The organism is Candidatus Accumulibacter sp. ACC012 (assembly GCF_907163155.1).
In the GTDB taxonomy this organism is placed as follows: Bacteria; Pseudomonadota; Gammaproteobacteria; order Burkholderiales; family Rhodocyclaceae; genus Accumulibacter; species Accumulibacter delftensis.
Genome location: NZ_CAJQUC010000015.1, coordinates 1 through 56,902, shown reverse-complemented (window position 1 = coordinate 56,902; position 56,902 = coordinate 1). Strand labels below are relative to the sequence as shown.

Sequence of the window (56,902 nt, the reverse complement as noted above, 5' to 3'; positions counted from 1 at the left end):
GTAGTGCGGCGGGATTTCCTGGTCCGCACCGCGCTTCTCGACAGCAGGCGGAGCCTCCTGTATTTGCCGGTAAAGGTGGCGCAACTGCTGCTGCAAGAGATCGATCTGCTGCTGCTGTCGATAGACAGTCAGGTTCAGCGCCTCGACCAGCTCTTCGGTAAGGTTTAGCCGTACTTCCAGCTCGGCAAGGCGATGTTCCAAGTTTGACTCCGCTGATTCTGTGGGCCCGGACGGGTAGTTGACAAACGATTAGGCGATTGCCGGAAAAGAACGTACCAGATTGCGCCGGATTTTCGGTCGACTTCAAGGCGCGACAACAGGCGCATAGTCGAACTATGTAACGCTTGTCGCAACACGGAAGACGGGCGAAAAGACAAGCAAGATGCCAGGCATTTGACAGAAATCGCCTTAGCCCTTCGCGGCACGCATGGCCAGCCAGAGAGGCGGCTCTACACCACTGACTAGCAGTGTAGTGTTGCACGCAGCCTGGAACCTATAAATTCTGGCTACCGCGTGGGCTTCTCGCCCCTGTCAGGCTTGCTGAAAGCCTCGTCGTGAATGGTGAATGGTGAATGGTGAATGCGGCGCTACCAGCAGCCCCAACGTCATTGCGAGGAGGCGCAGCCGACGTGGCAATCCAGTTCCAACCTCTCACTATTTTCCGTCGCATTGACATCGTGAGCACGCAAAAAGCAAAACCTCTGGATTGCCGCGTCGGCTTCGCCTCCTCGCAATGACGGAGGGTGGGAGATGCTTGCCGAAAGTCTCATCAAGAATGCAACGCTACACTAGGTACCGCGCCGCCATCGTTTGGCAACGGCTTGCGGCTTTACTGCTGCTTCCTGATCTGAGCCGTCAGGCGCGACCTTGGCATCGTTGGCATCGTTGGCCTCATTGGCCTCGGTCGTTTCGGCGGCCTTCCTGAATGCCATGGCGTTCAGGATCGGGGTCAATTCGTCCACCGGATAGGTCAATGGCACCATGACCTCCCCGACGAGGGTGAACACGCCGACCTGTTGGGGGTTGGCACTGAAGAGTACATGGTGATTGTCAATACCATCGACATTCAGCCACAGGGTGTCCTCACGGTCCATTGGCGTGTGGCCGACGATGAAGGGAGTCTCCCGGTCAAGGTTCAGGTTTTTTCTGAAGCGCTTGACATCGCGCCGGCTGTAGCCTTGCGGTCGACTGGCCTTTTGCAAACGGTTGTTGATCAGTTCGAGGATGAGTTCGGGTCGCTGGTAGAGCTGCACCAGGATTCTTTTGCTGACCTTGCTCTTTGGCGCAGCGGCATGGCAGGCGAAAAAATCCGGGGACATGACCACGTAGGGCAACAGGCGGTAAAAGTCGCCCATGGCCCTTTGATAGACCGCGCCGCGCAGTTCGCTCAGCTCCCTGGCCCACAGCAGGCCTTGCGGAACCCCATCCTTGGCCAGTTCCTCTGAAAACGAATCATGGTTGCCGCGGACGTAGAACACCTGCTCCGGAAAACGCAGCTTGAGGCGAAAGATGAGGTCCATCAGGATCATCGAGCTTTCCATCGCCCGCAGCTGACCGTCGACCTCGCAATGCACGGCATCGCCGAGAATCACCAGGGCGCCAGTTCCATCCTCCAGCGCTTCCAGGAACGCGTTCTGGGTCAAGACAGTGAGCAGGTTATCGATCTGCGCATGCATGTCGGCGATCACAATCGGAATCAAGCCGCGCGGCAGCACGAGCAATCCGCCAGGCAAGCCTCTATCGTCCCTGGCCCGATAGACCTCGTTGTGCATCAGCCGATTGACCTCATTGATGAGGTCCAGCGCCTCGTCCCGAGGCACCAGGGTGATCGGCCCGCCGAAGATCGTGCGCAAGCGCTGCAACCTGTTCATGCGCAGCGCCCTGGCTTTGTCGAGCATCGGCGCTATCGGGATACCCTGGTCCAGCAACCGGCTACGCTTGCGCAGCCGCCGCAAGCGCTTCAGGCGGACCACTTGCGGCTGCTCGACGATCGGCGCGATGGTCGTACCGGCGTCGCTGAGGTTGCGGAATACCAAACCGTCGCGGCCGTGGATCAAGGCCAGATGATGCCCATCAACAGGTTCCGGGTAGTCGAAGATTGCTTGCTGGATGCGGTCGTCGGAACCGAGGACCAGCCAGTTCTTGGGGCTCAAACGCAGAAACCCACCAATCTGGCGGAAGTGGGTGGCGGGGTCGACAAGGACGAAACTGCCGACCTTGATCGCCTCGCCCAAGTGGTTGATGCGCGTCTCGGGGTAGAGTCGAAGGCGTTTGTCATCCAGACCCAGGGTGATTTCGATGGGCAGACCGTCGAGCGTCACGCGGACTTTGCTGTCTCCCAGGCGATAGGCACCGCGCAAGCGGAGGTGACGGCCGACGCCGAAGCCCAATCGCGCCGAGGCTGCCTTCAGGCGGGCCAGCAGGTTCGCCAAGGTGAAGCGTCGACGCCTGGGACTTGCCGCGGCGGGAACTCCCGAGGGATCGACAAACCGTTGCGGCGCGCTTTCCAGCGCCTCGCGTACGTAGACGTTGAAGCCCTTGCGGTGCAGGTACTCGGCCACCTGGCGGAAGGCTTCGATCTGTGCCGTACAGATCTGCAGGCTGAGCCGAGCGTCTACCGGATGCGTACTGTGCCGTGCGCGTTCGCTGCGGCGCTGAAAAACCAGCTCTGCCGGAGGCAGCAGAAAATCAAAAATATAGCGTCGATACCAGTCGACGGAGAGGAAGAAGAGTTGCCGGGGCGGCAGTGCGATGCGCGCCAGGTCGACCGTCGGCAAGGGATCGCAGTCGAGAAACGCAGCATCGTAGACCGACACCGCGTCGGCCAGTCCGAGCATCGGCAGCCCCAGATGAATCTCGCGCGGCCGGATGGAAAGCAGTTCGGAGCGCCACCAGTACTTGCGGCTGATGTCGAGGTAGCCTTCCTCGGACCAACCGCCGAGACGGCGGATCATGGTGCTCTTGCCGGCGCCGGGAGGGCCGGTCACCAGGATCTGGCGAAAACGGACATCGCTGGGGAAAGCGACTCCCTTGAAGTGCTGCAAGGACTCTACGGGCTGTATAGGCAGATCCGGCATCAATCAGCGCTCGAAAGGCAAGGATCAGGAGTGGAAAGAGACAAGTATCCAGGACGAAAAACGAACAGGCGGCGCCCCAAAAGGAAGGGAGCGCCGCCGGGAGTGTTTCGTCGTTAGGCTAGACGAAAATGGCCCTCATGACGTAGAAAATGAGCGCCGCCAGGATCGCCCCGACGGGCACGGTGATGAACCACGAGAGAATGATGCCGCCGATGACGCGCAGGTCGAGGGCGCCAATTCCACGCGCCAGGCCCACTCCCATCACGGCACCCACCGCGATATGGGTGGTCGACACCGGCAAGCCAAGACCCGAAGCCAGCACGACCACGAACGAAGCGGCGATGGTCGCGCAGTAACCGCGAGTCGGCGTCAGTTCGGTAATCTTGTTGCCGATGGTGGCCATGACCTTGTAGCCGTAAGTCGCCAGACCGACGACGATGCCGATACCACCGATGAACAGCATGAAGGGCGTCACCGCTGACTTCGCCGATACCGCCTTGGTCTCGATCAGCTGAATCACGGCGGCCATCGGGCCGATGCCGTTGGCAACGTCATTAGACCCGTGCGCAAAGGCCATGGCCGCGCCGGTGAACACCATCAGCGGAATGAACAGTTTCTCGACGCTGGCGTAGTGGAAGTCCTTGTCCGCACGTTCGTCGGTCTTGATGCGGTTCATCATGTACCTGGCGACGCCGGCCAGGACAACCCCGATGATCACCGCGAGGATCTGCCCCTCGACGTCACTGAGATTGATCTTGATGTGCTTGAGGCCTTTGGTGATGGTCACCAGCGACACCAGCCAGCCAACCAGGAATGCATAGAACGGTCCCCACTTGCGCGCCTGGCCGATCGGGTCTTCGGTGTTGAGAATCAGCTTGCGGATGCTGAGCGTCAGCAGCAAGGCGAAAAAGCCGCCGAGCACCGGGGAAACGAACCAGCTGGCGACGATCTCGCCGAGTTTGCTCCATTGCACGGCGTCCGTGCCAATTGCCGCGACACCAACGCCGACGACGGCACCGATGATGGTATGCGTGGTGGACACCGGCCATCCACGCATGGTGGCCAACATCAACCAGATACCAGCGGCCAGCAGCGCGGACAACATGCCCATGACCAGCAATTCCGGCACCGGCTCGAAGGCCTTGCCATCGATGATCCCCTTCGAAATCGTCGACGCGACACCGCCCCCGGCCAGATAGGCGCCGGCGAACTCCATGATCGCGGCGATGATGATTGCCTGCTTGACGGTCAGGGCGCCGGAACCGACCGAGGTGCCCATGGCGTTGGCGACGTCGTTGGCGCCGATACCCCAGGTCATGTAGAGGCCGAAACCGAAGGCCATGATTAAGAAGATAGTCTGATGCTGCTCAATAATTTCCATTGAATAACCTTAACTGTAGAGTTTGCCAGTTGACCACGCGCCCTGAATCCCCGCATCGGGAAGGCTGGTCTGACTGAGTGGCTTGCGCACGCGCTCGACCTTCTATGGTCAGCGAGCGATCAGCAGACGGAGGCGGTCACCGACCTTCTCGGCGTTGTCAGCGAGATTGCCAACCCACTGGATCAGCTGGTACCAGAACATCACCGACACCGGTTTGATATTGTCTTCCTGAGCGAAAAGAACAGCGCTGAGCGCAATCCCCATCAGGTCGGTATCGCTTTCCATCTGGCCCAGTTCGAGGACCATCGCGTTGACCCGGTCGACGTCACGGCCGCGGAAACCCGTTTCCAGGAGTTCGTCCAGTTCCTCGATGACCTTGTGCGCCTGCTCGCAGGTCTCGACGCAACGGTTCACGAAGCGCATTAGCGGCTCGGCCATGTCCGGCGGAACTTCCATATTGCGTTCGACCAGCAGGCCAGCGATATCCTGAGCGGTATCGGCAATCGAATCCTGCATCGCCAGCAGTTCCAGCAGGTCGCGCCGGTCAACCGCCAACAGCATGCTCTTCGGCAAATGGTCGCGAAGGTCGTTCTTCAGCGCGTCTGCCTCACCCTCCTTGACGAAGATCTTGTCTTTCTGCGCTTCGACCTGCGCCGCGTCCTGCGCAATTACGGCTTTGAACAGGCCAGGCACTTCTGCCACGCACTCGCAGACGATGCGCATGTGTTGCTGCATTGGCTTGAACGGCGACTTACCGAACAAAGCTGCAATCGGGTTGGTGGATAACATTTGTCCTCCGGTGTGGTTGTGAAAATAAGACGAAAAAAACACTACACAGCTCGGTTTTCGGCGCACACGAAAACAGTTACCCCTCCCCCCGTGAAGCGCCTCTCCGCGCCTCTGAACTCTGAACTCTGAACTCTGAACTCTGAACTCTGAACTCTGAACTCTGAACTCTGGGCAAATTGTAGTCCTAAATACCTCAAAAAGGGCAGGTGTCAAGGGGCGTTTCGGACGCAAGTACCAGAAATTTCAACTTTTTTTGATCAAACGCAAGTCGGGCGATTTAGCGACAGACAAGCGCCGAGCGCACAGTACGGCGGCACGGATGACATGCAAGACGGCCATCAACGCAGCTGCGAAGTGAGCGGTGTGTCATACTCGGCGGGCGCCGCATGGCGACATGCACGAAACGTGCGAAAGAGCCGCCACTTGCCGGCGAGGCGGGGCGAAAAGAGGATTTTTGCGGACGAATCTCGCACCTTTCCGACAGCCCGTCGAATCGCCCACCAGAAGCGCCGAATGCGGAACAGATCATTGACAGGCCGTGGACGCGAGCTCGTCTGGCTCACCGGCCGCGCTGCAAGACGGCCACAGCCGCTCAGAGCCAGCGACCAGCGAACTGCCGGCCGACCTGCAGCGCTGCAACGACCGCGTTTTACCCGCCGACCGTTCAGGACATCAGCTTGCCCGGCAGCGCGTCCTGCAAACACTGGGCCAGACGGTCCAGATCCTGATACCCCTCGAGGCGGATGCCCCGACGATTCTTGAGCAGCAACTGGATGTGCCGCAGTTTCCCGCGGCTGCGGAACAAACGCAACGCAGAAACCTGCTCGAACTCCAGCTCCGACCAGTTCCCGGCACTCAGAAAGCGCAACTTGCCAGGTGCCAACTCAATACAGTGATCGTCGACAGTACGCAAATAACGCAACAAAAACAATAAATTGCCAAGATTTGCCGCACCGAAAATCCAGACCACCGACCACCACAGAAAGCTGCTATAGCGTTGTGGATCCTGTTCGTGCCCGACGGTGATGGCGATGACCATCGCCCCGCTGAACAGCAAGCCCCAGCCAACGTTGAGCCAACGCCGACGCTTTTCCTCTTTCCCGACTACGAAACGTTCCATCATCGTCCTGCCACTCATTCATGAAACCTACCCGCCTGGCCACCACGCAGCCACTCCGCCGCCCAGGCGCAGACAACAGCACGCACAAAAAAGGCGGTGAGCCTCACCGCCTTTTTCAAGACCCACGCCTGACTGTCAGCGCTTCTTTTTCTTCTTGTCTTTCTTCTTGGCTTTTTTCGCCGTCTTGGCATCCACAGCGATGGCCAGCGAGCCGAGCAAGGCCTGCATTTGCTCCAACTTCTGCTCCGCGAAGACCTGCACGCCAGCGCGCAGAATATCAGACTTGGTCGCCGCCCAACCGGCAACCCTGGACAGCTCATCGCGCAAGGCGTCGATCGCTGCTTCCTCACTCTTCAACAACTTCACCGAGTAGCTGACCAGCTTGTCGCCTTTCTGCTTGGCCACTTTTTCGAGCATCTCGACCGTTCCCACGGGCTTGGCAGCCCTTGCCTTTGGCTCAGCACCCGTCGCGGCGCCTTTCCTGCCGCCAGCTGGCTGCGCCTCTGGCGCCGCGGCAGGCTCGACCGCCGACGCCTGCACTGGCGTTTTTCTGGCGGTGACAGGGCGCTTCACAGCAGGCGGCCGCGCCGGAGCGCTGGGAGTGGCCGAAGCAGTGGCCGCGGCGCTGGTGGGCAGATCGAGATCGGTAGTGTCGGCCTGATTCGTGGCGCCGGTGGGAGCGTCGGTGCCCACCAGGCGATCGGCCAGCGAATCGTCTTCCTTCTTCAGGCTGGCCCGCAAAGCAGTCTTGTTGCTGCTCGGACGTGAGGATGTCGTCATTAGTTTTCTTCCAATTGTTTAAGAACGGCGGTGATTAGCTTGCGGACTTCGCCCTGGGCGGCGTCAGCACCCGATCCCAGCTGAAAAACAGAGGCACCGATCACCGCACTTTGCGCATAGGCGTTGCGCTGGCAAAGCATGGCATCGAGGATCGGCAAGGAAAATTCGTGCAACAATTCAAGCACATCGGTCGCCAGTGCGGTGTTCTGCACACGGTTCGGAACAATGCACCCGTGCAGGCGATGGCTGTGCTCCATGCGTGTCAGGATCAGTCGCTCGACGGCCAGCGTCGACCATAGATCAGTCGGGCTGGGCACGGCCGGAATGACGGCCAGATGAGCCACCGCCAATGCCGCCAGGGTCGAGGGATGGTAGATCGATGGCGGCGTATCGAGGACCACGTAATCGGCCTCCCGCTGCAACTCGCCGACGTGCTTGATCAACTCGAGCCCGGACATCTTGCGGACATCGAGTTGCAGATCCGAGTCCAGCAATGGCGCGGACTCCGCCCAGCGAAACGCGCTTTCCTGAGGGTCGAGGTCAACCAGCAAGACCGAAGCGCCAAGGGCATGAAAGCCGCCACCCATCTGCATGGCAACCGTCGTTTTCCCGGCACCGCCTTTCTGCGAAACAACGGCGATTACCCGGCCTAGTGACATGGACATAAAACCTGCCTTATGAACAGCATGCTGAGAGAAATGGGCATTGCCCGGTAATTATGCCATCAATGACTGCACAAACAAGGCCAAAAGCACCCGTAAGGAGCGACGCAACGCGTGATTTCCTGCCGGCATCGTCCATACCGGAGGCAGTCAGCCGCGGCGCGCTTTTCGGAGGGGAGACCAGCTCCCTGTGGCCGCCTGGCGGAATCGCCGTTCGCCAGATGCCGGGCCACCTGCAAGCCCGGCGCGTCGCCTTGTGGCCCCGAGCACGCCGTTCCGGTGCTTCTCGAGCGCTTCCTCGCTGTACCGGCGCATGAACGGAAACTCCAGTGCTCAGCACGCCGACCAAGCTAGTCGTCGGACTGCGTCTCCGGCACGCTTTCCTGGGGTTGCCATCCCGACTCATCCCCCGCCGCCTGCGGAGAAGCCTCCTGCGTCGCTGCGCCGGCCAGCATCAGTCGACGCGTTGCCGGCGTCTCCAGACTGATCCGTCCCAGCAGGCCGTCGCGATAGTCCTGCAGCAGCACTTTCGCTGCTTTATCGAGATCGGCGTCGCCGCCGCGCAGACGCAGGCCGCGCCGCATGGCAATCCGCTCGATGACGTCCACCGCATCGAGTTTCGCGAGCTCCGCGCCCGGCAAGCCGTAGCGGCTCGCCAGCAGGGCCGGATAGCGCGCCAGCAACAGGCCGGCAAGAAAGCCGGCCACTTCTTCATCAATCATCGCATTGCGGCCGATGGCATTGCTGGCGGCGAGCATCAGACCGTCGCTCGGATGGTCGATCCTGGCCCACATCAGCCCCGGCATATCGGTGATCGTGTGACGAACGTCGAGCTGTGAGGTCTGCTGCTGGCGGGTCACCGCCGGTTCGTCGCCGACCTTGGCAATTTTGCGCTTGAACAGGACATTCATCAGCGTCGACTTGCCAACATTGGGAACGCCCATGATCAGCATGCGTAGCGGCTTGACGTTGTCGTTGCGGTGCGGCGCCAGCGTCTGGCACAGCATCGGCAGGCGCGTCGCGTCGCCAGGCTTGCGGCAAGACAGCGCGACCGCGCGCACACCCTGCTGCCGATTGTAGTGATCGATCCACGCCCGCGTCGCGGCGGGGTCAGCCAGATCAGCCTTGTTGAGGACCTTCAGGCACGGGCGCTGACGCTGCAGGCGAAGTTCGCGGACCAGCGGATTGGTACTCGCCTCAGGCATGCGTGCGTCAAGCAACTCGATGACCACGTCGATCGACGCCATCGTCTCGGCCGCTTTTTTGCGTGCCGAGTTCATGTGTCCGGGAAACCACTGGATGGTCATGAAAATCCAAAGACTGAGTGAAGAAGCGGCCATTATCCCACCGCTTGGCCACTATTGCCGCGCTTCGAGTACCCTTCTACCCCCTTCTGGCACCCTGCTTGCTGCAGCTGTCGCCCGCCGCCACTTCCGCCACATCCACAGCCGTGTCGAAGGCGCTAGAATGCACGTCTCTCGTCAATCAAGCCTCAGGACAAACGTGCCGCCGATCCCCGAAATCAGGCCCGGGCAGTCGATCGAACTGCTCAAGGAACTGCACCTCCTGACCCGCGACGGCAAGCTCAACCAGGACAGCCGGCGCAAACTCAAGCAGGTCCACCACCTGTTCCACTTCATCGAGCCACTGCTTTCCGAACTCGTCGCCACCGACAGCCGCCTGACCCTGGCCGATCATGGCGCCGGCAAATCCTATCTCGGCTTCATCCTCTACGATCTATTTTTCAAGGCCAGGGACGACGGTCACATCTACGGCGTCGAAGCGCGTCCGGAACTGGTTGATCGCTCACGCCAGCTGGCTCGACGACTCGGCTTCACGCGCATGTCCTTCCTCAACCTGTGCGTCGAGAATGCTATCGACTCGCCGGCCTTGCCCGAACGAGTCGACATCGTCACCGCGCTGCACGCCTGCGACACCGCCACCGACGATGCCATTCGCTTCGCGTTCGAGAAGCAGGCGCAGTTCATCGTTCTCGTCCCCTGCTGTCAGGCGGAAATCGCCGCGCAGCTGCGCAGCAAGAAGAACGAGTCCTTCACCAAGACAGCGCTGTCGGAGATCTGGCGCCATCCGATCCACACCCGCGAATTCGGTAGCCAGCTGACCAACGCCCTGCGTTGCCTGCAACTCGAAGCGCGTGGCTATCAGCTAACGGTGACCGAACTCGTCGGCTGGGAACACTCACTGAAGAACGAGTTGATCATCGCCAGGCATACCGGCCAGGCGCGCGGCAACGCCGCCACGCGACTCGAACAGATCCTGCACGAACTGAACCTCGACGAGCTGCGCGAGCGCTTCATTTATTGACCACTAATTGGCCACTCGCGGGAATGTCAAGACCGCTGCCACCTCGACGAATCGTAAGAATATTCAGCATAGTCAGCAAGGAACTTGCATGGAAAAATGGATCACCCGCGCCGTCGCAGCCCTCGTCGCCTGCGGCAGCCTCGCCTTGTTCTGGACATTTGGCGTCTTTCTTGCCGTGCCCTGGCACGAGAGCCGCATGTGGTCGCTGAACAGCATCGAATGGCAGGTGCTCGGCATTCCCCTGCTCGTTGGGCTGGCCGTCACCTGGGGGGCGCTGCACATCCTGGCAATCGCCGACCACGAGGATCGTCCACGGCTCTACTTCGCGATCTGCGCGCTGCTGATGATCGTTTCGGCACTGGCCGTTCTCGGCGGCATGGCGTGGAGCACCGAGCGCATTGCCTGAACAGGCCGCCACCCATTCAAACTGGAAACCATGATGAATATCAAAAACCACGACTTACGTGTTCAAAAAGCAGTCTTCCCGGTCGCCGGCCTTGGCACACGCTTCCTGCCAGCCACCAAGGCCAGTCCCAAGGAAATGCTGGCCGTCGTTGACAAGCCGCTGATCCAGTACGCGGTGGAAGAGGCCTACGCGGCCGGAATTCGCGAGATGATCTTCGTCACCGGCCGCAACAAACGGGCCATCGAAGACCACTTCGACACCGCCTACGAGCTGGAAGCAGAACTTGCCAGCGGCGGCAAGGACGAGCTGATGGCGCTGGTGCACTCGATCAAGCCCGACGACATGGACTGCGTCTACGTGCGCCAACCACGCGCGCTGGGTCTCGGCCATGCAGTGCTCTGCGCCGAGCGTCTGGTGCGCGGCGAACCCTTTGCCGTCCTGCTCGCCGACGACCTGATGATTGGCGACCCACCGATCATGCAACAAATGATCGAACTGTTCGCCGAGCACCAGTGCAGCATCCTGGCCGTTCAGGAGGTGCCGAGAAACCAGACGCAGCGCTACGGAATCGTCAAGGGCCAGCCACAGGGGCCCGATCTGGTCGGAATCAGCGGCCTGGTAGAAAAGCCGCAACCGAACGTCGCCCCTTCCAATCTGGCGGTAGCCGGCCGCTACGTCCTGACCCCGGCGATTTTTGACCTGATTCGCCAACAGCCACGCGGCGCCGGTGGCGAAATCCAGCTCACCGATGGCATCGCCGCGCTGCTCAGCACCGAACAGGTACTCGCCTATCGCTACCACGGCACACGTTACGACTGCGGCAGCAAGTTGGGCCTGATGCAAGCCAGCGTCGTACTCGGCGAAACACACCCCGAACTCGGCGCCGACTTCTCGGCGTGGCTGCAGAGCCGACACGCGGCAGCAAAAGAGCGCTAGGCGCCAGCGGAAATCGGCTCGACGACGGGCTGCGGCGAGCCACTCCAGGTCAATCGGTAGGCGGCTCCACGGCGTAGATTACCGACCAGCGCTGGCCGGAAGCACGCCAGGTTGCTTCCCCCTGCGCGCCGGACGCTCGGATAGACGATGCCCAGCGAACCGGCGTCGAGCAGCTGCGCTGCCAATTGCTGAGAAACCAGGTAACTGCTCGGGTCGAGACAGGCGACAAATGTCCCGCCATGACCCGCATCGCGCAGTTCATGGAACTGGCCGCTGAAATCCGCCAGCAGCGCCTGATAGCAAACGCTATCGTAGAAACGGTCGATTTCCTGATACTCGACCGTCTTGTGGAAGATGATTTCGGCCATCGCCGTTGCCAACTCGAAAGCGCAATACCAGGCGCCGCGATCACCGTCATTGAAGCGGCTGCCTTCGGGACGCGGATAGGCGAACGCGGCGTTGATGATCCGGAAGTTCGGCACGCCGAAAACCAGCTCATCAACACCTATTCCCGGCATACCACCCTGCTCGGCGAGCAAGCGCTCATTGGTGGCGTTGTCCAGATCGAAGAGATCGCGCAGATGGTCGGTATTTTCTGCAAGGGTGCTCAGCACCGAGTCCTCCCGGTCGGCGAAGCGGGACGGAATCAGCCGCACGGTGTCGAGCTGGCGCACAAGGACGACTGCCGGCGTGGGCAGCATCAGACTCCACCACGACGCGCTTCGAGCAGTTTGCGGACGGTCTGCATGGCCAACAGGCCACCGCCAAGCATATAAGCCAGAGGCGTGCGGCCGGCAAAGATCCGGTTTCGGTTGGGCAGACTCAGCCATTCGTCGGCAAGCAGATCGCCGTAAAGAATGTGCAAGGCCTTGTAGATGCCGATCAGGTAGGAAATACGGGTGATGCGGTCGACTTCGAGCAAGCGCGCCGGGTTCTTTTTCCACTCGTAGAAAGCACTGCTCGATAGACCACCGAGCAACTCACGGGCATCGTCGTCACGCAGCTTCCAGGCTTCGGCCAACCTGAAGAAGCCCTGCAGAGCCGACTTCGACAAACGCTGCCGTTCCGAGCGGAGGTTCAGATCGACGAGAATCGCCGGCTCGAAGCGGCTGGCGGGATAAGCATAGGCAAGACTCATCGTAACTCTCCTTTTCAGGGAAGTTTACACTCCGGAAAAGGAATTACAAGCCGCTTGGACGATCACTTGTGCACTGCAGCTGCTCAGCCCCTGTCGATTGCCGCCGACTCGGGGCTGGCTCGCCATAGTCGATAGCGGACTTCGACGCCTTCGGGCGCGTAAACCACGATCGGCAAGCGACTGTTGTAACGGATGAGATAGGGTTCGCCACCGAGGCCGATAAAGCGCCGGACTTTCGGCGCGTCCGCATTGATCGCCATCAAAGTGCCTGCCAGCGGCCCAAGCTGGCTGACGATGTAGCGCGGGAATCCCCAGCCGCTGATCGTTTCCGTGGAAATCCGACCGCTGAAGAAATAGCGATTCCCCGCGTCGACCTCGGCCATTTTGCCGACGACCAGTTCGACCTTCAAGTCGGCTTCCTCTGCCTGTTCCTGCTGCGGGAGCTGCAGGACATGGCGAGCCATTCCCTGCTCAGCCGCGGGAAACGCTTTCAGGTTGTCCACAGCCTGAACATTGGGCACAACGAAAAACAGGCACAGCACGGCCAGTAAACGAAGCGTGTTCACATTCTCTCCTCGGAGTAAACCTTAGGTGACAGCCGGACGGCCACTGCTTCCCCGTCCGCGGGAATCCCGGCGCCGGGGCAAGCTTGTTGGCCGACTATAATTGCAGCAGCGACGAGCGCTGTGAAAGCCCCCCGTCCCGCAGCGCGCAAAAGGGTGATCAAGGACAAGGTGCACACTTCATACTACAGGACCCGGCTCCTGGCGACCCATGCCCTGGTCGTCGCACTGCTGCTGTCCCTGGCCGGATGTGCGGCTCCCGAACGTTCGCCTGAACGAGATTCTACCGTCCACGTATCTGCAACGACCTGGCAGCAGGTCGATCAGGACATTGCCAGCGCGTCGCTGGCCGCACAAGAAGCAGCTGAAAACTACGCGCACGGACTCATGGACGGATGGATGCGCCGAGTGCGCGAACTCGGCGAGGAAGATTTCATCCCCTGGTATACGGGCTATTGGACCCAGCAATGGCTGTCGATCAAAGTGGCCTGGTACAAGATGGGGGATGGGGAGGGGAACGAAGCGGGGGACGATCCGGCCGTACGACGCCTGGCCACCTATCTGCAGGAAGAGTACCAGGAGCGCGTCCTCGAACCAGCGGCGGAGGAAGTGGACCCCAACGCGGTCAGCGAACAAGCGACGAGCCTGTATGTCAAGCTGCTGGCCGAACAATTGCAGGGTATCCGGCGACGCCACGACGTACCGACGGCCCAATTCGAGCACCGGCTGCAGGCCATTCCGGCGATTGCTGCCGCGACACCTGGCGCGCAGAACGCTTCGCTCTATGGCCTGGTTTACAGCGACCCCATTGCCGCCCTGCCGGCCTATGCAAGCTTGCTGGAGCACCTGCGCGAGCGGCGTGCCGGCTTCGGTGCCGGGCCGTCGGACGCGCGGCTGTCGCCAATCGCCGAACGCACCGCAGAAAGTCTCATGGACCAGTTGGCGATCAAAAGCGGCGCCAGCGCTGCCGCGGCCGCCCTTGGTGGCGTCGCCGGAATCGTCGTCTCGCTGGGAGCAGCCGGTTTCGGTGCCATCGCGCACGCTCAGGAAAAGCCGGCGCTGGAAGCGCAGCTACGCGAGACCCTGGATGTGGCGCAGGAGGAAATGTGGCGGCAACTGGTGGAGGATCCGGCGAGCGGTGTGCTGGCCGGCATTTACCACATTGCTGAGCAGATCGAGCGCGGTCTCGCCAGCACGGGAGGCGAACTCAAGCCATTCGGAGCGGAGATGCTGGCGCCCGAAATTCCCGGCAACAAGCCTATCGACGACGATCACTACCCGGTGCAACCATTGCCCGCCGATTTCCCAGGCGGCGGCTAGTCCCGAAATCCAGGCACACCGATGCGCCGCGCGCATGGGAAGGACATCCTTTCGCGCCGGAGCTCACGTCCGCGGTGGCAAACGCCAGTCCGGAAAGAGCGCACTAAAGGTGCTGCCTGCGCCGACTTCCGACTCGATGCTCAAGCTCGCCTGATGACGCAAGAGAATGTGCTTGACGATCGCCAGGCCGAGACCGGTACCGCCGGTGTCACGCGAACGGCCGCGGTCGACGCGGTAAAAGCGCTCCGTCAGGCGTGGCAAATGTTCAGCGGCGACACCGACACCGGAATCGCGAACCGAAAAAACGCCTGCCCCGTCGCGCACCGCCCACTCGATGACAATCTCGCCGCCTGCTGGCGTGTAGCGGATGGCATTCGACACCAGATTGCCAAAGGCGCTGTGTAGCTCCTTGCGATTACCACGCAAGGCCGGCCCCTGGCAAATCACCTCGAGGCGATGCCGGCCGTCGCTGAGACTTTCCCCTTCGGCGCGCAGTTGCAGTAGCAGCTCAGCCATATCGACCGCCTCTTCACTCGCTGGCGCGTCCTCTGCTTCCAGCCGCGACAGCGTCAGCAGGTCATCGACGAGAGTCAACATACGCGCCGTCTGCTCACTCATCCGCCGCGCGAATTGCCTGCGCTGCTCGGCGTCCAGCGCCCCATCGTCGGTAAAATACTCCAGAAAGCCACTGACCACGGTCAGGGGCGTGCGCAGTTCGTGAGAGACATTGGCAACAAAGGTGCTGCGCATCGATTCGACGCGCCGGGCATCGGTCACGTCCAGGCTGACCAGCAGCTTGTTGGCGTCACCGAGTGGAACAACCCGGATGGTGTAGATGCGCGTTCGCACCGCCGGCGTCTGCAGAGCGAAGGGGCTATGCACATCGGGACTGGCCAGGTACTCGGCGAAACCTGGCGTGCGGACCAGATGCTCGATGATCACGCCGCTGTCGCGCGGCAGGCGGATTCCCAGATGCGCGCCCGCGGCGCGATTACTCCACTGGATACGATGGTCGGCGTCGAGAATCACCAACCCATCGGGGACGGCGTCCATTGCTCCCCTGAACGATAGCAATCTCGCCTCGACTTCCTCGCGGCCGCGCGTTTCCTCAGCCAGTTTGTCCGCAAGCTGGCGCAGGATTTCTCCCCAGGCACCGCCGGCCTTGGGGATTCGACGGCTCTCCGGAGCGTCGAGCCATGCGGCCAGCGCCGCCAACTGCCGGGCGTGCACGAAAACGAGCAGCGTACAAGCGAGTGCAGCCACGGCCCAGACCCAGGCCGGCCCATCACTCAACCAGGCCAGCAGAGCGAAGCAGCCAACCGGCAGGAGGCCGCGCAGCAGAAGCTTCGCAGACCACACAGCAGAGCGGCTCACGCGGCCAGAAGCTTAATGTGAAAGTCGCGCAAGCGACTCACGAATCTCGCTTCTCGCGACGGAGGAAGAAAGACCGGGTAGAGGGGAGACGATCATCGCTTTCATCACCGGGGGGGACTCGGATGGTCATGATCCTTGGCTCCGGGCCGGGCACCCAGCTTGTAGCCGGCGCCACGCACGGTTTCGACCATATGTTCGGCGGCTACGCCTAGAGCGACGCGCAGGCGCCGGATGTGAATATCGACCGTGCGGTCTTCGATGTAGACATGATCCCCCCAGACGTTGTCGAGCAGTTGCTGACGCGAATAGACACGCCCGGGGCTGGCCATCAGAAAGCGCAGCAAGCGGAACTCCGTCGGCGTCAGGGTAATCCGCTGTCCCTCGACGCTGGCTTCGTGACTGACCGTATCGAGCGTGATCGGTCCAGCGCTGAGTGTACCCTTGCCATGCTCTGGCGAGCAACGCCGCAGCACTGCCTGTATCCGCGCCAGGAGTTCTTTCGGGCTGAAGGGTTTGACGACATAGTCGTCAGCGCCGCCTTCGAGCCCGGCAATGCGGTCCCCCTCTTCGCCGCGAGCGGTCAGCAGGATGATGGGCAGGCTGCGTGTGCGTGGCTCCTTGCGCAGCTTACTGGTCAGCGCCAGACCGGACTGGCCGGGCAGCATCCAGTCGATCAGGGCAATATCCGGCAGCGTCTCGCGCAGGAGGGTTTCGGCGTGCTCGGCGCTGTCGGCGCAAATCGGCTGGTAAGCGCCGCGCAGCAGTGCGAAGCGCAGCAGTTCCTGAATACCCTTGTCGTCCTCGACGACGAGAACGCGCGCCAGGGTGCTGGTCTCCAAGGTCGTCACGCCTCGTCCGTTTTCATGCGCGCAGCGCCGGTGTGCCGAACATCCTCGCCGCTGACGATGTAGATGACATTCTCGGCGATGTTCGACGCATGATCACCGACACGTTCGATGGCCTTCACGACCCAGATGATGTCCAGCGCTTCGCTGATCGTTCGCGGATCTTCCATCATGAAGGTAATCAATTGCCGCAGGATGGCGTCGAAGGCGGCGTCGATCGCCTTGTCAGCGCCGATGGCCTGGCGGGCCGTATCGATATCCATGCGCGCCAGCGAGTCGAGCGCACTCTGCAACATCTCGATGGCCAGCCGTGCGCAATGCTGGATTTCGGACAAGCGTGGGATGCGCTGGATAGCAACCGCGTGCAGCTTGCGCGACTTGTTGGCAATCTTCGCCGCCTTGTCGCCGATGCGCTCAAGGTCGGTGACGATACGCGAAACGGCCATCACCAGGCGAAGATCGCGCGCGGTCGGCTGCCGTCGGGCAATCAGCAGAGTGCAGTCCTCGTCAATGCCGACCTCGTAGGCGTCCACTTCGCGGTCACGTTCGACGACCTGCTGCATGGCCTCGAGATCACCACTGCTGAAGGCGTCGATCGCCGTCTGCAGCTGACTTTCGACCAGCCCCCCCATCTTCAGGATGCGAGTCCGAATATGTTCCAGTTCAAGATCGAATTGCTTGCTGAGATGATCGCTCATTGGTTTGCACTCTTGTTTACGTTGACAAGGAGAGCTGGCAGGCTACGCGGCCAATGTTTCGGCGCGATGACGCCGCCCGCCCAGACCCGCTTTGCCTTCCTGCCTTCCTGGTTTGGCAAAGTCGGCCGCCAACTTTGCGGACGGTTATAATCCGGGAAAAGGATCTTCGCAATGCCGGACCTCCGCAGTATCGGTCGCTGTCTGGCGAAACGGCGGAGAGCTGAGCCCCGCCGCAAGCTGCGACGCTGGCGGACGACAAAGCCCCAAGATGAAACAAGCGCACGACTGCCGTTTCTGTAATAGTCGCACCTTCGGCACCTCTTAGTCACCCCCGGACAATTGACTCCTGGATCGACCTTTGTGAATTCGAACCTGCTGCTCCTGGCAATTCCCGGTACGGCCTTCGCCGCGTTCCTGCTGCCGCTGCTGCTGCAGCGCTTCGGGCGCGTTGCCGCAACCCTGGCCGCAGCGGCGGTGATCGGCAGCTGTCTGGCGCTGGTGCTGCAGTTGGCGCCCGCCGTTTTCGCCGGCGAAACGCAACTCGCGCGCTTGTCCTGGCTACCGGCCTACGGCCTGAACATCAGCCTGCGCATGGATGGTCTCGGGCTGCTGTTCAGCGTGCTGATCTGCGGCATCGGCTTGCTGGTCGTGCTCTACGCCTTCTACTATCTGCCGGGAAGCGACCGCATGGGCCGCTTCTATTCGATTCTGCTGCTGTTCATGGCGGCGATGCTCGGCGTCGTGCTATCCGAAAACCTGCTCCTGCTGCTGGTTTTCTGGGAAATCACCAGCCTCTCGTCGTTCCTGCTGGTCGCCTATAACCACGACAAGTATGAATCGCGAATCGGTGCCCGCATGGCCCTGGCAGTCACTGGCGGCGGCGGACTGGCATTGCTCGCCGGCATCCTCCTGCTCGGTCATATCGCCGGCAGCTACGAGCTTTCGGTGATTCTGGCAGCCGGCGACCAGATTCGAGCGCACACCCTTTACGCACCGACGCTGATCCTGGTCCTGCTCGGCGCGTTTACCAAATCGGCACAATTCCCCTTCCACTTCTGGCTACCGAACGCGATGTCGGCGCCGACGCCGGTATCGGCCTACCTGCATTCGGCGACCATGGTCAAGGCCGGCGTCTTCCTGCTCGCCCGCCTGCACCCGGCGCTCGGCGGCACCGACGCCTGGTTCTGGCTGGTCAGCGGCACCGGCGCGGTGACCCTGGTTTACTCCGCGGCAACGGCTCTTTTTCGACACGACATCAAAGGCCTGCTCGCCTACTCGACGATCAGCCATCTGGGCCTGATCACCCTGCTCTTCGGCCTTGATACGCCGCTGTCGATCGTCGCCGGCGTCTTTCACATCATCAACCACGCCATCTTCAAGGCCTCGCTGTTCATGGCCGCCGGGGTCATCGACCACGAATGCGGCACGCGCGACATGCGCCGGGTCAATGGCATGTTCAAACGCATGCCGATCACGGCCAGCCTGGCGATCATCGCCGCCAGTTCGATGGCCGGCGTACCGCTGCTGAACGGCTTCCTGAGCAAGGAGATGTTCTTTGCCGAAACCGTCGCGCACCCGCAATTCGAAGCCATCGACTGGCTCCTGCCGCTGGTCGCCACGATCGCCGGCATGCTCGCCGTCGCCTACTCCCTGCGCTTTGTTCACGACGTGTTCTTCAACGGCGAGCCGATCGACCTGCCGCGCCAGCCGCACGAGCCGCCGCGCTGGATGCGCGCGCCGATAGAGCTACTGGTCCTGCTTTGTCTGCTGGTCGGCATCTTCCCGGCATGGACCGTTGCGCCGCTGCTCGAAGTCGCCGCGGCAGCCGCGCTGCAAACCCCCCTCCCGGCATTCAAACTGGCGCTGTGGCACGGATTCAATCGACCCTTGATGATGAGCCTGCTGGCCCTGGCGGGTGGCATTTTCATCTACGCCCTGCGCGGTCCGCTCTTCGCCTGGCAGGCACAACTGCCCCCCCTGCGACCGCGCACGGCCTTCGAGCGCGCCTACCGATTGCTCGCTGCCGCTGCCCGACGTGTCGTGGCGGTGCTCGACAATGCCTCGCTGCAGCGCTATAACGCGCTGCTGTTCAGCTTTATCCTGGTGCTCGGCGGCTGGGCCTTCTTCTCGGGTCCAGCGGCGACGGTCCGGCTAGCCGTTCAGCCGGCCGGCGAAGCCGCCTACATTGCCCTGTTCACGCTCGTGCTGGGCAGCGTAGGCGGCACGCTCCTGTATCGGAAACGCTTGCTGGCGGTAATTCTGGTCGGCGTCGTCGGTCTGATCGTGGCGCTGATCTTCGTGCGCCTGTCGGCACCCGACCTGGCGCTAACCCAACTGGCCGTGGAAACCGGGACCATCATCCTGATGCTGCTGGTGCTCTATTATCTTCCCGCACGCGAAGCGCCGCGAAGCAGCGCCAGTCGCCTGGGACGCGACCTGCTCCTGGCCATCTTCGCCGGCGGCGGCATGATGCTGATCACCCTGAAGATGCTCGCCGCGCCCTTCGCAACGATCTCCGGTTTCTATCTTCGCGAAGCGGTTCCCGGCGGCGGCGGCAGCAACGTCGTCAATGTCATCCTGGTAGATTTCCGCGGTTTCGACACCCTTGGCGAAATCACCGTCCTGGCCATGGTCGCCCTGGCTTCGCACGCATTGCTCGACCGACTGATCCTGACCGCGCCTGGCCATGATAGCGATGGTCGCCCGTGGTCGAGCGAGGCCCACCCGCTATTCCTCTCGATGCTCATGCGCCCCTTGCTGCCCTTGACGCTGACCGTTTCCGTGTACATCTTTCTGCGCGGTCACAATCTGCCCGGAGGGGGCTTCGTCGCCGGCCTGATCACCAGCGTCGCGCTGGTCATGCAATACCTGGCCAATGGCAACCTCTTCGCGCAGCAGCGCCTGCCACGAAATTCGGCCGGCTTGCTGTCGCTAGGACTGCTGCTGGCGGTCGGCGTAGGGATGGCGAGCTGGCTCTTCGGTCGACCTTTCCTGACCACCGCGCACGGCCATGTCTCGCTGCCGCTGATCGGCGAGTTCGAACTGGCTTCGGCAATGATCTTCGATCTCGGGGTATTCGTGGTGGTGGTCACCGTCGTGGTGACCGTTCTCTCCGGACTTGGCCGGCTTTCCAAACGCGCGCACAATCAGGGAGTGGTCAGCTGATGGAAGTCCTGCTGTCGATTGCCATCGGGGTGCTGACGGCCTGTGGCGTTTTCCTGATCCTGCGCTCGCGCACTTTCCCGGTCCTGCTCGGCCTGACTCTCCTCTCCTACGCCGTGAACCTCTTTCTCTTCGCCAGCGGCCGCCTGCGCATTGATGCACCGCCGCTGATTCGTGCCGGTGCCAGCTATGCCGATCCCCTGCCGCAGGCACTGGTGCTGACGGCCATCGTCATCGGTTTCGGGATGACCGCTTATCTGGCGATCCTTGCCTTGCGCGCCTTGTCCGAATCGGGCACCGACCACGTCGACGCCCATAGGGAACCATGAACGCCAACGCGCCGATCCTGCCGCTTCTGATTCCCCTGGCTGCCGCCCTGCTGCAGATGGCTTCCGGTCGCGCCTCGTTCCAGCGCGCCGTTGGCTTGCTGGCCACCGCTCTGCTGGTCCTGGTTACCGGCTGGCTGACACTGCTCGCCGACGATGGCCTGCTGCGAGTCTACGCGCTGGGAGACTGGCCGGCGCCTTTCGGCATCGTGCTGGTCGTCGATCGGCTGGCTGCGGCAATGACCCTGCTTACCGCCGTCCTCGGCTTCCTGGTGCTGCTTTATGCCAGCGCCGGCTTTGACGAGGAGGGGATTCATTTCCACCCCCTGTTCCAGTTTCAACTGCTCGGCCTGCTCGGCGCCTTCCTTACCGGCGACCTGTTCAATCTCTTCGTCTTCTTCGAAATCATGCTGCTCGCCTCCTACGTACTGCTGGCGCACGGCGGCGGGCTGACGCGAACGCGCGCCGGCATCAGCTACGTGGTGCTCAACCTGGTCGGCTCGGCGCTTTTCCTGATCGCGTTGGGATTGATCTACGGTACCCTGGGCACTCTCAACCTGGCCGATGTGGCACGCGTTCTGACGCTGCCCGGCTACGATCGCGCACTCGCCAGGCTGGCGTTCGCCCTGCTGATTACGGTCTTCGCGCTGAAAGCCGGGCTGTTGCCGCTATCGTTTTGGCTACCACATACCTACAGCGCCGCCGGCGCACCAGTGGCCGCGCTCTTTGCGATCATGACCAAGGTCGGCATCGTCGCCATCCTGCGCGTACAGGTGATCGCCCTGGAACCGGCGATGCCCGACCTGCTCGACAACTGGCTGACCATCCTGGCCCTGGCCACCGTCGCCTTCGCCGCCCTCGGTGCGCTGGCGGCAAGCCGCCTGCACGCACTCGTCGCCTGGCTGGTCCTGCTGTCGGCCGGCACCCTGCTGGTGACTCCCGCGCAGGCCAACAGCGAAGTCACCGCCGCAGCGCTCTACTACCTGCTGCAATCGACCCTTGCCGGCGCTGCTTTCTTCCTGCTTGCCGGCCTGATCGCCGAGCAGCGCGGCAAGGCCGCCGACCAGTTCATGGCCGGCCCGCCACTGCCTGCCACCTGGCTGAAAATTGCCTTCCTGCTCGCCGCGACCACGGCCGCTTCCCTGCCACCGTTCTCGGGCTTCGTCGGCAAGCTGATGCTGTTGACGAGCACCCGGGAAGTCGCAGCCGGACCGGCGATCTGGGTGGTAGTGCTGATCTCGGGTTTCATCGTCATGGCCGCACTGGCACGTGACGGCTGCGCTTTGATCTGGAAGCACAAGGCGGCGGGAACACCCATGCCAGGCCAGCCCGTCGGCTGGCAACGGGCGACGGCGACGGTGTTGCTGATCGCCGCCGGCCCGCTGCTGGCGATCGGCGCACGCCCCCTGTCCGACTACGCCACGCGCACGGCCGCACAATTGCATGCACCAGGCGCCTATGTGACGGGCGTTCTCGGAGCAGGCGCGATGAGCACCGGCGACGAGGCACGACCATGATGCGCGCCGTCCTGCCACTGCCGCGCGTGTCGCTAATGGTCTTTGTGCTGTGGGCGGTGATCACCAACGCCGCTTCGCTCGGTCAGCTCGTCCTCGGCGCCGTGCTGGCGATCGCCATCCCCTTGCTGAGCCGCGATTTCTGGCCAGCCCCCCCGCCCCTCGTCCGTCCCTGGCGAGCACTGCGTTTCATGGGCGTCTTCGCACTCGACATCGTCACTGCCAACTGGCGCGTTGCACGCCAGATCATCGGCCCCTTGCACCGTTTGTCACCGGCGTTCGTCGAAATTCCACTCGATCTGCGCGACCCGTTCATCGCCACCCTGCTTGGCAGCGTCGTATCCCTGACCCCGGGAACGGTGTCCATCCACGTCGACCAGCAGCGCTGGGTGCTTCTCGTGCACGCCCTCGATGCGCCCGATCCGCAGGCCCTGATAGACGAGATCAAGGAGCGCTACGAACAGGCATTGAAGGAGATTTTTGCATGCTGAATGCCGCCATCGAAATCGCTTTCGTCCTGATTGCCGTGGCCCTGGCGCTGAACATTTATCGCCTGCTCGTCGGACCCGATACGACTGATCGCATCCTGGCTCTCGACACCCTCGGCATCAACACCATAGCGCTCCTCGTGCTCTACGGCATCAGCAAAAACAGTACCGCCTACTTCGAGGTGGCACTGCTGCTCGCGCTGCTTGGCTTTGTTGGCACCGTCGCGCTGTGCAAATATCTCTTGCGCGGAGACATCAGCGAATGAGCACCGCCACCGAATTCATCATCTCGGCACTGATCGTTCTCGGCGCGCTCTTCGTCCTCCTCGGCTCCGTAGGTCTCGCCCGACTGCCCGATTTTTTCATGCGTCTGCACGGCCCGACCAAGGCCACGACCATGGGCGTCGGCGCAACCCTACTCGCATCGGCGATATTCTTTTCGGTACAGGACAGCGAAGGCATCAGCCTGCACGAATTGGCGCCCCTGTTCTTTCTGTTCATCACCGCGCCGGTTACGGCCTACCTGCTGGCCAAAGCGGCGCTGCACCGCAGATCGAGCGGACGCAATTCCGAGCAGCCAGCACCGACAAGCGAGCAGCGGCCGGGACAGCACTGAAAGAAATCCCCGCCCGCGTAGCGAGCGATCACGGATCCTGCGCCACCCTGTTCACCGGGCAGGGAGCGGCGAAGTAAACACTCCGCTGTGCGCATTCTCGCTGACCGCCTGCGCAGCGGGATGAGTCAGCCGCCGCTCGGCTGAAATGAGGAAGAATTGCTCACGAACCTCCTCCGTTTCGCCTAGTTTGACGAGCTTGTAGTGCGCCATCACGTCGGGCACGCTGGCGGTCGGTGTGACAAACATCCCGGCACCGGCTTCGCCGAAAACCTTCATCAAGGCGCTGTCGTCGAATTCGCCGACGATGCGCACGCGCTTCCCCTGCCGTTCCAGCCAGCGCGGCAGGGTACGGTGCAGTGCGCTATCGCGCCCGGGCAACAGCAGGGGCGCGCCATCCAGGCAATTCGGGAAGCCGCCCGTCAGTCGCGCCGCCAACGCCGGCGCGGCCATGAAAGCGACCCCCGATTCACCGAGCGGATGGCTGTAGCCCTTGATCACCGTGCCCGCTGGCATGGGGCGGTCGGCCAGCACCATGTCGAGACGGTGGATCGCCAGATCCGCCAGCAGGCGCTCTAGCCGGTCCTCCTGACAGACCAGACGCACCGCCGTGGGAAGTCCCAGCACCGGCGCCAACAGGCGATAGGCGATGAATTTCGGCACCACGTCGGCGATGCCGACGCGGAAGGTGATGAAACGCTCCTCGGCGCCATTCTTCAGCAAGTCTTCCAGTTCGGCCCCGGTCTGGAAGATTTCCTCGGCATAGGAGAACGCCAACCTTCCCGCCTTGGTCAGTTCCAATCGGCGCCCAACGCGTCGGAACAGCGCCACGCCGAGCCGTTCCTCGAACTGCGCGACCTGCCCGGAGAGCGTCTGCGGCGTCAGATGCAGGCGCTCCGCGGCGCGGGTGACGCCGCCCGAGCTGGCGATACTGGCGAAGTAATGCAAGTGCTTGTAGTTCAGCATAGCGCCCTCCAATCGTTCGATTTATTCGATCATATCGCATATTTATGCCTGTTTGTATCGAACAATCAACGCGCGAATAATACGCCTGTTGTCGTCCAATCGCGCCCGAGGAATGCCATGAACCTGAAGATCCAAGCTCCGGACTTCCCGCTGACCGACGGGCTGCGCCAGCACATCAGCTCGCGCCTCGCACACGCTCTCAATAATGGCCGGGACGTCGTCACGCACATCGTGGTGCGCCTTTCCGATGTCAATGGCCTGCGCGGGGACGAAGACAAGTGTTGCCGCATCGAAGTACGCCTCAAGGGCGCTCCGACCCTGACCGTCGAGGATATCCAGGGCGACCTCGACGTTGCCATCGACCGCGCCGCCGAACGCATCGGCCGGGCGCTTGATCGCCACCTGGCGCGGCAACGCGATTTCCCCATGATGGCATGTGCGCGACAACAAGCGCCCCCCGAAGAATCGCCATGAGTTGTCCTGTCACAGCAATCAGTAGCCGCGATTTCCGCGGCGATCGTCGTGCGGCGAACACCGCACAAGGCCCCACCAGGCCATTGCATTTATTGGATTGTTTTTGCTGGAGTAGATTTCTATGAGCAAAGTTAAACTGAGCTTCCAGATCCCCTTGTCGGTGCAGGAAATTCTCGACGCATGTCCGAAATACACCCTGGCCAGTACGTGGCAACAGTTGTACGAGCTGGCAACCTGTGACGCCGTGAATGGCATCCATGAGGTGGCTTACGAAGTGCCTGGCCGCGGTCGGGTGCTGGAAGCAAATGTGTGCCGGGTCAAGAACGGCATCGCCGCCAATTACGTCGAGCCCTACATGCGCCGCCGGGATCCGGATTGCATGGTCATCGCCGACGACCTGCCCACCGACAAACCCCGCTTCGAGGATCAGTACGGCGAGTCCTTCGAGCCTCTGCGCGCCGAAACCTTCGCCTGGCTGAAAACCCAGGAGCTGGCAGTGTTTCCCTTCATAGCAGGGGTTCCCGGAATGGGCATGGATGCCCTGGTGGTGGCGCCAGCCAACGCCGGTTTCTTCGCGCTCGGGCTGGCCTTGCTACAGGGGATCCTCGACGAAAAAACCCTGTCGCCGGACTTCGACCCGAAGGCCGTGATCTTCGTTGCGCCACCGTTTCGCCATACCCATTTCAAAGGCAAACAGATGGTGGTGCACAACCGCCGTCCTGGCCGGCACGAATTGTTCAGCTACAACCTTTATCCCGGCCCGAGTGCCAAGAAAGGCATCTACGGCGTCCTGCTCGCCCTGGGCGAACGCGAGCACTGGCTGACGGCACACTGCGCCACCGTGCAGGTCATCACACCCTATGCAAACAAGCTGTGCATCATGCACGAAGGAGCCAGTGGTGGCGGCAAGAGCGAAATACTCGAGCAGGTCCATCGCCAGAAGGACGGGGCTCTGCTGCTCGGTACCAATGTGCTGTCGGGCGAACGCCGCACCCTGGTGCTGCCGCACAACTGCGAGTTGCGTGCGGTGACCGACGACATGGCCTTGTGCCACCCCTCGCTGGGCAAGAACGACGGGCGTCTGGCCTTGATCGATGCCGAACAGGGCTGGTTCGTTCGCGTCAATCACATTACCCACTACGGGACCGACCCCAACCTCGAGAAGATGACCATCCATCCAACCGAGCCGCTGTTGTTTCTCAACATCGATGCCCACCCTGGCGGCACCGCACTGATCTGGGAGCACATCGAGGACGAGCCCGGCAAACCGTGCCCCAACCCGCGCGTCGTCGTCCCGCGCAAGGCGGTGCCCGGCGTCTATCAGGGCGCCGTGAGTGTGGACATCCGCAGCTTCGGCGTGCGTTGCCCACCGAACACGGCCGACCAGCCGACCTACGGTATCGTCGGTCTCTTCCATCTGCTGCCGCCCGCGCTGGCCTGGCTGTGGCGGCTGGTGGCGCCGCGTGGACATGCCAATCCAAGCATCGTGGCGACCGAAGGCATGACCTCGGAAGGCGTCGGTTCCTACTGGCCGTTTGCTACCGGGCGCATGGTCGATCAGGCCAACCTGCTGCTCGATCAGATCGTCGCCACGCCGCGCATGAAGTACATCCTGTGCCCGAACCAGCACGTCGGCGCGTGGGAGACCGGCTTCATGCCGCAATGGATCGCCCGCGAATATCTCGCTCGCCGAGGTGGCGCACGTTTCTCGTCACAGCAGGTCACTCCCTCGCGCTGTCCATTGCTCGGCTTCGCGATGAAAAGCGTGGTCGTCGAGGGGCAGACGATTCCCGGGATTTTCCTGCGCGTCGAAAGCCAGCCGGAGGTCGGCAAGGCCGCCTATGACGTCGGCGCACTGCAGCTGACCGAGTTCTTCCAGAGCGAACTGAAGCAGTTCCTGGAAGCTGATCTCAACCCCCTGGGCCGCAAGATTATCGAATGTTGCCTGGCTGGTGGTTCGGTCGAGGAATACATGGCTCTGCTGCCGATTGCGGTGCTGGACGATGAAGACTAAAGCAGGAACCAGACTCCTGTAGCCGCGTGGAGTCACCCCTGACGACGGGGAAATGCTTGGCTTGCGGCCGAAAGCCCTGAGCCAGGCAGCCGCAAAGTTGCTGTTCGTCTCCCTCTTCAATCTGTTCGTGGAACCCAGCTTTCTGCACCTGCCGTGTTTCATGAACAGCCATCAGCAGCCGCGGTTTCTGCGGCGATCCTCGTGGTGAGAATACCCCACAGCAGCAACAAAGGACGGCAGAATGATGGACATCCCTATTTCGCTGATCGGCAGCCGCCACACGGTACAAAATGCGCTTGTCGTCGCGACGATGCTCGAACCCTGCCGAACTTTCCAATCCCACGAGATCCGCCAATGAAACTGTTTTCATCCCTCTATCGTCGGGCCATGATCTGGTCCCGGCATCCGCACGCACCCTGGTACCTGGGCGGCATGAGCTTTGCGGAGTCCTCGTTTTTCCCGATCCCGCCGGACGTGATGCTGGCGCCGATGTGCCTCGCACAACCGCAGCGGGCGTGGCGTCTCGCCCTCCTGACCACGCTGACCTCGGTGGCGGGAGGCCTCCTCGGCTATGGCATCGGCTACTTCGCCATCGACGCGCTACTGCCCTGGTTGCAGGAAAGCCGTTACTGGCAGGCCTATCAGACGGCAGTCGAGTGGTTCGAACGCTGGGGCTTCTGGGCGGTGTTCATCGCCGGCTTCTCGCCGATTCCCTACAAGGTGTTCACCATCGCCGCCGGCACCCTGTCGATGGCCCTGTTGCCTTTCACCATCGCTTCGCTGATCGGGCGCGGTGCGCGTTTCTTCCTCGTCGCCGCGCTGATGGCCTGGGGCGGCGCGCGCATGGAAGCGGTCCTGCACCGCTATATGGACCGCCTGGGTTGGGCAACCGTTGCACTGCTGGCGCTGTCCTTTCTGGTGTATCGCTGAAACGACCATGAGCACGAACCTCAAGGAGCACCCATGAAACGCATCTTCCTCTTCCTGGCCACCAACATGGCCATCGTGCTGGTGTTGTCGGTCAGCATGCGCCTCCTGGGCGTCGAGCCCTACCTCAACGCCAACGGCCTGAATCTCACCTCGCTGCTGATCTTTGCCGCAGTCATGGGTTTCGGCGGTTCCTTCATCTCGCTGGCCATCTCCAAGTGGTCGGCGAAGAGGGCGATGAGCGTGCAGGTGATCGAATCGCCGACCAACTCGACCGAATCCTGGCTGCTGGACACGGTGCGCAAGTACTCGGCCAAAGCCGGCATCAAGATGCCCGAGGTGGGCATTTTTGACACCCCCGAGGTCAACGCCTTCGCCACCGGCATGAGCAGAAACAGCTCCCTGGTCGCGGTTTCCAGCGGCCTCTTGCGGCAGATGTCGAAGCGCGAAGCGGAAGCCGTCATCGGTCACGAAATCGCCCACGTCGCCAACGGCGACATGGTGACGCTGGCGCTGATCCAGGGCGTGGTGAACACCTTCGTCATGTTCCTGTCGCGCGTCATCGGCCACCTGGTCGATCGCATCGTGTTCAAGACCGAGCGCGGCCAGGGGCCGGCTTTCTTCGTCACCATGATCGTCGCCGAACTGGTGCTCGGCGTTCTCGCCTCGATCATCGTCATGTGGTTCTCGCGCCAGCGCGAATTCCGCGCCGACCAGGGCGGCGCCACCCTCGCCGGGCGACAGCACATGATCGCCGCGCTGGAACGTCTGAACGCGCAGCATCCCGCACCCCTGCCGGAAAAAATGGCGGCCTTCGGTATCAGCGGTGGTGATGGCGGCGGCATCAAGCGCCTGTTCATGACCCACCCGCCGCTGACGGAACGTATCGCGGCGCTGCGCAACAGTGCGGGGCAGCGATGAAGCCACTCGCGAACAGCGTACTTCCTTCGTTTCAATCGTGCTTATGCCCCGGCTCGCGGAAGATGAATTCCCGCAGGAAACTCACCGGGTGAGTTGAGCTTGTAGTCCGAAGCATCCTGGCAATCCGGCGCATTTCGCTTGAGGTGATTCATGTCCAGTCCGCATACCGCACCCGAAAACGCTCCAGACTGGCACTCGCTGCCTGTCGCCGACGCCTTGCACCAGCTGTCGGTCGCTGCTGCCAGTGGTCTTGGCCAGCAAGATGCCAGCGAGCGACTCGAACGATATGGGCTCAACAGCCTACCGCCACCCAAGCGGCGCGGACCCTTTCTGCGCTTTGCGCTGCAGTTCCACAACCCCTTGATCTACGTGCTGCTGGTCGCCGGCAGCGTCACCTTCGCGCTCGGAGACTATATCGATGCCGGAGTGATCGTCGGCGTGGTGCTGATCAACGCCATTATCGGTTTCATTCAGGAAGGCAAGGCGGAAAAGGCGCTGGAAGCGGTGAGCGCGATGCTGGCCAGTCGTGCCACCGTCCTGCGCGACGGAGAGCGGCACGAAATTGAGGCGTCACTGCTGGTTCCCGGGGATATCGTCTTTCTCGAATCCGGCGCCCGCGTTCCGGCCGACCTGCGCCTGCTGCGGGTGAGGAGTTTGCGTATCAACGAAGCCGCCTTGACCGGTGAATCGCTACCTGCCGAGAAGCGCACGCAAGCCGTGGCCAGCGACGCCGCGATCGGTGATCGCCTGTGCCTGGCGTTTTCCGGAACGGTGGTCAGCTTTGGCCAGGGACAGGGCCTTGTCATCGGCACCGGACAGGCGACCGAGATCGGACGCATCGGGCTCCTCGTCGGGGCTACGCGTACCCTGGCGACGCCGCTCACCCGCCGGCTCGACCAGTTCGCCCGCCAGATCACCTTGTTCATCCTGGCGGTCGGACTGATCACTTTCCTGTACGGCCATCTGGTACACGAGATGCCCGTGCTGGAGATTTTTCTCGCCGTCGTCGGCCTGGCGGTGGCAGCGATCCCCGAAGGTCTGCCGGCGATCGTGACCATCGTCCTGGCCATCGGCACCCGCGTCATGGCCCGCCAGAACGCCATCGTCCGGCGCCTGCCGGCGGTCGAGACCCTCGGTTCGGTCACCGTCATCTGCTCGGACAAGACCGGCACGCTGACCAAGAACGAGATGACCGCGGTGTGCGTCATGCTACCCACGCATACCCTGGAAGTGAGCGGCGCCGGCTACGCGCCCGAAGGAGGTTTCCGCCGCGACGGCGCTACCGTCGACGCGCAGCGCGACGAGGCCCTGCAGGAACTGGCCCGCTGCGCCTTGCTGTGCAACGACGCCCATCTCAAGCACAGCGCCGGCAGCGGCTGGCAACTCGTCGGCGACCCCACCGAAGGCGCACTTCTGACACTGGCGCGCAAGGCCGGGCTCGACCCCGTGCAGTTCGCTACGGCCCACCCTCGGGTGGACGAGATCCCCTTCGAGTCGGAACACCGCTTCATGGCCACGCTGCACCACGACCACGCCGGACACACCACTGTGCTGCTCAAGGGCGCGCCAGAGCGGGTGCCCGACTTGTGCACCCAGGAGGGCAGCGGTCAGGCGCTTGACCGCGACGCATGGGAAGGACGGATGCATGCTTCGGCCGGCGCCGGACAGCGCGTGCTCGCGCTGGCCCGTTGCCAAATGCCGGCCGAGACGACGGCCCTGGCGATGGACGACATCCGTCCGCGTTTTACCTTGCTCGCTCTGCTTGGCCTGATCGATCCTCCGCGTGAGGAAGCGATCGCCGCCGTCGCCGAATGCCAGCGCGCCGGCCTGCGCGTCACGATGATCACCGGGGACCACGCAGTCACCGCGGCAGCCATCGGCCGGCAACTGGGGCTTAACGCAGACCAGGAACAGTATCGAGGCGGCGCGTACGGCGGCGGTGAATATGCTGCTCATCGGGGCGTTGGTGTACCTTTTCAACGTCCGCCACTTCACCGCCTCGGCTCTCAACCGCGATATCCTCACCGGAAACCCGGTGGCCCTCTGGGTCAGCGCGATCCTGATCGTTTTCCAGTTGCTGTTCACCTACGCCCCACCGCTGCAGCAGATGTTCCACACCGCTCCGCTGGATGCGGCGTCCTGGCTGTTCATCCTCGCTCTCGGCGCAGGCAAGTTCCTCGCCGTCGAAGCGGAAAAAGCGGTGTTGCGGCACTTGCAGGTGCGCAGCATGTGAAGGGGTCCGGAGCCATCAGCGCCCACTGCCCCGTTCGCTTGACTACGCCAGCGCCACAATTGCCAAGTTCATTGGCACAAAGGAGACAGCACCATGAAACCCATCACCCGGATACTTGCCGCCACCGACCTGTCGGCACCCGCCCGCCATGCGGTGGATCGTGGCTTTTGTATCGCCGCCGACACCCATGCGCGCTATACGGTAATGCATGCAACGGAACTCGACGCTCTGGATAGCCTGTCGGATCTGCTTGGCGCCGACACCCGCGAAATCAAGCAGCGACTGGCCGACGATGCGCGCGAAACGCTGCAGCGTCTACTATCCAACCCGGCGCACAACCGCGGCGTGGCAGCCGATGCCCGCATCGTTTCCGGAGCCCCCCTGAAGGTCATCGCCGATGAGGCCGATGCGCTCGATGCCGACCTGCTGGTCGTCGGTGCGCGCGGCGAGTCTTTCCTGCGCCATGCCCTGCTCGGATCCACCGCCTCGCGCCTGCTGCGCAAGTCGCTCCAACGACCGGTGCTGGTGGTCAAGCAGCCACCACACGAATCCTACCGCTGCCTGCTGATTCCGGTGGACTTCTCGCCGACGTCCGCACAGGCCATCCGCCTCGGCCGGCAACTGGCCCCCACAGCCGAAATCGTGCTGCTGCATGCCTTCGAACTGCCCTACGCGGGCAAACTGCGCATTGCCGGCGTCGAGGATGCTGTCATCCATGGCTACATACAGACGGCGCGCCGGGAACGGCGGCAACAACTCCATCAACTCGCCGCCAGCGCCGGACTGGCGCCCGGCGAATATGCACCGCTGGTTCGGCACGGCGACCCCGCGCAACTGATCGCTGCACTGGAGCAGGAACAGGCCTGCGACCTGGTCATCATTGGCAAGCACGGCCAGCACAAAGCCGAAGAGCTGTTGCTGGGGAGCGTCACCAAGCACGTGCTGGCCGAATCGCAATGCGATGTGTTGGTGACCAGCGATATCGGGACGCCTCAGGGTCATGCCAGCGATGCTTGAACGCTGGCGCGCGCTGATCCCGACCCGCGAGCAGATTGGCAGTAATCGCTGGCTGCGCTGGCTGGCACCCTACCTCGGCCACCCCAAACTCTGGCACTGGTCCCGCCGCGGGGTGGCGCTCGGGGTCGGGATAGGCGTCTTTTTCGGACTGCTGATCCCGATTGCACAAATCCCGTTCGCCGCTGCCACCGCCGTGATGCTGCGTGCAAATCTGCCGGCCGCCGCGGCGAGTACCCTGGTCACCAACCCGATCACCTTTGCCCCGGTCTATTTCGCCGCCTACAAGATCGGCGCCTGGGTCACGGGTGAAAAACTTGACCCGCGTGTACCAGCCGCGAGCACCGCCCCGGCAGAAGCGAACACCGACACCTGGCGGCGCATCACGGCCCTCGGGGCACCGCTGGTCGTCGGCCTGGCCATTACCGCCAGCCTGATCGGCCTCGCCAGCTACATCCTGACCAGTGTCGGCTGGTACTGGTACGTCATGCGCAAGCGCCGGCGCCGGCCGCGATCCTGAGCGACCGAATCACGCCGCCGGCAACGCCGCCGCCATGGCGATGAGCACAAGCAACCACAAGCCTCCCGCCATCGGCCAGGTGCGCAGCGCTTCCTCCAGGCGACGCATTTGAGAGGTCGCCGCGGGCGCAGCTGTAAACAGGCTTTCCGATCGCCAGGGACGCGGCATGGGAACGAGGCGCAGCGCCGCCGCCCGCTCTAGCCAGATCAGCACATCTCCCGGCTGGATGCCCGGGGCCCGCCACCCGCCCCACCCCGCCGCACAGGCGACCAGTGCTGCGGCGAGCACCGAAAAGGCAAGCAAGATGGTAGGTTCTTTGACAGAAATCGCCTAAGGTATCGTAAGCCGGGAAGTTGAGCAGAACCGCGGTCACCGGGTGCGCGACACCACTCGCTTTGAGTTGCGCCTGCACCGCTTCCGGCAGGCGCACGGCGGCCACCGGCAAATCCAGCATCGAGCAGCAGCGCTCCGGGCGGCCGGCTCACAGTGTTGGCTTGAGTGCTGGCTCGCGAGAAAGGTCTTTGATCAGCGTCAGTATCGCTCATTGTTCCGCCTGCCGGAAAGCGGCTCTTTCTCGTTACGTTCGGAACCGGCCGCCGGCCGTCGCCGCCAACCGAGGTGCCCGGCAACCCGGAGCAGCGGTGTTACCGGCGCGGAGGGCGCAGTCAAGGGCGGGAGAAGCCCGGCGAAGCGTACCCTTGAGGGCGTCACAAACGCCAATACGCCTGAAGGGGGCGGTGTGATGTTCAGGGGCGAAGGAGAGGCCTTGTAGGAACTCGATTTACGGGCAATCAGCGCTTCGTTACGCCAGCGTTACTTGCCCTACCGGCACGGCAACCGGCTTTTCGCGACCGAGCAGACCGAGCATGATGGTGACCCGCTCTTCGGCAACAGCTGAGACAATGCCAGACATGCCTTTGAGGGGACCGGCAGCGACCTCGACGCTGTCGCCGGCCTGGAAGGGGTTCACTTTCTCCTCCACTTTCCTGGCCTGGCGTTCAGCCAGTGAGCGAATTGCAGCCAGCGTCCCATCATCCAGGATCGCGGGGAGTACACCAAAACTGACCAGTCCGCTAACGCCGGGCGTGCTGCGAATCGGGCCGATGCTCTGTTCGGGGCGAGCGCAACGCACGAAGCCGTAGCGCGGGAACATCACTTGCTGCCGCTTCCTCCAGCCGGCCCTGGTCTTTTCCCAGAGCGTAAGCATGGGCAGGAAAACCTCATAGCCTTGCTCTTCGAGCTTGCGCACAGCCAGCGCCTCGCGGCGAGGCTTGGTGAGGCAGACGTACCACGGAGTGACTGGAGGCAGGTTGGCAGCCATGGGCGACAAAGGCAGGTTGCTCGCAGCGGGCAGCGGCGGTGGACGACAGGAATTGCGGTCGGCCAGGCGAGTATCCCCGGATCCTGCGGGCGTCGTCAATCGTCCAAGTGACCATGGAAAAGGATTAAGCTCTGGATTGCCGCGTCGGCTTCGCCGCGTCGCCTTGACGGTGGGCGACGAGTTGCTGCCATCACCCCATGAGGAGCAAGCGATGAGACTCAAGCAATACCAGGTAGACGCCTTCGCCAGCCGCGTTTTCGAGGGTAACCCGGCGGCCGTGTGTGGGCTTGAACGCTGGCTCGACGACGCGCTGATGCAGGCCATCGCCGAGGAGAACAATCTCGCTGAAACCGCTTTCTTCGTCCCGGCCGGCGAAGGCTTCGAACTGCGCTGGTTCACGCCGGTGGCCGAAGTCGATCTTTGCGGTCACGCGACGTTGGCTGCGGCGCATGTGCTTTTCGAACATCTCGGCTATGCGCAGCCAGTGATCACCTTCTCCACCCGTAGCGGCGATCTGCGGGTACAACGCCAGGGCGCGCAATTGGCAATGGACTTTCCAGCCATCCCGGCAAGCGCTTGCGCGGCTCCCGAGGCCCTGGTCGCCGGCCTCGGCCGGCAGCCGCTCGAAGTGCTGGCCGCCGATGACTACCTGGCGGTGTTCGCCAGCGAAGCCGAAGTGCGCGCGATCACGCCGAACCACGGCTGGCTGAGTACGCTAGACTTGCGCGGGGTTATCGTCAGCGCCCCGGGCGACGCCGTCGACTTCGTCAGCCGCTTCTTTGCGCCCAAGTACGGCATCCCCGAAGACCCGGTCACCGGCTCGGCGCACTGCATTCTGACGCCCTACTGGGCCGCCAGGCTCGGCGAGAATGGCGCCAGGACAAACTTCAGCGCACGGCAGGTCTCGAAACGCGGCGGCAATCTCGGCTGCACGCTGCAAGGCGAGCGCGTCGTGCTCTCGGGGTCGGCGATCACGGTGATGGAATGCGAACTACGCTTCGCGACCTAGGCACTGCGCCGCTCAGCGCCGGCGCGAGTTGCCGCCAAGCAACGAACCCAGCAGGCCACGAATAAGCTGATTGCCCACTTGCGAGCCAATCGCCCGCGCCGCGCTCTTGGCCGCCGTGGTGGCGACCGAATCGCCGCCGCGTGAGCGCCCGCCGCTCGAACCGCCAGTGAAGAGGTCAGCGAGACCGCCAAGCCAGCCGCCGCTCGAAGCGTCTGGCTGCGGCGCGCTGGCCGCGGGCTGCTTACCGGCAGCTTGCGGGTCGGCGTCCTGCGCTTCCCTGAGCAACTCGTAGGCCGACTCGCGATCGACCGCTGCCTCGTAGTGTCCGTAAATCGTCGAGGCCTTGATCACTGCCTGCCGCTCCTCGGCAGTCTGCGGCCCCATCCGCGATGTGGGAGGCAGGACGAAGGCGCGTTCGACGACATTTGGTCGGCCTTGCTCGTCGAGAAAGGAGAGCAGCGCTTCACCGACGCCGAGTTCGCTGATCGCCGTCTCGGCGTCGAAACGCGGATTGGCGCGCAGCGTCTGCGCGGCCGCGCGGACGGCTTTCTGGTCGCGCGGAGTGAAAGCGCGCAGCGCGTGCTGGACGCGGTTGCCGAGCTGACCAAGCACGCTATCGGGAATATCAAGCGGATTCTGGGTCACGAAATAGACGCCGACGCCTTTCGAGCGGATCAGTCGCACGACCTGTTCGATCTTTTCCAGCAAGGCAGCCGGCGCTTCGCTGAACAGCAGGTGCGCCTCGTCGAAGAAGAAAACCAGTTTCGGTTTTTCGACGTCGCCGACTTCGGGCAGTTGCTCGAAAAGCTCGGCCAGCAGCCAGAGCAGGAAAGTCGAGTACAGCCGCGGCGAGGTCATCAGCTTGTCGGCAGCGAGGATGTTGACCACCCCCCTGCCCTGGTCGGTCTGCATCAGGTCGGCGATGTCGAGCATCGGCTCGCCGAAGAAAACGTCGCCGCCCTGGTCGCCGAGGTTGAGCAGGCCGCGCTGGATGGCGCCGATCGACGCCGCCGAGACATTGCCGTATTCGCTGCTGAAAGTCTTGGCGTTCTCGCCGACATGCTGCAGCATGGCGCGCAGATCCTTGAGGTCGAGGAGCAGCAATCCATTGTCATCGGCAATCCTGAACACCAGTTGCAGGACGCCGGTCTGGGTGTCGTTGAGAGTCAGCAGACGCGCCAGCAGAACCGGCCCCATGTCCGAAATGGTCGCCCGCACGGGGTGCCCCTGCTCGCCGAAAACGTCCCAGAAGGCGACCGGGAATTTTGCCGGCGTGTGCTCCTTGACGCCCAGCGCGTCGAGGCGCGTCTGCATCTTCGGCGAGACGCTGCCTGCTGCCGCCAGACCCGAGAGATCACCTTTCACATCGGCCATGAACACCGGCACGCCGATCTCGGAAAAGCGCTCGGCGAGAACCTGCAGGGTCACGGTCTTGCCGGTACCCGTGGCGCCGGTGATCAGTCCGTGGCGGTTGGCCAACGCCGGCAACAAGGCCAGCTCTGTGCCTTCGTGCCTGGCGATAACGAGGGGTTTGCTCATGGGCGACTCCGAAAAATGGGGACTGGGCGGGATGACAATTCGAGAGATGCTAAAATGCCGAGCTTGATTATCAACCATTTGCGGCCCGGTTTGTTGCCCCGGCAACGCCGGCAGCAAGATCGCGATCAGTAGAGGTCAGCATGGCAGGACATTCGAAATGGGCAAACATCCAGCACCGCAAAGGTCGCCAGGATGAAAGACGCAGCGCATCCTTTTCCAAGATCGCTGCGGAAATCACGGTGTCGGCCAAGATGGGCGGTGGCGATGCGGCCTTCAACCCACGCCTGCGGGTGGCGATCGACAAGGCCAAAGGCGTCAACATGCCCAAGGACAAGATCGACAACGCGATCAAGAAAGGCACCGGCGAGCTTGAAGGCGTCGATTACGTCGAGATTCGCTATGAAGGCTACGGCATCGGCGGCGCCGCGGTCATCGTCGATTGCCTGACCGACAACAAGACGCGCACCGTCGCCGACGTCCGCCACGCCTTCAACAAATACGGTGGCAATCTCGGCACCGATGGCTGTGTCGCTTTTCAGTTCACCCACTGCGGGCAGTTGCTGTTCGCCCCCGGGACCGACGAAGCAGCACTGATGGACGCGGCCATCGAAGCTGGTGCAGACGACGTGCTCAGCAATGACGACGGCTCGATGGAAGTGATCACTGCGCCGGGAGCGTATTTTGTGGTCAAGGACGCGCTCGAAGCCGCCGGTTTCCAGTCCGAGTACGGCGGCGTGACCATGAAGGCGGAAAACGAGACGCCCCTCACCGGCGACGACGCGCAGCGCATGCAGAAACTTATTGACGCGCTCGACGTACTCGATGACGTCCAGGAGGTCTATACCAACGTGGTCATGGACGACGGCGAGTGAGCAGACGGAGTAGCGAGCGCACTTGCTGACGCGCCATTGCGGGGGGGTGGCTGGAGTGGCTGGAGCGGCCTACTGCAAGGCACCCGCTGTCAAGGGGCTGCCAACGGGCAGTGGGTGGGTTCCGGCGGGCAGTTTGAATTCGGCGCTGGGGGCCAGACTCCGCTCACGAACAAAGCCTGGCGAGGTGGCCGTGCCACGCAAGGGCGAGTTATTCGGCAGCCGGAACGGCAGGCCATCGACATCGACCAGCAGTGAGCGATCGATGCTGCGATTGCCCTCGAAGCGACCGCGGGCTTGCGGCGCGAAAACACCCCGGCCGACGAGCAGGTTGTTGACCGCCCAGACTTCCGTTTCGGGCGGCATCCTGTCGGTCCAGACGCGCAGGTAGTGGCCAGCGAGCAAGGAGTCGAAGAGCGTGTTGTGCGCCAGATAGAGCGCATTATCGGGCCAGTGCTGGCCTTCGGCGCCGTAGGAAACCAGCTCCGGGTTTTCGGTATTGTCGCTCTGGCTGATGACGTTGCCGATCACCCAGGCCAGACCGCCGTTCGGGAACTCGAGTTCGTACGAAGCACTGCCGTCGGGGCCGTCGACCAGCAGGTTGTAAAGGATGGCACTTTCACGCGCCCGCGATTTGAGCAGGTGACCGCGAAAGCCCTGCTGAAAGCGACTTCCCTGGACGCTCAGTCGGGCAATCTTGCCAACGTAAAGCAGGTGGTGCAAGGCACCGGCGTGCCTTGGTGCCTCGCCGAACTCGCTATCCTCTACTTCGAGCACGGCGTCCGCGAAATTGCTGGTCAGGATTCCCGTCTCGTTGTCGAAGAACGCACAGCGAACGACTTTCAAGTGGCCTTTTTCGAAGCGAATGCCGGCGCCGTTACCGTTGGCGACGCGCACGCCCCTGAACTCGAGGTTCTCGATCAGCATGTTCGCGTTGCGCACCACCCACAAGGCCTTGCCCTCGGCATGATCGCCGTCGGCAATCAGCCGCGGACGCTTGCCGACCCCCCGGATGGTGAGCCGGGCTTGCGTCCAGACGACCGCCTGCTGCCGGTACTCGCCGGAACGAATTTCGATGGTGTCGCCGTCACGCGCGATGCGCGCCGCTTCCTGGATGCTGCGCACCGACTCCTGCGGCCCGACGACGATGGTCCGGCCGCTCGTCGTCGCAGGGATTCGCTGCTGCTGCAGCGGCTGGCCAGGCCCAGCCTGTCGATCGGCATTACGGGCGGCGCCCGGTGCAGTCTCTCCGGGCGGCTTTAACACCTCCAGCTGGCCGCGCTCGTTACGACGAATGCTGCCCAGTTCGTCGGGCGCCGAGGGCAGTTCCCCGGCGGGCACAGCGGCCGTCAGGGAGCCAAGGAGGAGCGCGGTGATGAGGTGTCGTCGGACGCTCATTTCGTTCTCCGATGATCGGCCATGCAGCGGTGGACGGAAGCCTCGTCGATCCCTGGAAACTAAGGCGATTTCTGTCAAAGAACATACCGTCTTGCTTGTCTTTTCGCCCGTCTTCTGTGTTACGACAACAGTTACATAGTTCGACTATGCGCCTGTTGTCGCGCCTTGAAGCCGACCGAAAATCCGGCGCAATCTGGTACGTTCTTTTCTGGCAATCGCCTACGCAGTCGCGAGCCGTTAAGCAAGGGCTACGACAGCTCGACCTGCGCACCCAGCTCGACCACCCGGTTCGGCGGGATCTTGAAGAAGGCAGTCGCCGGGTCGGCGTTGCGGAACATCCAAGTGTACAGGACCTGCCGCCAGAGGGCCATACGCGAGCGTCTGGCAATCGGTATGGTGACGATCGTCTCGCGGCCAAGAAAGAACGAGGTCTCCATCATCTCGAACGACAGGCCGTGGCCGGCGCACAGTTCCAACGCCTGCGGCAGGTCCGCTTCGTCCTTGAAGCCATAGCGGACGAACACCCGGTAAAAACCGGCGGGGAATGCTTCGACGCGCACGCGCTCGGGTTCGGCGATGCGTGGGACGTCCTCGACGTCGACGTGCAGCAACACCACGCACTGGTGCAGGACCTTGTTGTGATAAAGGTTATGGAGCAAGGCCCGCGGCACGCCGTCAGGGTTGGCGGTGAGGAAGACGCCGGTGCCGTCGACGCGGTGCGGTCCTCCGGCTTCGAGGCTCGTGATGAACGCGTCGAGCGGTATCGTGTCTTGTTCGAGCTTTTCGTACAGCAGCCGGCGCCCGAGCTTCCAGGTCGACAGCAGGACAAAGACCGACAGACCGAGAGCCAGCGGGAACCAGCCGCCGTCAAGGATCTTGATCACGTTGGCCGAGAAGAAGGCAATGTCGACGACTACGAAAAAAACCAGGAACAGCGCGGCGCGCGGCCAGCTCCAGTGCCACAGTGCGCGCACCACGACGAAGGCGAGCAGGGTATCGATCATCATCGTCAGGGTGACCGCAATGCCGTAGGCCGAAGCCAGGTTCGACGACGAGCGGAAGCCGAGGACGACGACGATCACTGCAGCCAGGAGCAGCCAGTTGATGTTCGGAACGTAGATCTGGCCCTTCTCGCGTTCGGACGTGAACTTGACGCGGATGCGCGGACAATACCCCAACTGCATGGCCTGGCTGGTCAGCGAAAAGGCTCCGGAAATTACCGCCTGCGAAGCGATCACGGTGGCCACGGTGGCCAGCAAGACCAGCGGTACGCGCAGCAGCTCACTGGGCGCCATCAGGAAGAAGGGGTTTTCGACCGCCGTCGGGTCGGCAAGAATCAAGGCTCCCTGGCCAAGATAGTTGAGGTACAGCAGCGGAAAGACGCAGGCGAACCACGCCCACTTGATCGACCGCCGTCCGAAATGGCCCATGTCGGCGTAAAGCGCTTCGCCGCCAGTGATCGCCAGTACCACCGAACCCAGCGCCAGGAAGGCCAACCCCTGATGTTCGACAATGAAACTCAGCGCATACCAGGGATTGATCGCCAGCAACACGTGCGGATGCTGGATCACGTTCCACAAGCCAAGTGCGCCGAGGGTGGCAAACCAGAACAACATCAGCGGGCCAAACAACGCGCCGACGGCAGCCGTGCCGTGGCGTTGAAATACGAAGAGCAGGACCAGAATGGCGACGGTGATCGGCAAGACGTAGGCCTCCAACTGCGGCGCCACGACTTCGAGACCTTCGACTGCCGCGAGGACCGACATCGCCGGGGTGATCACGGCATCGCCGTAAAACAGCGCGGCGCCGAAGATGCCCAGGGCCGACAACATCCACAAGACGCGCGGCGAGGCATTCGCGGTGCGCAGGGCCAAGGCCGTGAGGGCCATGATGCCGCCCTCGCCCTTGTTGTCGGCACGCATGATGAACAGCACGTATTTGAGCGAAACGGTGATCGTCAGCGCCCAGAAAACGAGCGAGAGAATTCCCAGCACGCTGTCGCTATCGATCGGCAGCGGATGGTGACCGCCAAAGACTTCCTTCATGGTGTACAGCGGACTCGTGCCGATGTCGCCAAAGACGACGCCCATCGCCGCCAGGGCGGTTCCTGCCAAGCCCGGGCTGTTGCCGTGTGTTACGTTCTCGGCGCTCATCGCCTCTCCGTGAATGCTGCTCACGCTACGATTGCCGCGGGTCTTCCGCGACCTGAGGGCGGGGCGGGCAGGCGGCTGCAGCCGGTCACGGATCCCCATTTGGCAAGGCGCTCCCTGAGTCTCTCGTCAACCGCCACAAGGAGGAAGCAAAGAAGCAAAGAAGCAAAGAAGCAAAGAAGCAAAGAAGGGGGCGATTTTAGGACGAATGCAAGGCGATCGCAAGAACAGAAAAGAGGCCATCGCAGCACAAAAGGCAGCGCTGCCACAGTGCTCGCGGGACAAGGATTTCAACTTGTTTCGATTGCGAAAAAAAGCGCCCGAACGCGAACATCCTGCCCTTCCGGGAATGCTAAACTCCCGCCCCTTATAGTGCGGCATTCACATCGGCGAGGCACAACCTTGAGCGACGAAAACAAGCGGCTGGCGCCCGAAGCGCTGGAAAAAGGACTCGCCGACGTTCATCTCGACGAGGTGCGTTCGCTGCTCTCGCTGCAAAAGCGCGTCGAGGAACTCGTCGAGCCCTTGTTGCGCGACCAGGACAGCCTGGCGCTCGACGAAGCCAGCGCCGAGATCCAGCAACAGTATCGCCGCGAACTGCGCCAGAAGCTCAGGCTGATGCCGCCGAAAGAAGTTGCCTATATCATTGAAGCGCTGGAGCCCAACGAGCGCCTGGTGGTCTGGGAAGAAGTCAAGGAAGGCGCCGATCCGATCCTGGCCATACTTTCCGACGATATCCTCGAAGAGTTGATCGACGACAGCCATTACCGCAACGAGAAAACGGCGGTCACTGCTTTCGAACTGCACGCCGGCCACCTGCGTCAGATCGCCATTACCCGCCCCGAAGACCTGCAGGGCGTGCACCCGATCTGGGTGGACCTGATCGCGCCCACGAAGAAAATCCGCAACTGGATTGGCCGCCGCTTCGAAGTCGACTTGCCCGACCCCGGCAGCCTCACCGATCTGGAAGCCAGCGCCCGTTTCTACGTCGATGAAGAAGGACATATTCACCTGCATTCGGACTTTCTGCTCGATACCAGGGAAGAGTCGCGCAACGTCCCGGTGGCCCTGATTCTGCAGAACGACATCCTGTTCACCATCCGCACCGAGGAATTGCCGGTGTTCCGCCTGCAGCGCGCGCGCGCGCGCACGCGGCCCGGCTATGTGACCGACGGCAAGGACGTCCTGCTCGACCTCTACGCCGCTGACGTGGAGTACTCGGCGAATGCGCTGGAGGATGTGTACGCGGAACTCGAGCGGGTCGGCAGGCAGGTGCTCCGTTCACACGTCACCGACCAGGAAGCAACGCAGATCCTGGCGGCCATTTCCGAGGCCGAGGACATCAACGGACGCACCCGGCGCAACGTGCTCGATACCCGCCGCGCCCTGTCGTTCCTGCTGCGCGGCCGCTTCCTTTCCGACGCGCAGCTGACCGACGGAAAGGAAATCCTGCGCGACATCGAGTCGCTCGACGGCCACACCGCCTTCCTGTTCAACAAGATCAACTTCCTGATGGATGCCACCGACAGCGCGATCAACATCAACCAGAACAAGGACATCAAGCGGCTGACGATTCTCAGCGTCATCTTCATGCCGATCAACGTCCTGGCCGGCATGGGTGGCATGTCGGAGTTCACGATGGTGACCGAGGGCATTCCCTGGCCGATCGCCTATTCGGCACTGCTCGTCGGCATGGTGGGCATCGGCAGCTGCATGTATTTCGGGCTGAAATATTTTGAGAAGCGCAGACTCAAGAGCAACCGCGCCGCCAACCGCAGGACCGCCTGAATACAGGGCTGCCCTGCCCACGCTGCACCAGGCGGCCAAACACCATCCCCATCACCAGGCCTTGAACAGCGCTTCGGCAGCAGCGACAGTCGCCGCAATATCGGCCTCCTCATGCGCTGCCGAAACGAAACCGGCTTCGTAAGCGGCGGGAGCGAAGTAGTGGCCGGCGTCGAGCATACCGTGAAAGAAGCGGTTGAAGGCATGCACATCGCAACTCATCACTTCGGCGTAGGTCTGCGGACACTCGGAACGGAAGTAGAGTCCGAACATGCCGCCCACTGCCTGCGCTGAAAACGGGACGCCGTTTTTGGCTGCCGCAGCTCGCAAGCCATCGGTCAGCTGCCGGGTACGCTGCGTCAATTGCTCGTAGAAACCGCTCGCGCGGACGCGCTTCAGAGTCGCCAGGCCCGCCGCCACAGCCACCGGATTTCCGGACAGGGTGCCCGCCTGATAGACCGGACCAAGGGGCGCCACCTGGGCCATGATTTCCCGACGACCGCCGAAGGCACCCACCGGCAGGCCACCGCCGATCACTTTGCCAAGCGTGGTCAGGTCCGGCGTGATGCCGTACAGCCCCTGCGCGCCCTTGAGGCCGACCCGGAAACCGGTCATCACCTCGTCGAAAATCAGCACTGCGCCGTGCTCGCTGCACAAGTTGCGCATCGTCTGCAGAAATTCCGGCCGCGGCATGACCAGGTTCATGTTTCCGGCGACCGCTTCGACGATTACCGCCGCGATCTTCGCGCCGTGCTCGGCAAACGCCGCTTCGAGCCCGGCGCTATCGTTGTAGTCGAGAACCAGGGTTTGCCGGGCAAGGTCAGCAGGCACGCCTGCGGAACTCGGATTGCCGAGCGTCAGCATCCCCGAACCGGCCTTGACCAGCAGACTGTCGGAATGGCCGTGGTAGCAGCCCTCGAACTTGATCAGCAGGTCACGCCCGGTATGGCCGCGCGCCAGGCGGATGGCGCTCATCGTTGCCTCGGTCCCGGAACTGACCAGGCGCACCATTTCCAGCGAAGGCAGCAACTCACACAACAGATCGGCCATATCGACCTCACTTTCGGTCGGCGCGCCGAAAGACAGCCCGCGCAGCGTCGCTTCCTGAACCGCCGCCAGCACGCCCGCATGCGCGTGCCCGAGAATCAACGGCCCCCAGGAGCCGACATAGTCGATGTAGCGCTGACCGTCGGCATCGGTGACATGGGCGCCGGAGCCGGCAACGAAGAAGCGCGGCGTCCCGCCGACCGAACGAAAAGCACGCACCGGCGAGTTCACGCCACCCGGTATGTGCTTCTGGGCACGCTCAAAGAGTTGTTGATTTTGGGAGATCAAGAGCATTTTCCTCGAATAGTTGTTGATAAGCGGCGGCGCGCGACGCCACGTCGGGGGCCTCGAAGAGATCACTGATCACCGCCAGCAGATCGGCACCGGCAGCCAGCAGCGGCGCGGCATTCTCGACGGTTATACCGCCAATGGCACAGGCCGGCAGCTGCAATTCGGCGCAACAGCGAGTAATCAGCGACGGCGAGGCACGCACCGCCAGCGGCTTGCTGGACGAGGGGTGCATGGCGCCAAAGGCCAGGTAGTCCGCGCCAGCCGCCGCGGCAGCGCGGGCGCGCTCGAAGTCGTTGTAGCACGAAGCGCCGAGCAGACGAGCGCCGCCAAGCGCCTCGCGCGCGGCCGACAGCTGGCCATCGGCGGCGCCCAGGTGCAGCCCGTCGGCGCCTACCGCCAGCGCCAGCGCCAGGTCGTCGTTGATCAGCAAACGGGCGCCGAACTGCCGGCAAAGCACGAGCAAAGCGCGCGCGGTCTCCGCCCGGCGAGCCGCGTCACCGCCCTTGTCGCGATACTGGACAAAGGCCGCGCCGCCCTGCAAGGCCTCCCGAACCCGCTCCAGCAGGACGGTCGCGGCCAGGCAATCAGGGGTGATCGCGTAGAGGCCGCGCAGCGGCTGCTGGGGATCCTGCTTCCGTTGCTGCATGAGCGAGCAAATCGTGTCAGACAAGGAGAGCTCCGCTGCCAGCGCGCAAGCGGAAGAAGCGATCCGGCAGGTACTGGCCCATGCCCGCACGAAAACCGGCCGCCAGTGCTTGCCAGGTGTACGCCTGCGCCGCCTGCACCGCCTCGCTCACCGGCAGGCCACTGGCGAGATGAGCGGCTATCGCCGAGGCCAGCGTACAACCCGAACCGTGATAGCTGCCGGGCAGGCGGTCCCAGACGTCGCTGCGCAACAGCCCGCTCTCGCGGCCGTAGAGGCTATTGACAACGCGTGGCGTATTGTCATGCGTTCCAGTCAATAACACGTACTGGCAACCGAAGGAAAGCAAGCGCTGCGCGCAGTCATCTAGGGCCCGGGGCGCATCCATGCCCTCCCCTTCTTCCGCCTCGTCAGCGAGGCGACGCGCTTCCAGCGAATTCGGCGTCAGGATCGTGGTCCGCGGCAGCAAGACCTCGCGCAGCGTGGCAATCATTTCGTCATCGGCCAGTTCGTCGCCGCGCCCGGAGGCCAGTACCGGGTCGAGAACCACCGGCACATGCGGGTAATCGGCGAGAATTTCGGCGATGACGTGCATGTTCTCGGCACTGCCCAGGAGTCCGATCTTGAACGCTGCTACCGGCATGTCCTCCAGCAGGGTTCGCGCCTGACGTTCGACCCAGTCGGCAGCGATGGCGAAAATACTGGCGACTCCGAGGGAGTCCTGAACCGTCAACGCCGTGATTACCGATAAAGCGTGACAGCCGAGCGCCGAGGCAGTCATCAGGTCGGCCTGCAAGCCGGCGCCGCCAGAGGGGTCGCTGGCCGCGAAACTCAACACGATCGGTGGCGGCATGTGCACAGGATAGGTGGTCATCAATAAGCAACCGCGGTAAGCGAAGATTTTCTGTCGAAAAGAAAACCTTGGCAGCAAGAGAGGGGTTTGGCTAGAATCTACGGGTTTTTCGCCGATTCTAACCGAAAACTGACGGTAGCCATGAACACAGCAAACGACCACCACTACCTCACCTGGATGTGCCTCACCTGCGGCTTCATTTATGACGAAGCAGCCGGCCTGCCCGACGAAGGCCTCGCCCCTGGCACTCGCTGGCAGGATGTTCCCATCAACTGGACATGTCCAGAGTGCGGTGCGCGCAAGGAAGACTTCGAAATGGTCGAGATTTGAAGACAATGCGTTATAGTAATGTCAGCAGGAGATGACGTCCGAACAGCGACGTCCTCAAGATAAAAACCTGACGCACCCTGGAGGAGACAATTGGCTGAAGCGGCAAGCCTGCGCGGCGTCAAGGTCATGGTCATTGACGACAGCAATACCATACGCCGTAGCGCGGAAATTTTCCTTGTCCAGGCCGGCTGCCGGGTGCTGCTGGCAGAGGACGGTTTCGATGCCTTGGCAAAAATCGCGGACCATCAGCCAGAAGTCATTTTCTGTGACATCGTAATGCCACGACTCGACGGCTACCAGACCTGTGCGCTGATCAAGAAGAACCAGCGTTTCCGCTCCACGCCAGTGATCATGCTGTCATCGAAGGATGGCTTGTTCGACCGTGCGCGCGGCCGCATGGTCGGCTCGGACCAGTATCTGACCAAGCCATTCACCAAAGACAGCCTCCTGCAAGCGGTCGCCACTTTTGCACCGCCGTCAGCCTGAGGAAGCCCAACGCCATGACCATCAAGAAAATTCTCGTCGTTGACGATTCGCCTACCGAGCGCCATGTCATGAAAGCACTACTGACCAGCAGCGGTTATGAGGTCATTACCGCCAACAGTGGCGAAGAGGGAATCGCCAAGGCGAAAAGCGAATTGCCGGACCTGATCCTGATGGACGTGGTCATGCCAGGCCTGAATGGCTACCAGGCAACCCGCACCTTGACACGTGACGAGGCGACTCGCAACATCCCCGTCATCGTGTGCACCACCAAAGGGCAGGAAACCGACAAGATCTGGGGCTTGCGCCAGGGCGCGCAGGATTACCTGGTCAAACCCGTCAACGGCCCCGAGCTGCTGGCCAAAATTGCAGCACTCTGACTGCCAGCAAGCGCATGACCAAAAAGATCAGCCTGCACGATTTTCAGTCTTACCTGGCGGCACGGCTCGCCGGCATGGGCAATCAGAGTTCCGCCGGCTTGTTGGGTATTCAGGCGGGTTCGGACTACTGGCTCCTGGACCTGACCGACTCCGGCGAAATCGTTCCGCTGACCCCGCTGACGAGCGTTCCCTTGACCCAGCCGTGGTTCGCCGGCGTCGCCAATATCCGCGGCAACCTCTACTCGGCAGTCGATCTGTCAGCCTTTCTTGGCAAGGAAGCGACGCCGCAGAATGCGAGTTCGCGCCTGTTGTTGATCGGCACCCGCCACGGCAGCAACGCCGCCTTGCTGGTCACGCGCATGATCGGCCTACGTAACGTCGAAGCCTTGCACCTCGAAGCGTCCGATCCGGCAGCGCCGGCCTGGGCACAGGAGTCATACAGCGACAACGAAGGGCGGCGCTGGAAGAAACTCAAGGTGCGGGAACTGCTGGCCGACGAGGCGTTCATGGACATTGGCGTGTGAGCCACATCCATGAATAAACTCCTCGGCTACCATCAGTAACACCGTAGCCACCGTGTAACCGGAGAAGCAATATGACGTTGAAGTCCAAGCTGCCGAGTTTCTTGTCCGGTACGACAGACCCGGCCGGCGAGACCCTGGATGCTCGCACGGTGATGGATGCACACCAGCCGACGAGCGGCGATCAAGGGAAGACCCCATTTCCGCTGCCTGTCCTCGGCCGCTACCCGGTTGCCAAACAACTACAAATTCTTGGCGGCACGCTGCTGCTGGTGATGCTGATCATTGCTGCCGTGGTTTATCGTGACGACCGACAGTCAACCTACGGCACCGCCTACATCGCCACTGCCGCTGACATGGGCATGCTCTCGCAGCGACTGGCCAAGGCATCCAGCCTGGCTTTGCTTGGCGATGCGGCGGCTTTCAAGCAACTCAGGGATTCGCGCGACAGTTTCGTGACCAGCCTCGACCGACTGATCAATGGTGGCGAACTGGGCGCTACACTGGTGCCCGCATCGCCGGCAAGCGTGCACCCGCAGTTGCTGTTCCTGACCGAGGCCTGGAAGAAGACCGACACCAATGCCGGCCGCCTGCTGGAGATGGAGAAAAACCTGATCTCGCTCGGCAAGGACGTCGCCTCGATCAACGACAAGAACCCGCAACTCCTCGACCGCTCGGAGCAGATCGCCGCACTCAAGCTGCAGAACAGTGCCGGCATCCGCGACATAGCCGTCGCCAACCAGCTGGTGATGCTTACTCAGAGGATTGCCAAGAACGCCAATGCACTGCTCGTCGGCGACGCCATCGACGCGGAGGTCGCCTTTCTCCTGGGCAAGGACACGAACACCTTTCGTGACCACATCAATGCCTTGAGCAAAGGCAGCGAGGTGCTGCGCATCAGTGCCACCACCGACGCCGATACCAAGCAGAAGCTCGGCGAACTCGATACCAGTTTCAGCGAATACCGGACTGCCGTTGGCGGCATTCTCGGCAATCTGCAGCGCCTGGTAATTGCCAAGCAGGCAGGTTCGCAGATCTTTCGTGACAGCGAGGAGCTGCTTCATGCCACTGAGCAGCTGGCCCAGGCTTACCAAGCCAACGTCATGAAGCGCACCGGTTACGGCTTCGCTCTCGCCGGCCTGATCGTGCTTGCCATCGGCCTGCTGTTCCTGTTGGCTAGGAGCTATCTTACGGAGAGCAAGCGACAGGCGGAGACCGCCGAACGCAGCCGCCAGGAAACCGAGGCGGTGAACCGCCAGAATCAAGGCGCCATCCTGCGCCTGATGAACGAGCTCGGCGACCTCGCCGACGGCGACCTGACAGTCACCGCGACCGTCTCCGAGGACATCACCGGCGCCATCGCCGACTCCATCAACTACACCATTGAAGAGCTGCGCGTCCTCGTCGGCCGCATCAACGATGCTGCCAGCCGCGTCACCGACGCCACCGGAATGGCGCAACAGACCTCTGCCGAGCTGCTCGCCGCTGCCGAGCGGCAGACCACCGAAATCAAATCGGCCGGTCAGTCGGTGCTGAGCATGTCAACGTCAATGACCAACGTCTCCGGCGATGCCAAGCAGTCGGCTACCGTCGCCCGGCAGTCCTTGGCGGCGGCCGCCAAAGGCACCAAGGCGGTCGAGGACTCGATCAAGGGAATGAACAAGATCCGCGACCAGATCCAGGAAACCTCGAAGCGGATCAAGCGTCTCGGCGAGTCGTCCCAGGAAATCGGTGAAATCGTCGAACTGATCTCGGACATCACCGAGCAGACCAACGTCCTGGCGCTCAACGCCGCCATCCAGGCGGCCTCCGCTGGTGAAGCCGGGCGCGGCTTCACGGTCGTTGCCGAAGAGGTGCAGCGCCTCGCCGAACGTTCGGGCGAAGCGACCAAGCAGATAGGTGCGATCGTCAGGACCATTCAGACCGACACTCAGGACACCGTCTCGGCGATGGAGGAATCGACCCGCGGCGTGGTCGACGGCGCCCGACTGTCGGACGCCGCAGGTCAGGCCCTGGCCAAGATCGGTGAAGTTTCGAGCGAGCTCACGGCCTTGATCGAAACCATCGCCGGCGCCACCCGTCAGCAATCGGAATTGGCCACCAAAGTGGCCCGCAAAATGCAGGACATCCTGCTGGTCACCGGGCAAACGACGGCCGGCACACAAAAAACTGCGACGGCAATTGGCGAGCTGGCCGGTCTGGCGACAGAACTGAAAGGCTCGGTTGCCGGTTTCAAAGTTACTTGAACGCCCGCGGCTATAGACTGGAGTGGAGAACCCTTCCCGGATGAATGCCCAGACGGACTTCGATATCGGCCCGCTGACCTGGGTCAAGAGCGAGATCGACCTCGCGCTGGAGCGTGCCGACAAGGCACTGCATGAGCTTGCGGCAAGCGTGGCCGTCGCCAACGCCGACCTCGGCCAGGTCAGATTCTGTCGTACCCACCTGCACCAGGTGCAGGGCGCGCTGACCATCGTCGGTCTCGACGGCGTCACCCAGTTTACGGAAGCGCTGGAGGCCCTCCTCGAGGCGGTCGAACGTCAGGAGCAGCCGTGCAGCGCAACCCACATCGAGCTGGCACGACGCGCAATGGCCAGCCTTCGTCACTACCTCGATGACCTGATCGGCGGCCAGCCAAACCAAGCCCTTCGCCTGCTACCCGTGTATCGAGAACTGCAGGCGGCGCGCGGACAAGAACGTGTTCTGGCGACCGATCTCTTCTTCCCCGACCTGCGCGTACGCCCCCCCCGTCGTAACGGCAGTAGCCCGAAAATTGGCGGCGGCGAGTTTCACAGTCGCCTGCGGCAGCAGCGCGCTTACTTCCAGCGCGGCCTGCTGTCGTGGTTGCGTGCGCCGCAGAGCGGTGCCGGGGTGCCGGAAATGCTCAACGCCGTCAAACGCATCGATGCCCTCCAGGAACTACCCTCCGCCCGTGCTTTCTGGTGGGTAGCCACCGCCTTCCTGACCGCGCTGGCCGAACGGGCGCTGCCAGCGGATGCCGATGCCAGGCAACTGTGCACGCGCATCGACCTGCAGATTCGGCGACTGCTCGAAGGTTCGAGCAATGTCGCCGAACGTCTGATGCGCGACGCGCTGTATCTGGTCGGCAACGCGGTCAGCAAGCAGCGCGCCGTCAACCGCGTCCAGGAAGCCTACCAGTTGGCCGCGCTGCTGCCCGGTGCGGCGCCCGAAACAGCGGTCGCTGAGGAATCCGTCCGCCGTCGCTTGCGTGAAGCGATCGCCGGCACAGAAGAGTCCTGGAACAAGTTTTGTGCCGGCAGCACGCAGGCACTGCCGACGTTCCGCAGCAACGCCACGGCCTTGGCCGCGGTGGTCGAAGAACTTGGCCAGGCCGACTTTTGCCGCCTGGTTCAGGCCATCGGAGAGGTGGCCGAATTCCTGCTCAAGGCGCCGATAAAGCACAGCGAAGCGCTGGCCATGGAAACGGCTACGGCCATCCTGCTGGCGCTGAATGCGCAGGGAAACATCCAGTACCTGGACGGCAGCTTCACGCACCAGGTCAATGTAATGGTCGATCGGATTCATGGCTGCCTTTCCGGAAAGCCACTGTCACCGGAATCGGAACTGCCATCACTCGACGAAATGTCTCGCCAGGCGCAGGAAAAGCTGCTGATCAGCCAGGTGGCCCGGGAGATCCAGAACAACCTGACGCACGTCGAACAGGTACTCGACGGTTTCTTCCGGGACGTCGACAAAGGCGCCGATCTTGAAGGCCTGGAAACGCCGATGCGACAGGTCATCGGTGCGCTGACCATGATGCGCCACGAGACGGCGGTTGTGGTGCTGAAAAAGTGCGCCGCCGACATCAAGGCTTTCTCCGCAGCAGACTATGTGCCGCTGGAGACCGACTTCGAGCAACTGGCGGAGAAACTGTCGCTGCTTGGCTTTTTCGTCGACGCCCTGCAGCACGGTGCGACGGACTTCGATGCCTTCGTCAGAAAGATGGAGTCCAGCACTGGCCGCGAGGTACTCGTCGAGGAACCCGCAGCGACGGTCGAAAAGGAACTCGAGCAGCAAAAACTCGACGCGCACGCCTTGCTGCAAGCGCTCAAGGAACAACCAGACGATGCCCAGCTGCGCAAGCAAGTCGCCAAACATCTCGCGGCCCTGCAAAAAGACAGCGATCTAGTAGGCGACAAGGACGGCGGACCACAGATCAAGCAACTGCTGTCGGTGCTGGCCGCCGCTGGCGACGCCGGCGCTCAGCTCGACGCGACAATGGCCGCGCTCAAGCCGCAAACCACCGAGACACCACTCCCCTCGGCTGAAACGATCCAGCTCTCACAGGCCACTAACGAGGAGTTAGACGCCGAAATCCTGGAAATTTTCCTTGCCGAGGCGGAAGAGGTACTGGCCAGCATCGACCACAACTTCCAGTTGCTGAAGACGCAGCCGCACGAGACGGCGTTGCTGACCGCCATCCGCCGTGCAGTGCATACACTCAAAGGCAGTGGCCGGATGGTTGGACTCAGGGATTTCGGTGAAGCGGCGTGGTCGGTCGAACAGGTTCTCAACCTGTGGCTGCGCCAGGAGCACGAAGTCACGCCAGCGCTCGTCGACCTACTCGGCCAGGGCTACAGCGTCTTTGTCATCTGGGTCGAACATCTGAAGACCGGCAAGGTTCAGGCGCCCGATGCCACGGCAATGATGGCCCTGGCCGCGTCGCTGCTGCGCGCCAGCGAGGACAGCAGCGCCATCGAAACGCCTTTGCCGGAAGCAGCGGCAGAACCCAATGATCGCGCCGGCGATGAACGCAGCCTACGCCAGAGGCTGACCATCACCTCGGCGCTCGCCGAGATTTTCAACGAAGAGGCGGGAGCTCACCTGGCAACGCTGCAGCATGAGTTCACGGTTCTCGAAAGCGACCCACTGGCACCCACCACGCACGAGATGTACCGTGCCGCTCATACGCTGGCCGGCATCGCCGGAACGGTAGGTATCGAGCCAGTGAATCACCTGAGCATGGCCCTCGAACACGCCGTGTCGCGGCGCAACCAGGCGGCCAATCCGGATAGTGTCGGAGCGCTGGAAACGATCCGTCAGGCAATCGCCGGGCTGGCCTTGATGCTGACGGACGTCGCCGGCTTCCACGAGCCCGAAGCAGCACCGGTACTGATTGATGCGCTTGCAGCGCTGTACCTGGAGCTGTCCGTCGAAAAACGGGCAGCGCTTGCCGAGGAGGGAGGCGACGCCGGCAGCGGAGACAGCGAAGGCGGTGAAACCAGCGCCGCAGCCCTGGATGGCGAAGTACTGGAGGTCCACGAGCGGGTATCAGCAACGGCCGGACCACAGCTGGCGCCGGTCACGGCAACGCAACCGTCAGCGGCAGCGCTGAGCGGAAGCGGACTCGAGGTCCCGGAAATGCAGGATGAGCTCGACGAGCAGCTCCTGCCGCTATTTCTGGAAGAGGCGCTCGATCTCACCCAGAGCATTGCCACGCAATTGCGCGCCTGGCGCAGCAAGCCTTCCGACAGCGATGCCCTGCGGCGTCTGGCGCGCCTGTTCCACACCCTCAAGGGTAGCGCACGCATGGCCGGCGCGATGAACCTTGGCGAGCTGACGCATGCCATCGAAACGCGCATGGCGGAAGCGCAGCAGGCGGAAAATTCGCCGCTCGAACTGATCGACGACATCGACAACGCTTTCGACGTCATCGTCCAGATTGTCGAACGGCTGCAACGTGGCGAGCTCGGCGACGCCCCGGTCGACGTCCCCGACGAGGCCGTCGGAAAAATTGCCTCGGACGCCGAGTTGGCGTGGACGGCTGCCGACCACGATGCGCCTGCGGAAGCGCCCGAGCAACAGCAGGAAGGCGAAAGCGATGGCGGCGAACAGCGTGCCTTGCTGCGCGTGCGCGCCGACCTGATCGATCGCCTGGTCAATGAAGCCGGCGAACTCTCGATTGCGCGGTCGCGGATCGAAGGCGAAATGCGGGCCATCAAAGGCTCCCTGCTCGACCTCACCGAAAACGTGATCCGTCTGCGCCGGCAATTGCGGGATATCGAACTGCAGGCCGAATTGCAGATGCAGTCACGCACTGCGCTGGCCGATGAACGCCGCCCGATCGATTTCGACCCGCTCGAATTCGACCGCTTCACGCGTTTTCAGGAACTGACCCGGATGATGGCCGAATCGGTCAACGACGTCGCCACCGTGCAACAGAATCTGTTGAAAAACCTCGACGACGCCAATGCGGCCATCCTCGCACAATCGCGTCTGAACCGCGAACTCCAGCAAGAGCTGATGTCGGTGCGCATGGTGCCATTCAGCAGTATTGCCGATCGCCTGTACCGAATTGTCCGCCAGGCCGGCAAGGAACTCGGCAAGCGCGCCAATCTGGAAATCAGTGGTGGCCAGTTGCAGCTCGACCGCACGGTCCTCGACAAGATGCTGGCGCCGCTCGAACACATGCTGCGCAACGCCATCGCCCACGGCCTTGAAAATACGCCGCAGCGTCTGGCCAAGGGCAAGCCGGAAATCGGCGAACTGTCTCTGAAGCTGACGCAGGAAGGAAACGAGGTCATTGTCGCCTTTGCCGATGACGGCGCCGGACTCGACCTGCAGCGCTTGCGCGAGCGCGGCCTGGCCGCTGGCCTGCTCAACGAGGAGCAGGCCGCGGACGAAGCGCAGATCGTGGAGATGATCTTTGCACCAGGCATCTCGACGGCCAGCGGCATCTCGCGCCTGGCCGGGCGCGGCATCGGCATGGATGTCTTGAAGAGTGCCGTCGTCAGCCTTGGCGGCCGCATTGAAGTCCTGTCCACGCCCGACCAGGGGACGACCTTCCGCCTTTATCTGCCACTGACGCTGGCGGTCACCAAGGCCTTGCTGGTGCGCTCCGGCCAGCGCGAGTATGCAATTCCGGCGGCAATGATCGAGCAGGTACTCGACCTCAGGGAAAAGGGGGTTGACACGTATTCGCGAGGCCAATGCCGCGCTGTGGAGCGGTAATCCCTATCCCTTCCACTATCTGCCACACCTCCTCGGCGAGCCACAAGCGCTGCCCGAACGGCATAGCCAGTACTGGGTCCTGCTGCTGCGCAGCGGCACCCGCCGCGTAGCGCTACAAGTCGACGAAGTACTGGGCAATCAGGAAGTGGTGGTCAAGAATATCGGACCACAGCTGGCGCGGGTCATCGGCGTGTCGGGAGCGACGGTGCTTGGCAATGGCCAGGTGCTACTGATCCTGAATCCGGTTGCGCTGGCCAGTCGCCCGCGTACGGCGATCCCCGTTTCGCCGCTACCGACGCTACGCCATGCGGCGAGTACCGGCAGTGTCGCCGCCACCCTGCCGACGGTGATGATCGTCGACGACTCGCTGACCGTGCGCAAGATCAGCAGCCGCCTGCTGGCCCGTGAAGGCTACCAGGTGATGACCGCCAAGGATGGCGTCGATGCCCTCGAACAACTGGTGGCGATCGTCCCCGATGTGCTGCTGGTGGACATCGAAATGCCACGCATGGACGGCTTCGAGTTGACGCGCAACGTGCGTGCCGACGAGCGCTTGCGGGGCGTCCCGATTGTCATGATCACCTCGCGGACGGCCGAAAAAGCACCCGTCACTACGCCTTCGAACTGGGCGTCAATCACTACCTGGGCAAGCCTTATCAGGAAGAGGAGCTGCTGCGCCTGGTGGCCGCACACGTCAGGGAGCAGCGAGGCCCTTGACGACCGCGTAGCGCTGCAGGGTCAACTGCCTGGCCTGCTGATGGTCTACCAGCGGTGCCGGCGTATCGCGTCCGACACGCACTCCGCAAGCAACCTGCTCAGACAGGCTCATCCGCCATGGCGCGTGGATGAAGCGGTCGGGGACGGCAGCCAGTTCCGGCAGGTAGCGGCGAATGAACTTGCCGGCGGGGTCAAAGCGCTCCGACTGCAGCACTGGATTGAAGATCCGGAAATAGGTTGTGCATCGCAGCCACTCGAGGCCGCCCATTGCCAGCCGCCGTTGTTGGCGGCGAGATCGAAATCATTCAGCTGGGCGGCAAAAATAAGCCTCACCGCGCCGCCAGTCGACACCCAAATCCTTGCTCAGAAATGAAGCGGTCAGCATGCGCAGGCGATTGTGCATGTAGCCCGTGCCATTGAGCTGGCGCATCGCGGCATCGACTAGCGGATAGCCGGTACGGCCGGCGCACCAGGCGGCGAAGGCCTGCTCGGCAGGCGGCCCTTGCTCCAGGTGATGGCCTCGTAGGCCGGTTTGAATGCACGCTCGGCAAACCTGCGGGAAGCGATCGAGAATCATTGAAGTAGAAGTCGCGCCAGACAAGCTCCGAAAGCCAGGTCGCAGCGCCCTCATGGCCGGGCCGCAAGGCGCCCGCGGCAATCGCTTCGGCGACCAGCTCGCGAATCGAGAGGGTCCCGAAACGCAGGTGGACCGAGAGGTAGGACACCCCTTTCACAGCCGGAAAGTCGCGCTGCTGCCGGTAGCCAGAAATTCGCCCGAGAAAATCGGCCAGCAATTGCCGCGCGCCCGACATCCCCGAACAAAGCCCAAGGCGCGCAGGTCGGTGGCGGCAAAACCGAGTTCCGCCAACGCAGGCAGCCGCTGCACATTGGACGGCCTGACCAAGGTCGCACCCCGCCCTCGCAGGGGCCTGCACGTCGTCCTAGGTTCAGCGCTCAGCAGGCTTTGGTAGGGGTAAACACGTAAACGGTCGCCAGCCTGGGCGTAGACTTCGTCGCGTCAAAGCACCGTCTGGTCCTTGAAAGACTCGAAGGCCGATACCAACGGCGTTCAAGGCAGCGCTTACCGCGGCATCGCGGCGTTGTTGCGGCTCGTAATCACGATTGGCAAAAACCGCGGCGACGCCGAGCTCGCCAAGACAGCCGGGGCCCTGGGGAATTACTCCTCAACAGACCCAGCCCAGCATGGAGTTACAGCAAGCCGCAGCGAGCCGGCGCAGAGCGGCGTCGAGCCTCAAGCAAGATTCACGAATAAACGACGCGTCGGTCGGTGCGCTTTGACCAAGGGAAGGGAATCGAGAATTTCGCGACGAAGAGAAACGCGGCACTGGACGCGCCTTCCCTGACCGAGGGCTTCGCCAAGCGCAACGTGATCAATGTTCCGCAGCTCGCGCCGGAACAAGACCAGAATGGAATCGAGCATGGATACCTTGTGTCCGCCGCCGCCGCCCGAGATTCAAAAAGACATGAAAAGCATCAACTCACCGACAATTTTCTCACTTGCCATGCCGGCCATGGCAGTAGAAGTATTTGCCAGGACCTTGTTCACATTGCCGAAACAATGCGCGTGGAGCGCTGGGTGTTGTGATCGTAAATCGGACCGATGACATGAGTTGGGAAACGCGTTCGAAAATCGACGTCCCGTATGGCGAGCGAAGGCTTGCCAGATGCCGGTCTTTTAGGGTGGCCGGTACAGGACCCGATCGGGGCTTCGTCCTGCACCCGACCGCTCGCAAGGGCAATCGACGCTTGGGTGATCAACGAGCAGGTCGGCATCACCAGTTCGCGCGCAACATACTGCAACCCCGGTCGCCACGAGAAAGCAACGCAGGAATGTGATGGTCCCCCTGGCTACTCCGGCGGGTCGACCGGCCAAGCTCGAACACGATATCGGCCCAGAACGGCCTGGCATGACCGTCGCTGCCGAGTGACGATTTAGTTCGACTTGCCTACGAGGAACGCCTTGCTCGGCACTGGACTGTTGTGGGGT

The 56,902-nt window shown here is 62.7% G+C and carries 53 protein-coding genes and 2 pseudogenes (1 of these 55 cut by a window edge); 29 read left to right on the top strand and 26 right to left on the bottom strand.

The genetic code is table 11. The features are described 5' to 3' along the window. From QZ648_RS15780 to ylqF, 8 genes are all read right to left on the bottom strand, one after another. Window positions 1-201, bottom strand: the 5' portion of a protein-coding gene (locus QZ648_RS15780) for a SlyX family protein (RefSeq protein WP_169067475.1). It extends 3 nt beyond the left edge of the window; only the first 201 of its 204 coding nucleotides appear in the window; its start codon is at window positions 199-201; its stop codon lies off the left edge, out of view. Window positions 202-788: 587 nt separating this feature from the next. Next, window positions 789-3,077, bottom strand: coding sequence for a metallophosphoesterase (locus QZ648_RS15775; protein ID WP_291997624.1), 2,289 nt, complete (start codon window positions 3,075-3,077; stop codon window positions 789-791). Window positions 3,078-3,195: 118 nt separating this feature from the next. Continuing rightward, window positions 3,196-4,458: an inorganic phosphate transporter gene (locus QZ648_RS15770; RefSeq protein WP_291997623.1), complete on the bottom strand. Its 1,263-nt coding sequence runs from the start codon at window positions 4,456-4,458 to the stop codon at window positions 3,196-3,198. 108 nt (window positions 4,459-4,566) lie between these two features. Continuing rightward, window positions 4,567-5,247 carry a TIGR00153 family protein gene (locus QZ648_RS15765; protein WP_291997622.1) on the bottom strand — a complete coding sequence of 227 codons (681 nt, stop codon included), beginning with the start codon at window positions 5,245-5,247 and terminating at the stop codon, window positions 4,567-4,569. 664 nt (window positions 5,248-5,911) lie between these two features. Continuing rightward, a complete protein-coding gene (locus QZ648_RS15760) occupies window positions 5,912-6,286 on the bottom strand; it encodes a hypothetical protein (RefSeq protein ID WP_291997621.1) in 375 nt (124 codons plus the stop codon). A gap of 216 nt (window positions 6,287-6,502) precedes the next feature. Further along, the gene (locus QZ648_RS15755; protein WP_291997620.1) at window positions 6,503-7,147 is read right to left on the bottom strand and encodes a hypothetical protein; all 645 of its coding nucleotides are present in this window, start codon (window positions 7,145-7,147) and stop codon (window positions 6,503-6,505) included. Then, a complete protein-coding gene (locus QZ648_RS15750) occupies window positions 7,147-7,812 on the bottom strand; it encodes an AAA family ATPase (RefSeq protein ID WP_336511706.1) in 666 nt (221 codons plus the stop codon). The genes QZ648_RS15755 and QZ648_RS15750 overlap by 1 nt, the downstream gene beginning before the upstream one ends. Window positions 7,813-8,159: 347 nt before the next feature. Further along, the gene (ylqF, locus tag QZ648_RS15745) at window positions 8,160-9,116 is read right to left on the bottom strand and encodes a ribosome biogenesis GTPase YlqF (RefSeq protein WP_169067468.1); all 957 of its coding nucleotides are present in this window, start codon (window positions 9,114-9,116) and stop codon (window positions 8,160-8,162) included. 196 nt (window positions 9,117-9,312) lie between these two features. Here ylqF and QZ648_RS15740 point away from each other — a divergent pair, with 196 nt between their 5' ends. The 3 genes from QZ648_RS15740 to galU all read left to right on the top strand — a co-directional run bounded on the left by QZ648_RS15740 (window position 9,313) and on the right by galU (window position 11,476). Next, window positions 9,313-10,134 (top strand): SAM-dependent methyltransferase, encoded by an 822-nt coding sequence (locus tag QZ648_RS15740; RefSeq protein WP_169067467.1) that lies wholly within the window; start codon window positions 9,313-9,315, stop codon window positions 10,132-10,134. A gap of 88 nt (window positions 10,135-10,222) precedes the next feature. After that, window positions 10,223-10,540, top strand: a complete 318-nt coding sequence (locus QZ648_RS15735) for a hypothetical protein (protein WP_169067466.1) — start codon at window positions 10,223-10,225, stop codon at window positions 10,538-10,540. 33 nt (window positions 10,541-10,573) lie between these two features. After that, window positions 10,574-11,476 carry a UTP--glucose-1-phosphate uridylyltransferase GalU gene (gene galU, locus QZ648_RS15730; protein ID WP_169067465.1) on the top strand — a complete coding sequence of 301 codons (903 nt, stop codon included), beginning with the start codon at window positions 10,574-10,576 and terminating at the stop codon, window positions 11,474-11,476. Here the strand turns inward: galU and QZ648_RS15725 are convergent. From QZ648_RS15725 to QZ648_RS15715, 3 genes are all read right to left on the bottom strand, one after another. Then, window positions 11,473-12,177: an RES family NAD+ phosphorylase gene (locus QZ648_RS15725; protein WP_291997619.1), complete on the bottom strand. Its 705-nt coding sequence runs from the start codon at window positions 12,175-12,177 to the stop codon at window positions 11,473-11,475. The genes galU and QZ648_RS15725 overlap by 4 nt on opposite strands. After that, on the bottom strand, window positions 12,177-12,614 hold the full coding sequence (locus QZ648_RS15720) for an antitoxin Xre/MbcA/ParS toxin-binding domain-containing protein (protein WP_169067464.1): 438 nt from the start codon (window positions 12,612-12,614) through the stop codon (window positions 12,177-12,179). Before QZ648_RS15720 ends, QZ648_RS15725 begins: the two co-directional genes overlap by 1 nt. An 83-nt stretch (window positions 12,615-12,697) precedes the next feature. Further along, complete coding sequence (locus tag QZ648_RS15715) at window positions 12,698-13,180, bottom strand: ecotin family protein (RefSeq protein ID WP_169067463.1); 483 nt, start codon at window positions 13,178-13,180, stop codon at window positions 12,698-12,700. 120 nt (window positions 13,181-13,300) lie between these two features. Between QZ648_RS15715 and QZ648_RS15710 the strand changes: the two genes are divergently transcribed. Beyond that, window positions 13,301-14,497 carry a hypothetical protein gene (locus QZ648_RS15710; RefSeq protein ID WP_169067462.1) on the top strand — a complete coding sequence of 399 codons (1,197 nt, stop codon included), beginning with the start codon at window positions 13,301-13,303 and terminating at the stop codon, window positions 14,495-14,497. 63 nt (window positions 14,498-14,560) lie between these two features. On the opposite strand, the gene phoR is transcribed toward QZ648_RS15710, so the two are convergent. The 3 genes from phoR to phoU all read right to left on the bottom strand — a co-directional run bounded on the left by phoR (window position 14,561) and on the right by phoU (window position 17,414). After that, window positions 14,561-15,871, bottom strand: a complete 1,311-nt coding sequence (gene phoR, locus QZ648_RS15705) for a phosphate regulon sensor histidine kinase PhoR (protein WP_169067461.1) — start codon at window positions 15,869-15,871, stop codon at window positions 14,561-14,563. Window positions 15,872-15,975: 104 nt separating this feature from the next. Further along, window positions 15,976-16,710, bottom strand: coding sequence for a phosphate regulon transcriptional regulator PhoB (gene phoB / locus QZ648_RS15700; protein ID WP_291997618.1), 735 nt, complete (start codon window positions 16,708-16,710; stop codon window positions 15,976-15,978). A 5-nt stretch (window positions 16,711-16,715) separates the two neighbouring features. Then, entirely contained in the window at window positions 16,716-17,414 is a 699-nt protein-coding gene (phoU, locus tag QZ648_RS15695) for a phosphate signaling complex protein PhoU (protein ID WP_291997617.1), read from the bottom strand. 360 nt (window positions 17,415-17,774) lie between these two features. Here phoU and QZ648_RS15690 point away from each other — a divergent pair, with 360 nt between their 5' ends. The 6 genes from QZ648_RS15690 to QZ648_RS15665 are packed head-to-tail and all read left to right on the top strand — an operon-like array spanning window position 17,775 to window position 23,520. Beyond that, complete coding sequence (locus tag QZ648_RS15690; protein WP_291997616.1) at window positions 17,775-20,579, top strand: monovalent cation/H+ antiporter subunit A; 2,805 nt, start codon at window positions 17,775-17,777, stop codon at window positions 20,577-20,579. Further along, window positions 20,579-20,905, top strand: a complete 327-nt coding sequence (locus QZ648_RS15685) for a Na+/H+ antiporter subunit C (RefSeq protein WP_169067460.1) — start codon at window positions 20,579-20,581, stop codon at window positions 20,903-20,905. Before QZ648_RS15690 ends, QZ648_RS15685 begins: the two co-directional genes overlap by 1 nt. Beyond that, window positions 20,902-22,419, top strand: coding sequence for a monovalent cation/H+ antiporter subunit D (locus QZ648_RS15680; RefSeq protein ID WP_169067459.1), 1,518 nt, complete (start codon window positions 20,902-20,904; stop codon window positions 22,417-22,419). The genes QZ648_RS15685 and QZ648_RS15680 overlap by 4 nt, the downstream gene beginning before the upstream one ends. Then, the gene (locus QZ648_RS15675) at window positions 22,416-22,907 is read left to right on the top strand and encodes a Na+/H+ antiporter subunit E (protein WP_169067458.1); all 492 of its coding nucleotides are present in this window, start codon (window positions 22,416-22,418) and stop codon (window positions 22,905-22,907) included. Before QZ648_RS15680 ends, QZ648_RS15675 begins: the two co-directional genes overlap by 4 nt. Continuing rightward, a complete protein-coding gene (locus QZ648_RS15670; RefSeq protein WP_169067457.1) occupies window positions 22,901-23,170 on the top strand; it encodes a K+/H+ antiporter subunit F in 270 nt (89 codons plus the stop codon). Before QZ648_RS15675 ends, QZ648_RS15670 begins: the two co-directional genes overlap by 7 nt. Beyond that, on the top strand, window positions 23,167-23,520 hold the full coding sequence (locus tag QZ648_RS15665; protein ID WP_169067456.1) for a Na+/H+ antiporter subunit G: 354 nt from the start codon (window positions 23,167-23,169) through the stop codon (window positions 23,518-23,520). The genes QZ648_RS15670 and QZ648_RS15665 overlap by 4 nt, the downstream gene beginning before the upstream one ends. Window positions 23,521-23,571: 51 nt before the next feature. On the opposite strand, the gene nhaR is transcribed toward QZ648_RS15665, so the two are convergent. Beyond that, window positions 23,572-24,483, bottom strand: coding sequence for a transcriptional activator NhaR (gene nhaR, locus QZ648_RS15660; protein WP_169067455.1), 912 nt, complete (start codon window positions 24,481-24,483; stop codon window positions 23,572-23,574). A 117-nt stretch (window positions 24,484-24,600) separates the two neighbouring features. Between nhaR and QZ648_RS15655 the strand changes: the two genes are divergently transcribed. The 8 genes and pseudogenes from QZ648_RS15655 to QZ648_RS15620 all read left to right on the top strand — a co-directional run bounded on the left by QZ648_RS15655 (window position 24,601) and on the right by QZ648_RS15620 (window position 32,586). Beyond that, window positions 24,601-24,957, top strand: a complete 357-nt coding sequence (locus tag QZ648_RS15655) for an HPF/RaiA family ribosome-associated protein (protein ID WP_169067454.1) — start codon at window positions 24,601-24,603, stop codon at window positions 24,955-24,957. A 121-nt stretch (window positions 24,958-25,078) separates the two neighbouring features. Beyond that, window positions 25,079-26,971 (top strand): DUF4914 family protein, encoded by a 1,893-nt coding sequence (locus QZ648_RS15650; protein ID WP_169067453.1) that lies wholly within the window; start codon window positions 25,079-25,081, stop codon window positions 26,969-26,971. Between the two features lie 354 nt (window positions 26,972-27,325). Next, window positions 27,326-27,901, top strand: coding sequence for a YqaA family protein (locus QZ648_RS15645; protein WP_169067452.1), 576 nt, complete (start codon window positions 27,326-27,328; stop codon window positions 27,899-27,901). Window positions 27,902-27,934: 33 nt separating this feature from the next. Continuing rightward, window positions 27,935-28,819 carry a protease HtpX gene (gene htpX, locus QZ648_RS15640; protein ID WP_291997615.1) on the top strand — a complete coding sequence of 295 codons (885 nt, stop codon included), beginning with the start codon at window positions 27,935-27,937 and terminating at the stop codon, window positions 28,817-28,819. 150 nt (window positions 28,820-28,969) lie between these two features. Beyond that, a pseudogene (locus tag QZ648_RS15635) lies at window positions 28,970-30,355 on the top strand (HAD-IC family P-type ATPase); the annotation flags it as partial. Window positions 30,356-30,764: 409 nt separating this feature from the next. Next, entirely contained in the window at window positions 30,765-31,052 is a 288-nt protein-coding gene (locus QZ648_RS15630) for a cation transporting ATPase C-terminal domain-containing protein (protein ID WP_291997632.1), read from the top strand. Between the two features lie 93 nt (window positions 31,053-31,145). Beyond that, on the top strand, window positions 31,146-32,069 hold the full coding sequence (locus QZ648_RS15625; RefSeq protein ID WP_291997614.1) for a universal stress protein: 924 nt from the start codon (window positions 31,146-31,148) through the stop codon (window positions 32,067-32,069). Continuing rightward, window positions 32,053-32,586, top strand: coding sequence for a DUF2062 domain-containing protein (locus QZ648_RS15620; RefSeq protein ID WP_291997613.1), 534 nt, complete (start codon window positions 32,053-32,055; stop codon window positions 32,584-32,586). The genes QZ648_RS15625 and QZ648_RS15620 overlap by 17 nt, the downstream gene beginning before the upstream one ends. 9 nt (window positions 32,587-32,595) lie before the next feature. Here QZ648_RS15620 and QZ648_RS15615 read toward each other — a convergent pair whose 3' ends face one another. After that, the gene (locus tag QZ648_RS15615) at window positions 32,596-32,889 is read right to left on the bottom strand and encodes a hypothetical protein (RefSeq protein ID WP_291997612.1); all 294 of its coding nucleotides are present in this window, start codon (window positions 32,887-32,889) and stop codon (window positions 32,596-32,598) included. A gap of 499 nt (window positions 32,890-33,388) precedes the next feature. Then, window positions 33,389-33,907, bottom strand: a complete 519-nt coding sequence (locus QZ648_RS15610) for a transcription termination/antitermination NusG family protein (RefSeq protein WP_291997611.1) — start codon at window positions 33,905-33,907, stop codon at window positions 33,389-33,391. A 211-nt stretch (window positions 33,908-34,118) separates the two neighbouring features. Between QZ648_RS15610 and QZ648_RS15605 the strand changes: the two genes are divergently transcribed. Then, window positions 34,119-34,916 (top strand): PhzF family phenazine biosynthesis protein, encoded by a 798-nt coding sequence (locus QZ648_RS15605; protein WP_169067446.1) that lies wholly within the window; start codon window positions 34,119-34,121, stop codon window positions 34,914-34,916. Between the two features lie 12 nt (window positions 34,917-34,928). Here QZ648_RS15605 and QZ648_RS15600 read toward each other — a convergent pair whose 3' ends face one another. Further along, the gene (locus QZ648_RS15600; protein WP_291997610.1) at window positions 34,929-36,455 is read right to left on the bottom strand and encodes a helicase HerA-like domain-containing protein; all 1,527 of its coding nucleotides are present in this window, start codon (window positions 36,453-36,455) and stop codon (window positions 34,929-34,931) included. A 140-nt stretch (window positions 36,456-36,595) separates the two neighbouring features. Here QZ648_RS15600 and QZ648_RS15595 point away from each other — a divergent pair, with 140 nt between their 5' ends. Further along, a complete protein-coding gene (locus QZ648_RS15595; RefSeq protein WP_169067444.1) occupies window positions 36,596-37,327 on the top strand; it encodes a YebC/PmpR family DNA-binding transcriptional regulator in 732 nt (243 codons plus the stop codon). 69 nt (window positions 37,328-37,396) lie between these two features. Here QZ648_RS15595 and QZ648_RS15590 read toward each other — a convergent pair whose 3' ends face one another. Next, window positions 37,397-38,722 carry a hypothetical protein gene (locus tag QZ648_RS15590; RefSeq protein WP_169067443.1) on the bottom strand — a complete coding sequence of 442 codons (1,326 nt, stop codon included), beginning with the start codon at window positions 38,720-38,722 and terminating at the stop codon, window positions 37,397-37,399. 248 nt (window positions 38,723-38,970) lie between these two features. Next, window positions 38,971-40,875 (bottom strand): potassium transporter Kup, encoded by a 1,905-nt coding sequence (locus QZ648_RS15585; RefSeq protein ID WP_291997609.1) that lies wholly within the window; start codon window positions 40,873-40,875, stop codon window positions 38,971-38,973. Between the two features lie 399 nt (window positions 40,876-41,274). Between QZ648_RS15585 and QZ648_RS15580 the strand changes: the two genes are divergently transcribed. Continuing rightward, window positions 41,275-42,660 carry a CorA family divalent cation transporter gene (locus QZ648_RS15580; RefSeq protein ID WP_169067442.1) on the top strand — a complete coding sequence of 462 codons (1,386 nt, stop codon included), beginning with the start codon at window positions 41,275-41,277 and terminating at the stop codon, window positions 42,658-42,660. Window positions 42,661-42,711: 51 nt separating this feature from the next. Here the strand turns inward: QZ648_RS15580 and hemL are convergent, their stop codons facing one another. The 3 genes from hemL to thiD are packed head-to-tail and all read right to left on the bottom strand — an operon-like array spanning window position 42,712 to window position 45,512. Next, entirely contained in the window at window positions 42,712-43,992 is a 1,281-nt protein-coding gene (hemL, locus tag QZ648_RS15575) for a glutamate-1-semialdehyde 2,1-aminomutase (RefSeq protein ID WP_169067441.1), read from the bottom strand. Continuing rightward, window positions 43,964-44,641, bottom strand: a complete 678-nt coding sequence (thiE, locus tag QZ648_RS15570) for a thiamine phosphate synthase (RefSeq protein WP_169067479.1) — start codon at window positions 44,639-44,641, stop codon at window positions 43,964-43,966. Before thiE ends, hemL begins: the two co-directional genes overlap by 29 nt. A 16-nt stretch (window positions 44,642-44,657) precedes the next feature. Then, window positions 44,658-45,512 (bottom strand): bifunctional hydroxymethylpyrimidine kinase/phosphomethylpyrimidine kinase, encoded by an 855-nt coding sequence (gene thiD, locus QZ648_RS15565; protein ID WP_169067440.1) that lies wholly within the window; start codon window positions 45,510-45,512, stop codon window positions 44,658-44,660. 120 nt (window positions 45,513-45,632) lie between these two features. Here thiD and QZ648_RS15560 point away from each other — a divergent pair, with 120 nt between their 5' ends. From QZ648_RS15560 to QZ648_RS15530, 7 genes and pseudogenes are all read left to right on the top strand, one after another. Next, on the top strand, window positions 45,633-45,821 hold the full coding sequence (locus QZ648_RS15560) for a rubredoxin (RefSeq protein ID WP_169067439.1): 189 nt from the start codon (window positions 45,633-45,635) through the stop codon (window positions 45,819-45,821). A 90-nt stretch (window positions 45,822-45,911) separates the two neighbouring features. Beyond that, window positions 45,912-46,307 (top strand): response regulator, encoded by a 396-nt coding sequence (locus QZ648_RS15555; RefSeq protein ID WP_169067438.1) that lies wholly within the window; start codon window positions 45,912-45,914, stop codon window positions 46,305-46,307. Between the two features lie 14 nt (window positions 46,308-46,321). Further along, complete coding sequence (locus QZ648_RS15550; protein WP_169067437.1) at window positions 46,322-46,684, top strand: response regulator; 363 nt, start codon at window positions 46,322-46,324, stop codon at window positions 46,682-46,684. Window positions 46,685-46,698: 14 nt separating this feature from the next. After that, on the top strand, window positions 46,699-47,208 hold the full coding sequence (locus tag QZ648_RS15545) for a chemotaxis protein CheW (protein ID WP_169067436.1): 510 nt from the start codon (window positions 46,699-46,701) through the stop codon (window positions 47,206-47,208). Window positions 47,209-47,279: 71 nt separating this feature from the next. After that, window positions 47,280-49,451 (top strand): methyl-accepting chemotaxis protein, encoded by a 2,172-nt coding sequence (locus QZ648_RS15540; RefSeq protein WP_169067435.1) that lies wholly within the window; start codon window positions 47,280-47,282, stop codon window positions 49,449-49,451. Between the two features lie 40 nt (window positions 49,452-49,491). After that, window positions 49,492-54,177, top strand: coding sequence for an Hpt domain-containing protein (locus QZ648_RS15535; RefSeq protein ID WP_291997608.1), 4,686 nt, complete (start codon window positions 49,492-49,494; stop codon window positions 54,175-54,177). After that, window positions 54,134-54,718 (top strand): annotated as a pseudogene (locus tag QZ648_RS15530) (chemotaxis protein CheW); the annotation flags it as partial. The gene QZ648_RS15535 and the pseudogene QZ648_RS15530, both read left to right, overlap by 44 nt. 153 nt (window positions 54,719-54,871) lie before the next feature. Here QZ648_RS15530 and QZ648_RS25055 read toward each other — a convergent pair. Genes QZ648_RS25055 through QZ648_RS25045 form a run of 3 tightly spaced genes read right to left on the bottom strand, consistent with a single transcriptional unit; the run spans window position 54,872 to window position 55,471 of the window. Further along, on the bottom strand, window positions 54,872-55,108 hold the full coding sequence (locus QZ648_RS25055) for an FAD-binding domain-containing protein (RefSeq protein ID WP_366144164.1): 237 nt from the start codon (window positions 55,106-55,108) through the stop codon (window positions 54,872-54,874). Next, a complete protein-coding gene (locus tag QZ648_RS25050) occupies window positions 55,003-55,227 on the bottom strand; it encodes an FAD-binding domain-containing protein (protein WP_366144163.1) in 225 nt (74 codons plus the stop codon). The genes QZ648_RS25055 and QZ648_RS25050 overlap by 106 nt, the downstream gene beginning before the upstream one ends. Next, window positions 55,196-55,471 carry an FAD-binding domain-containing protein gene (locus QZ648_RS25045; RefSeq protein WP_366144162.1) on the bottom strand — a complete coding sequence of 92 codons (276 nt, stop codon included), beginning with the start codon at window positions 55,469-55,471 and terminating at the stop codon, window positions 55,196-55,198. Before QZ648_RS25045 ends, QZ648_RS25050 begins: the two co-directional genes overlap by 32 nt. Before the next feature lie 711 nt (window positions 55,472-56,182). Here QZ648_RS25045 and QZ648_RS25040 point away from each other — a divergent pair. Further along, window positions 56,183-56,500, top strand: a complete 318-nt coding sequence (locus tag QZ648_RS25040; protein WP_366144161.1) for a hypothetical protein — start codon at window positions 56,183-56,185, stop codon at window positions 56,498-56,500. Window positions 56,501-56,902 lie beyond the last annotated feature (402 nt).

Bases quoted from the DNA above. Each gene is read 5' to 3' on its own strand.
- QZ648_RS15775 (WP_291997624.1), bottom strand. From the start codon at position 3,077: ATGCCGGATCTGCCTATACAGCCCGTAGAGTCCTTGCAGCACTTCAAG.
- QZ648_RS15770 (WP_291997623.1), bottom strand. From the start codon at position 4,458: ATGGAAATTATTGAGCAGCATCAGACTATCTTCTTAATCATGGCCTTC.
- QZ648_RS15765 (WP_291997622.1), bottom strand. From the start codon at position 5,247: ATGTTATCCACCAACCCGATTGCAGCTTTGTTCGGTAAGTCGCCGTTC.
- QZ648_RS15760 (WP_291997621.1), bottom strand. From the start codon at position 6,286: ATGGTCATCGCCATCACCGTCGGGCACGAACAGGATCCACAACGCTAT.
- QZ648_RS15755 (WP_291997620.1), bottom strand. From the start codon at position 7,147: ATGACGACATCCTCACGTCCGAGCAGCAACAAGACTGCTTTGCGGGCC.
- QZ648_RS15750 (WP_336511706.1), bottom strand. From the start codon at position 7,812: ATGTCCATGTCACTAGGCCGGGTAATCGCCGTTGTTTCGCAGAAAGGC.
- ylqF (WP_169067468.1), bottom strand. From the start codon at position 9,116: ATGACCATCCAGTGGTTTCCCGGACACATGAACTCGGCACGCAAAAAA.
- QZ648_RS15735 (WP_169067466.1), top strand. From the start codon at position 10,223: ATGGAAAAATGGATCACCCGCGCCGTCGCAGCCCTCGTCGCCTGCGGC.
- galU (WP_169067465.1), top strand. From the start codon at position 10,574: ATGAATATCAAAAACCACGACTTACGTGTTCAAAAAGCAGTCTTCCCG.
- QZ648_RS15725 (WP_291997619.1), bottom strand. From the start codon at position 12,177: ATGCTGCCCACGCCGGCAGTCGTCCTTGTGCGCCAGCTCGACACCGTG.
- QZ648_RS15720 (WP_169067464.1), bottom strand. From the start codon at position 12,614: ATGAGTCTTGCCTATGCTTATCCCGCCAGCCGCTTCGAGCCGGCGATT.
- phoU (WP_291997617.1), bottom strand. From the start codon at position 17,414: ATGAGCGATCATCTCAGCAAGCAATTCGATCTTGAACTGGAACATATT.
- QZ648_RS15685 (WP_169067460.1), top strand. From the start codon at position 20,579: ATGGAAGTCCTGCTGTCGATTGCCATCGGGGTGCTGACGGCCTGTGGC.
- QZ648_RS15680 (WP_169067459.1), top strand. From the start codon at position 20,902: ATGAACGCCAACGCGCCGATCCTGCCGCTTCTGATTCCCCTGGCTGCC.
- QZ648_RS15675 (WP_169067458.1), top strand. From the start codon at position 22,416: ATGATGCGCGCCGTCCTGCCACTGCCGCGCGTGTCGCTAATGGTCTTT.
- QZ648_RS15670 (WP_169067457.1), top strand. From the start codon at position 22,901: ATGCTGAATGCCGCCATCGAAATCGCTTTCGTCCTGATTGCCGTGGCC.
- QZ648_RS15665 (WP_169067456.1), top strand. From the start codon at position 23,167: ATGAGCACCGCCACCGAATTCATCATCTCGGCACTGATCGTTCTCGGC.
- nhaR (WP_169067455.1), bottom strand. From the start codon at position 24,483: ATGCTGAACTACAAGCACTTGCATTACTTCGCCAGTATCGCCAGCTCG.
- QZ648_RS15655 (WP_169067454.1), top strand. From the start codon at position 24,601: ATGAACCTGAAGATCCAAGCTCCGGACTTCCCGCTGACCGACGGGCTG.
- QZ648_RS15650 (WP_169067453.1), top strand. From the start codon at position 25,079: ATGAGCAAAGTTAAACTGAGCTTCCAGATCCCCTTGTCGGTGCAGGAA.
- QZ648_RS15645 (WP_169067452.1), top strand. From the start codon at position 27,326: ATGAAACTGTTTTCATCCCTCTATCGTCGGGCCATGATCTGGTCCCGG.
- htpX (WP_291997615.1), top strand. From the start codon at position 27,935: ATGAAACGCATCTTCCTCTTCCTGGCCACCAACATGGCCATCGTGCTG.
- QZ648_RS15630 (WP_291997632.1), top strand. From the start codon at position 30,765: ATGCTGCTCATCGGGGCGTTGGTGTACCTTTTCAACGTCCGCCACTTC.
- QZ648_RS15625 (WP_291997614.1), top strand. From the start codon at position 31,146: ATGAAACCCATCACCCGGATACTTGCCGCCACCGACCTGTCGGCACCC.
- QZ648_RS15620 (WP_291997613.1), top strand. From the start codon at position 32,053: ATGCCAGCGATGCTTGAACGCTGGCGCGCGCTGATCCCGACCCGCGAG.
- QZ648_RS15610 (WP_291997611.1), bottom strand. From the start codon at position 33,907: ATGGCTGCCAACCTGCCTCCAGTCACTCCGTGGTACGTCTGCCTCACC.
- QZ648_RS15605 (WP_169067446.1), top strand. From the start codon at position 34,119: ATGAGACTCAAGCAATACCAGGTAGACGCCTTCGCCAGCCGCGTTTTC.
- QZ648_RS15600 (WP_291997610.1), bottom strand. From the start codon at position 36,455: ATGAGCAAACCCCTCGTTATCGCCAGGCACGAAGGCACAGAGCTGGCC.
- QZ648_RS15595 (WP_169067444.1), top strand. From the start codon at position 36,596: ATGGCAGGACATTCGAAATGGGCAAACATCCAGCACCGCAAAGGTCGC.
- QZ648_RS15590 (WP_169067443.1), bottom strand. From the start codon at position 38,722: ATGAGCGTCCGACGACACCTCATCACCGCGCTCCTCCTTGGCTCCCTG.
- QZ648_RS15585 (WP_291997609.1), bottom strand. From the start codon at position 40,875: ATGAGCGCCGAGAACGTAACACACGGCAACAGCCCGGGCTTGGCAGGA.
- thiE (WP_169067479.1), bottom strand. From the start codon at position 44,641: ATGCAGCAACGGAAGCAGGATCCCCAGCAGCCGCTGCGCGGCCTCTAC.
- thiD (WP_169067440.1), bottom strand. From the start codon at position 45,512: ATGACCACCTATCCTGTGCACATGCCGCCACCGATCGTGTTGAGTTTC.
- QZ648_RS15560 (WP_169067439.1), top strand. From the start codon at position 45,633: ATGAACACAGCAAACGACCACCACTACCTCACCTGGATGTGCCTCACC.
- QZ648_RS15550 (WP_169067437.1), top strand. From the start codon at position 46,322: ATGACCATCAAGAAAATTCTCGTCGTTGACGATTCGCCTACCGAGCGC.
- QZ648_RS15545 (WP_169067436.1), top strand. From the start codon at position 46,699: ATGACCAAAAAGATCAGCCTGCACGATTTTCAGTCTTACCTGGCGGCA.
- QZ648_RS15540 (WP_169067435.1), top strand. From the start codon at position 47,280: ATGACGTTGAAGTCCAAGCTGCCGAGTTTCTTGTCCGGTACGACAGAC.
- QZ648_RS15535 (WP_291997608.1), top strand. From the start codon at position 49,492: ATGAATGCCCAGACGGACTTCGATATCGGCCCGCTGACCTGGGTCAAG.
- QZ648_RS25045 (WP_366144162.1), bottom strand. From the start codon at position 55,471: ATGATTCTCGATCGCTTCCCGCAGGTTTGCCGAGCGTGCATTCAAACC.